Source organism: Streptomyces sp. NPDC091292, assembly GCF_044757265.1.
Lineage (GTDB): Bacteria > Actinomycetota > Actinomycetes > Streptomycetales > Streptomycetaceae > Streptomyces.
Map to the genome: position 1 here is coordinate 1 of NZ_JBIVUQ010000013.1, position 53,761 is coordinate 53,761.

The 53,761-nt window shown below is 68.0% G+C and carries 63 protein-coding genes, 4 tRNA genes and 1 pseudogene (1 of these 68 cut by a window edge); 7 read left to right on the plus strand and 61 right to left on the minus strand.

Translation table 11 applies throughout. The features are described 5' to 3' along the window. The 45 genes and pseudogenes from ACIQNU_RS29045 to ACIQNU_RS29265 all read right to left on the minus strand — a co-directional run. Positions 1-206, minus strand: a pseudogene (locus tag ACIQNU_RS29045) (DNA-directed RNA polymerase subunit alpha); the annotation flags it as partial. A gap of 163 nt (positions 207-369) precedes the next feature. Then, complete coding sequence (gene rpsK, locus ACIQNU_RS29050) at positions 370-774, minus strand: 30S ribosomal protein S11 (RefSeq protein WP_003948617.1); 405 nt, start codon at positions 772-774, stop codon at positions 370-372. Between the two features lie 64 nt (positions 775-838). Continuing rightward, positions 839-1,219 carry a 30S ribosomal protein S13 gene (gene rpsM, locus ACIQNU_RS29055; RefSeq protein ID WP_401372096.1) on the minus strand — a complete coding sequence of 127 codons (381 nt, stop codon included), beginning with the start codon at positions 1,217-1,219 and terminating at the stop codon, positions 839-841. Between the two features lie 191 nt (positions 1,220-1,410). Beyond that, positions 1,411-1,524 (minus strand): 50S ribosomal protein L36, encoded by a 114-nt coding sequence (gene rpmJ, locus ACIQNU_RS29060; RefSeq protein ID WP_003974245.1) that lies wholly within the window; start codon positions 1,522-1,524, stop codon positions 1,411-1,413. Between the two features lie 58 nt (positions 1,525-1,582). Continuing rightward, positions 1,583-1,804 carry a translation initiation factor IF-1 gene (gene infA / locus ACIQNU_RS29065; RefSeq protein ID WP_003948620.1) on the minus strand — a complete coding sequence of 74 codons (222 nt, stop codon included), beginning with the start codon at positions 1,802-1,804 and terminating at the stop codon, positions 1,583-1,585. Positions 1,805-1,999: 195 nt separating this feature from the next. After that, positions 2,000-2,836, minus strand: coding sequence for a type I methionyl aminopeptidase (gene map, locus ACIQNU_RS29070; RefSeq protein ID WP_401372098.1), 837 nt, complete (start codon positions 2,834-2,836; stop codon positions 2,000-2,002). A gap of 119 nt (positions 2,837-2,955) precedes the next feature. Further along, the gene (locus tag ACIQNU_RS29075) at positions 2,956-3,615 is read right to left on the minus strand and encodes an adenylate kinase (protein WP_401372100.1); all 660 of its coding nucleotides are present in this window, start codon (positions 3,613-3,615) and stop codon (positions 2,956-2,958) included. Continuing rightward, positions 3,615-4,928 carry a preprotein translocase subunit SecY gene (gene secY / locus ACIQNU_RS29080; RefSeq protein ID WP_401372102.1) on the minus strand — a complete coding sequence of 438 codons (1,314 nt, stop codon included), beginning with the start codon at positions 4,926-4,928 and terminating at the stop codon, positions 3,615-3,617. Before secY ends, ACIQNU_RS29075 begins: the two co-directional genes overlap by 1 nt. A gap of 179 nt (positions 4,929-5,107) precedes the next feature. Continuing rightward, positions 5,108-5,563 carry a 50S ribosomal protein L15 gene (gene rplO / locus ACIQNU_RS29085; protein ID WP_401372104.1) on the minus strand — a complete coding sequence of 152 codons (456 nt, stop codon included), beginning with the start codon at positions 5,561-5,563 and terminating at the stop codon, positions 5,108-5,110. 2 nt (positions 5,564-5,565) lie between these two features. Beyond that, positions 5,566-5,748: a 50S ribosomal protein L30 gene (rpmD, locus tag ACIQNU_RS29090; RefSeq protein WP_389880104.1), complete on the minus strand. Its 183-nt coding sequence runs from the start codon at positions 5,746-5,748 to the stop codon at positions 5,566-5,568. Beyond that, positions 5,748-6,353 carry a 30S ribosomal protein S5 gene (gene rpsE, locus ACIQNU_RS29095; RefSeq protein ID WP_016645168.1) on the minus strand — a complete coding sequence of 202 codons (606 nt, stop codon included), beginning with the start codon at positions 6,351-6,353 and terminating at the stop codon, positions 5,748-5,750. The genes rpmD and rpsE overlap by 1 nt, the downstream gene beginning before the upstream one ends. 43 nt (positions 6,354-6,396) lie before the next feature. Beyond that, positions 6,397-6,780 (minus strand): 50S ribosomal protein L18, encoded by a 384-nt coding sequence (rplR, locus tag ACIQNU_RS29100; RefSeq protein ID WP_401372107.1) that lies wholly within the window; start codon positions 6,778-6,780, stop codon positions 6,397-6,399. 3 nt (positions 6,781-6,783) lie between these two features. Beyond that, entirely contained in the window at positions 6,784-7,323 is a 540-nt protein-coding gene (gene rplF / locus ACIQNU_RS29105) for a 50S ribosomal protein L6 (RefSeq protein WP_401372108.1), read from the minus strand. A 24-nt stretch (positions 7,324-7,347) separates the two neighbouring features. After that, positions 7,348-7,746 (minus strand): 30S ribosomal protein S8, encoded by a 399-nt coding sequence (rpsH, locus tag ACIQNU_RS29110; RefSeq protein ID WP_401372110.1) that lies wholly within the window; start codon positions 7,744-7,746, stop codon positions 7,348-7,350. Between the two features lie 210 nt (positions 7,747-7,956). Further along, positions 7,957-8,142, minus strand: a complete 186-nt coding sequence (locus ACIQNU_RS29115) for a type Z 30S ribosomal protein S14 (RefSeq protein ID WP_003956452.1) — start codon at positions 8,140-8,142, stop codon at positions 7,957-7,959. Positions 8,143-8,147: 5 nt separating this feature from the next. After that, positions 8,148-8,705: a 50S ribosomal protein L5 gene (gene rplE / locus ACIQNU_RS29120; protein WP_401372112.1), complete on the minus strand. Its 558-nt coding sequence runs from the start codon at positions 8,703-8,705 to the stop codon at positions 8,148-8,150. Beyond that, on the minus strand, positions 8,705-9,028 hold the full coding sequence (rplX, locus tag ACIQNU_RS29125) for a 50S ribosomal protein L24 (RefSeq protein WP_352101243.1): 324 nt from the start codon (positions 9,026-9,028) through the stop codon (positions 8,705-8,707). Before rplX ends, rplE begins: the two co-directional genes overlap by 1 nt. 2 nt (positions 9,029-9,030) lie before the next feature. Beyond that, the gene (gene rplN / locus ACIQNU_RS29130) at positions 9,031-9,399 is read right to left on the minus strand and encodes a 50S ribosomal protein L14 (protein ID WP_003992364.1); all 369 of its coding nucleotides are present in this window, start codon (positions 9,397-9,399) and stop codon (positions 9,031-9,033) included. Positions 9,400-9,492: 93 nt separating this feature from the next. Continuing rightward, complete coding sequence (gene rpsQ / locus ACIQNU_RS29135; protein ID WP_401372114.1) at positions 9,493-9,780, minus strand: 30S ribosomal protein S17; 288 nt, start codon at positions 9,778-9,780, stop codon at positions 9,493-9,495. After that, positions 9,780-10,004 (minus strand): 50S ribosomal protein L29, encoded by a 225-nt coding sequence (gene rpmC / locus ACIQNU_RS29140; protein WP_010036720.1) that lies wholly within the window; start codon positions 10,002-10,004, stop codon positions 9,780-9,782. Before rpmC ends, rpsQ begins: the two co-directional genes overlap by 1 nt. Next, complete coding sequence (gene rplP / locus ACIQNU_RS29145; RefSeq protein WP_040252689.1) at positions 10,004-10,423, minus strand: 50S ribosomal protein L16; 420 nt, start codon at positions 10,421-10,423, stop codon at positions 10,004-10,006. Before rplP ends, rpmC begins: the two co-directional genes overlap by 1 nt. Before the next feature lie 5 nt (positions 10,424-10,428). Further along, complete coding sequence (rpsC, locus tag ACIQNU_RS29150; protein WP_401372117.1) at positions 10,429-11,283, minus strand: 30S ribosomal protein S3; 855 nt, start codon at positions 11,281-11,283, stop codon at positions 10,429-10,431. After that, positions 11,283-11,630: a 50S ribosomal protein L22 gene (rplV, locus tag ACIQNU_RS29155; protein ID WP_056552397.1), complete on the minus strand. Its 348-nt coding sequence runs from the start codon at positions 11,628-11,630 to the stop codon at positions 11,283-11,285. The genes rpsC and rplV overlap by 1 nt, the downstream gene beginning before the upstream one ends. Positions 11,631-11,681: 51 nt before the next feature. Next, positions 11,682-11,963 carry a 30S ribosomal protein S19 gene (gene rpsS, locus ACIQNU_RS29160; RefSeq protein WP_030220994.1) on the minus strand — a complete coding sequence of 94 codons (282 nt, stop codon included), beginning with the start codon at positions 11,961-11,963 and terminating at the stop codon, positions 11,682-11,684. A 12-nt stretch (positions 11,964-11,975) separates the two neighbouring features. Next, positions 11,976-12,812 (minus strand): 50S ribosomal protein L2, encoded by an 837-nt coding sequence (gene rplB, locus ACIQNU_RS29165; protein WP_401372119.1) that lies wholly within the window; start codon positions 12,810-12,812, stop codon positions 11,976-11,978. Positions 12,813-12,850: 38 nt separating this feature from the next. Beyond that, positions 12,851-13,267: a 50S ribosomal protein L23 gene (gene rplW / locus ACIQNU_RS29170; RefSeq protein ID WP_401372121.1), complete on the minus strand. Its 417-nt coding sequence runs from the start codon at positions 13,265-13,267 to the stop codon at positions 12,851-12,853. Further along, a complete protein-coding gene (gene rplD, locus ACIQNU_RS29175) occupies positions 13,267-13,929 on the minus strand; it encodes a 50S ribosomal protein L4 (protein ID WP_401372123.1) in 663 nt (220 codons plus the stop codon). The genes rplW and rplD overlap by 1 nt, the downstream gene beginning before the upstream one ends. Before the next feature lie 7 nt (positions 13,930-13,936). Then, positions 13,937-14,581, minus strand: a complete 645-nt coding sequence (gene rplC, locus ACIQNU_RS29180; protein ID WP_401372125.1) for a 50S ribosomal protein L3 — start codon at positions 14,579-14,581, stop codon at positions 13,937-13,939. 17 nt (positions 14,582-14,598) lie between these two features. Further along, entirely contained in the window at positions 14,599-14,907 is a 309-nt protein-coding gene (gene rpsJ / locus ACIQNU_RS29185) for a 30S ribosomal protein S10 (protein WP_003948644.1), read from the minus strand. 530 nt (positions 14,908-15,437) lie between these two features. Further along, on the minus strand, positions 15,438-16,631 hold the full coding sequence (tuf, locus tag ACIQNU_RS29190; RefSeq protein WP_401372127.1) for an elongation factor Tu: 1,194 nt from the start codon (positions 16,629-16,631) through the stop codon (positions 15,438-15,440). 149 nt (positions 16,632-16,780) lie between these two features. Next, complete coding sequence (fusA, locus tag ACIQNU_RS29195; RefSeq protein ID WP_401372129.1) at positions 16,781-18,901, minus strand: elongation factor G; 2,121 nt, start codon at positions 18,899-18,901, stop codon at positions 16,781-16,783. 40 nt (positions 18,902-18,941) lie between these two features. Then, positions 18,942-19,412: a 30S ribosomal protein S7 gene (gene rpsG, locus ACIQNU_RS29200; protein ID WP_053759523.1), complete on the minus strand. Its 471-nt coding sequence runs from the start codon at positions 19,410-19,412 to the stop codon at positions 18,942-18,944. Between the two features lie 2 nt (positions 19,413-19,414). After that, positions 19,415-19,786: a 30S ribosomal protein S12 gene (rpsL, locus tag ACIQNU_RS29205; protein ID WP_007823146.1), complete on the minus strand. Its 372-nt coding sequence runs from the start codon at positions 19,784-19,786 to the stop codon at positions 19,415-19,417. 370 nt (positions 19,787-20,156) lie between these two features. Continuing rightward, entirely contained in the window at positions 20,157-24,086 is a 3,930-nt protein-coding gene (locus ACIQNU_RS29210; RefSeq protein ID WP_401372132.1) for a DNA-directed RNA polymerase subunit beta', read from the minus strand. A gap of 94 nt (positions 24,087-24,180) precedes the next feature. Further along, positions 24,181-27,666: a DNA-directed RNA polymerase subunit beta gene (rpoB, locus tag ACIQNU_RS29215; RefSeq protein ID WP_401372134.1), complete on the minus strand. Its 3,486-nt coding sequence runs from the start codon at positions 27,664-27,666 to the stop codon at positions 24,181-24,183. A 586-nt stretch (positions 27,667-28,252) separates the two neighbouring features. Beyond that, positions 28,253-28,636, minus strand: coding sequence for a 50S ribosomal protein L7/L12 (rplL, locus tag ACIQNU_RS29220; protein ID WP_389880067.1), 384 nt, complete (start codon positions 28,634-28,636; stop codon positions 28,253-28,255). A 111-nt stretch (positions 28,637-28,747) separates the two neighbouring features. Beyond that, positions 28,748-29,278, minus strand: a complete 531-nt coding sequence (gene rplJ / locus ACIQNU_RS29225) for a 50S ribosomal protein L10 (RefSeq protein ID WP_401372136.1) — start codon at positions 29,276-29,278, stop codon at positions 28,748-28,750. 310 nt (positions 29,279-29,588) lie between these two features. Further along, complete coding sequence (locus ACIQNU_RS29230; protein ID WP_401372138.1) at positions 29,589-30,509, minus strand: hypothetical protein; 921 nt, start codon at positions 30,507-30,509, stop codon at positions 29,589-29,591. A gap of 121 nt (positions 30,510-30,630) precedes the next feature. Then, positions 30,631-31,473 (minus strand): hypothetical protein, encoded by an 843-nt coding sequence (locus ACIQNU_RS29235; RefSeq protein WP_401372428.1) that lies wholly within the window; start codon positions 31,471-31,473, stop codon positions 30,631-30,633. A gap of 227 nt (positions 31,474-31,700) precedes the next feature. Then, entirely contained in the window at positions 31,701-32,429 is a 729-nt protein-coding gene (gene rplA / locus ACIQNU_RS29240; RefSeq protein ID WP_389880061.1) for a 50S ribosomal protein L1, read from the minus strand. Between the two features lie 83 nt (positions 32,430-32,512). Further along, positions 32,513-32,947, minus strand: a complete 435-nt coding sequence (gene rplK, locus ACIQNU_RS29245) for a 50S ribosomal protein L11 (protein ID WP_389880059.1) — start codon at positions 32,945-32,947, stop codon at positions 32,513-32,515. Positions 32,948-33,094: 147 nt separating this feature from the next. Beyond that, positions 33,095-33,625: a hypothetical protein gene (locus tag ACIQNU_RS29250; RefSeq protein WP_401372141.1), complete on the minus strand. Its 531-nt coding sequence runs from the start codon at positions 33,623-33,625 to the stop codon at positions 33,095-33,097. A gap of 265 nt (positions 33,626-33,890) precedes the next feature. Then, positions 33,891-34,772 carry a transcription termination/antitermination protein NusG gene (nusG, locus tag ACIQNU_RS29255; RefSeq protein WP_401372143.1) on the minus strand — a complete coding sequence of 294 codons (882 nt, stop codon included), beginning with the start codon at positions 34,770-34,772 and terminating at the stop codon, positions 33,891-33,893. A 75-nt stretch (positions 34,773-34,847) separates the two neighbouring features. Next, entirely contained in the window at positions 34,848-35,135 is a 288-nt protein-coding gene (gene secE, locus ACIQNU_RS29260; protein ID WP_401372145.1) for a preprotein translocase subunit SecE, read from the minus strand. Between the two features lie 109 nt (positions 35,136-35,244). Then, positions 35,245-35,317 (minus strand) — tRNA-Trp (locus tag ACIQNU_RS29265). Between the two features lie 202 nt (positions 35,318-35,519). Between ACIQNU_RS29265 and ACIQNU_RS29270 the strand changes: the two genes are divergently transcribed. Together ACIQNU_RS29270 and ACIQNU_RS29275 are read left to right on the plus strand one after the other, a co-directional pair. Next, positions 35,520-36,746, plus strand: a complete 1,227-nt coding sequence (locus ACIQNU_RS29270; protein WP_401372147.1) for a pyridoxal phosphate-dependent aminotransferase — start codon at positions 35,520-35,522, stop codon at positions 36,744-36,746. Between the two features lie 176 nt (positions 36,747-36,922). Beyond that, the gene (locus ACIQNU_RS29275; RefSeq protein ID WP_401372149.1) at positions 36,923-37,942 is read left to right on the plus strand and encodes an adenosine deaminase; all 1,020 of its coding nucleotides are present in this window, start codon (positions 36,923-36,925) and stop codon (positions 37,940-37,942) included. 34 nt (positions 37,943-37,976) lie between these two features. On the opposite strand, the gene ACIQNU_RS29280 is transcribed toward ACIQNU_RS29275, so the two are convergent. Further along, the gene (locus tag ACIQNU_RS29280; protein WP_401372151.1) at positions 37,977-38,573 is read right to left on the minus strand and encodes a TetR/AcrR family transcriptional regulator; all 597 of its coding nucleotides are present in this window, start codon (positions 38,571-38,573) and stop codon (positions 37,977-37,979) included. 87 nt (positions 38,574-38,660) lie between these two features. On the opposite strand from ACIQNU_RS29280, the gene ACIQNU_RS29285 reads away from it, so the two are divergent. Beyond that, entirely contained in the window at positions 38,661-39,293 is a 633-nt protein-coding gene (locus ACIQNU_RS29285) for an NAD(P)-dependent oxidoreductase (RefSeq protein WP_401372153.1), read from the plus strand. A gap of 21 nt (positions 39,294-39,314) precedes the next feature. Here the strand turns inward: ACIQNU_RS29285 and ACIQNU_RS29290 are convergent, their stop codons facing one another. From ACIQNU_RS29290 to ACIQNU_RS29315, 6 genes are all read right to left on the minus strand, one after another. Then, positions 39,315-40,427 (minus strand): UDP-N-acetylmuramate dehydrogenase, encoded by a 1,113-nt coding sequence (locus ACIQNU_RS29290; protein ID WP_401372155.1) that lies wholly within the window; start codon positions 40,425-40,427, stop codon positions 39,315-39,317. A gap of 74 nt (positions 40,428-40,501) precedes the next feature. Next, positions 40,502-40,930 (minus strand): MaoC family dehydratase, encoded by a 429-nt coding sequence (locus ACIQNU_RS29295; protein ID WP_401372157.1) that lies wholly within the window; start codon positions 40,928-40,930, stop codon positions 40,502-40,504. 2 nt (positions 40,931-40,932) lie between these two features. Continuing rightward, a complete protein-coding gene (locus tag ACIQNU_RS29300; protein WP_401372159.1) occupies positions 40,933-41,385 on the minus strand; it encodes a MaoC family dehydratase N-terminal domain-containing protein in 453 nt (150 codons plus the stop codon). Between the two features lie 96 nt (positions 41,386-41,481). Beyond that, entirely contained in the window at positions 41,482-41,646 is a 165-nt protein-coding gene (gene rpmG / locus ACIQNU_RS29305; protein WP_003948671.1) for a 50S ribosomal protein L33, read from the minus strand. Between the two features lie 89 nt (positions 41,647-41,735). After that, positions 41,736-41,808: transfer RNA gene (locus tag ACIQNU_RS29310), tRNA-Met, on the minus strand. Positions 41,809-41,859: 51 nt separating this feature from the next. Continuing rightward, positions 41,860-41,932, minus strand: a tRNA-Thr gene (locus tag ACIQNU_RS29315). Positions 41,933-42,303: 371 nt separating this feature from the next. Here ACIQNU_RS29315 and ACIQNU_RS29320 point away from each other — a divergent pair. Together ACIQNU_RS29320 and ACIQNU_RS29325 are read left to right on the plus strand one after the other, a co-directional pair. After that, a complete protein-coding gene (locus ACIQNU_RS29320) occupies positions 42,304-43,617 on the plus strand; it encodes an amidohydrolase family protein (protein ID WP_401372161.1) in 1,314 nt (437 codons plus the stop codon). A gap of 103 nt (positions 43,618-43,720) precedes the next feature. Further along, positions 43,721-44,377 carry an SDR family oxidoreductase gene (locus ACIQNU_RS29325; RefSeq protein WP_401372163.1) on the plus strand — a complete coding sequence of 219 codons (657 nt, stop codon included), beginning with the start codon at positions 43,721-43,723 and terminating at the stop codon, positions 44,375-44,377. 54 nt (positions 44,378-44,431) lie between these two features. Here the strand turns inward: ACIQNU_RS29325 and ACIQNU_RS29330 are convergent, their stop codons facing one another. Both ACIQNU_RS29330 and ACIQNU_RS29335 read right to left on the minus strand, forming a co-directional pair. Next, a complete protein-coding gene (locus ACIQNU_RS29330) occupies positions 44,432-44,650 on the minus strand; it encodes a hypothetical protein (protein WP_401372165.1) in 219 nt (72 codons plus the stop codon). Between the two features lie 143 nt (positions 44,651-44,793). Then, positions 44,794-44,875 (minus strand) — tRNA-Tyr (locus ACIQNU_RS29335). 210 nt (positions 44,876-45,085) lie between these two features. On the opposite strand from ACIQNU_RS29335, the gene ACIQNU_RS29340 reads away from it, so the two are divergent. Continuing rightward, positions 45,086-45,574 (plus strand): YajQ family cyclic di-GMP-binding protein, encoded by a 489-nt coding sequence (locus tag ACIQNU_RS29340; RefSeq protein WP_401372167.1) that lies wholly within the window; start codon positions 45,086-45,088, stop codon positions 45,572-45,574. An 89-nt stretch (positions 45,575-45,663) separates the two neighbouring features. Here ACIQNU_RS29340 and ACIQNU_RS29345 read toward each other — a convergent pair whose 3' ends face one another. Further along, positions 45,664-45,936: a GlsB/YeaQ/YmgE family stress response membrane protein gene (locus ACIQNU_RS29345; RefSeq protein WP_401372169.1), complete on the minus strand. Its 273-nt coding sequence runs from the start codon at positions 45,934-45,936 to the stop codon at positions 45,664-45,666. Between the two features lie 85 nt (positions 45,937-46,021). Between ACIQNU_RS29345 and ACIQNU_RS29350 the strand changes: the two genes are divergently transcribed. Then, positions 46,022-47,293: an APC family permease gene (locus ACIQNU_RS29350; protein ID WP_401372171.1), complete on the plus strand. Its 1,272-nt coding sequence runs from the start codon at positions 46,022-46,024 to the stop codon at positions 47,291-47,293. A gap of 41 nt (positions 47,294-47,334) precedes the next feature. Here ACIQNU_RS29350 and ACIQNU_RS29355 read toward each other — a convergent pair whose 3' ends face one another. The 6 genes from ACIQNU_RS29355 to ACIQNU_RS29380 all read right to left on the minus strand — a co-directional run. Further along, positions 47,335-47,931, minus strand: coding sequence for an SMI1/KNR4 family protein (locus ACIQNU_RS29355; protein ID WP_401372173.1), 597 nt, complete (start codon positions 47,929-47,931; stop codon positions 47,335-47,337). A gap of 113 nt (positions 47,932-48,044) precedes the next feature. Beyond that, the gene (locus ACIQNU_RS29360; protein ID WP_401372175.1) at positions 48,045-49,220 is read right to left on the minus strand and encodes a barstar family protein; all 1,176 of its coding nucleotides are present in this window, start codon (positions 49,218-49,220) and stop codon (positions 48,045-48,047) included. 15 nt (positions 49,221-49,235) lie between these two features. Continuing rightward, positions 49,236-49,628, minus strand: coding sequence for a YccF domain-containing protein (locus tag ACIQNU_RS29365; protein ID WP_401372177.1), 393 nt, complete (start codon positions 49,626-49,628; stop codon positions 49,236-49,238). Next, positions 49,625-50,488 carry a zinc metalloprotease HtpX gene (gene htpX, locus ACIQNU_RS29370; protein WP_401372179.1) on the minus strand — a complete coding sequence of 288 codons (864 nt, stop codon included), beginning with the start codon at positions 50,486-50,488 and terminating at the stop codon, positions 49,625-49,627. The genes ACIQNU_RS29365 and htpX overlap by 4 nt, the downstream gene beginning before the upstream one ends. Positions 50,489-50,695: 207 nt before the next feature. Beyond that, the gene (locus tag ACIQNU_RS29375) at positions 50,696-52,234 is read right to left on the minus strand and encodes an NADH-quinone oxidoreductase subunit N (protein ID WP_401372181.1); all 1,539 of its coding nucleotides are present in this window, start codon (positions 52,232-52,234) and stop codon (positions 50,696-50,698) included. Continuing rightward, on the minus strand, positions 52,231-53,761 hold the 3' portion of the coding sequence (locus tag ACIQNU_RS29380) for an NADH-quinone oxidoreductase subunit M (protein ID WP_401372183.1). 47 nt of this gene lie beyond the right edge of the window; the window shows 1,531 of its 1,578 coding nt (coding positions 48-1,578); its start codon lies off the right edge, out of view; its stop codon occupies positions 52,231-52,233. The genes ACIQNU_RS29375 and ACIQNU_RS29380 overlap by 4 nt, the downstream gene beginning before the upstream one ends.

Below are 53,761 nucleotides of genomic sequence, written 5' to 3' on the forward strand. Positions count from 1 at the left end.
ACGCCCGGCACGGTCGTGAACTCGTGCAGGACACCGTCGACACGGATGGACGTGACCGCCGCACCCGGGATCGAGGAGAGGAGCGTACGCCGCAGAGAGTTGCCGAGGGTGTAACCGAAGCCCGGCTCCAGCGGCTCGATGACGAACCGGGAGCGGAACTCGTCGACGACCTCTTCGGTCAACGAGGGACGCTGAGCGATCAGCATGTGTTCAGATCCTTCAGTCGTGGACGCCCGCTATTTGACGTCCTACGGGTACTACGTACAGCAAGGGTACGGGCGGCACGGCCCGAAAAGGGACGTACCGCCCGACAAACCGCTCGACGGACCGGCCGCGAGCGACCGGTCACCGTGCGTCAGACGCCGTGCGTCAGACGCGACGGCGCTTCGGCGGACGGCAGCCGTTGTGCGGGGTGGGCGTGACGTCCTGGATCGAGCCGACCTCAAGACCGGTGGCCTGGAGGGAGCGGATCGCGGTCTCACGGCCGGAGCCGGGACCCTTGACGAAGACGTCGACCTTGCGCATGCCGTGCTCCTGCGCGCGGCGCGCGGCCGACTCGGCGGCCATCTGCGCGGCGAACGGGGTCGACTTGCGCGAGCCCTTGAAGCCGACGTGGCCGGCGGAGGCCCAGGAGATCACGTTGCCCGTGGGGTCCGTGATCGAGACGATGGTGTTGTTGAACGTGCTCTTGATGTGCGCGTGGCCGTGAGCGACGTTCTTCTTTTCCTTGCGGCGCACCTTCTTGGCAGCGCCCTGACGACCCTTGGGGGGCATCTATATCTCCTACGGGAGGTGGTCGGTCCTACAGCGAAGACCGCTGACGAGCGTCCGCTGCGGACTACTTCTTGCCCGGCTTCTTCTTGCCGGCGATGGCGCGACGCGGGCCCTTGCGGGTGCGGGCGTTGGTGCTGGTGCGCTGACCGTGGACGGGCAGGCCACGGCGGTGACGCAGACCCTGGTAGCAGCCGATCTCCACCTTGCGGCGGATGTCGGCCTGAACCTCACGACGGAGGTCACCCTCGGTCTTGAGGTTGGCGTCCACGTACTCGCGGATCTTGACCAGCTCCTCCTCGGAGAGGTCACGAACGCGGGTGTCGGGGTTCACGCCGGTCTCGGCCAGCGTCTGCTGGGAAAGCGTCCGGCCGATGCCGAACACGTAGGTGAGGGCGACCTCCACGCGCTTTTCGCGCGGGATGTCAACACCGGAAACGCGTGCCATTCAATGGCTCCAGTTGATTCTCGGAGGTCTTCCACAGAGCCGTTCCCGCCCGCCGACCCCGAGGGGTGGTACGAGCCGGGTCCCCGGCCTCCGACCGGGGGTGTCGGACCGTGACCGGTCCGGACTCCGCGTATGTACATGTTGTGCTGCGTCGCGTGAAGTTCTGCGGGTGCAGAAGGTGCGGTCGTGCGTCAGCCCTGGCGCTGCTTGTGGCGCGGGTTGTCGCAGATGACCATGACCCGGCCGTGACGGCGGATCACCCTGCACTTGTCGCAGATCTTCTTGACGCTCGGCTTGACCTTCATGGGTGAGGTTCTCCGGGTCAGTGCCATCGCCCCACGGGAAGCGGGGCGCGGGCAAGATCTACTTGTAGCGGTAGACGATCCGGCCACGCGTGAGGTCGTACGGAGACAGCTCCACCACGACCCGGTCGTCAGGGAGGATGCGGATGTAGTGCATACGCATCTTGCCGCTGATGTGTGCCAGGACCTGGTGGCCGTTCTGGAGCTCGACCTTGAACATGGCGTTCGGAAGAGACTCGACGACAGTGCCCTCGATCTCGATGGCACCTTGCTTCTTGGCCACGCTTCGCCCTTCGAATCGACTACCTTGATCGACTCCCAGCGCGGGCATGCAGGCATGCAGGCATGCGGGTGCACGGGAGCCGACGAGTCAGTCTACGTCAGGGCCCTCGGAAAGACGAATCGAGGGAGGATGCCCCGGATCGGAGATTTTTAAGCCGGACCGCCCGCAAACCACCCGGGCAAACGCGCCTTTACGTCACGCGAGCGGGTCCGGCGCCGCCGTGACCCCGTACTCGGCGAGCTTCGCCTTTCCGCAGTCCGGGGCGGTGAGGACGAGGGGGCCCTGTTCGGTCAGCGCGATGGAGTGCTCCCAGTGCGAGGACCAGGTGCCGTCGGTGGTGATGACCGTCCACTCGTCGCTCAGGACCTCGGTCTTCGGGGTGCCGAGGGAGACCATCGGCTCGATGGCGAGACAGAAGCCGGGGACCAGCTTGGGACCCTTGCCCCGCTTGCGCTCCACATAGTTCAGCAGGTGCGGGTCCATGTGCATCTCGGTGCCGATGCCGTGCCCGCCGTAGTCCTCGACGATCCCGTACCGCCCGCCGCCCGGCTTGGGCTGCCGGCGGATGTAGGTCTCGATGGCGCGGGAGACGTCGACCAGCCGGTTGCCGCTCTTCATGGCGGCGATCCCGGCCCACATGGACTCCTCGGTCACCCGGGACAGCTCGACCAGCTCCGGAGCGTGACCACTGCCCACGAAGGCGGTGTACGCGGCGTCGCCGTGCCAGCCGTCGATGATGGCGCCGGCGTCGATCGAGATGATGTCGCCGTCCTTGAGAACGACATCCTCACTGGGGATGCCGTGGACGACCACCTCGTTGACGGAGGTGCAGATGGTGGCGGGGAAACCGCCGTACCCGAGGAAGTTCGACTTGGCGCCGTGCTCGGCGAGCACCTTGCGGGCGACGTCGTCCAGGTCCTTGGTGGTGGCCCCCGGCACCGCCGCCTCGCGGGTCGCCGCGTGCACCGCGGCCACGACCAGCCCCGCCCGCCGCATCGTGGCGATCTGCTCGGGGGTTTTGATCTGCACCATGACGGCGGGGGCCTTTCTGGACCGGTAAAAGGGTTACTCGCACAACGATACGGCCGCGACACCCGGTGGGTGGCGCGACCGTATACGCGGGGTCCGGGAGCCGGTCCCGGATGTCTTGCCTAAGCCGCGGCGTCGTCCTTGAGGGCGGCCATCGCGCGGCCGGTGACGTCCTCCACCTTGCCGAGCGCCGAGATCGTCACGACCAGGCCCTGGGCCCGGTAGTAGTCGATGATCGGCTCGGTCTGCGTGTGGTAGACCTCCAGGCGCTTGCGCACCGTCTCCTCGCTGTCGTCCTCGCGCTGGTACAGCTCCCCGCCGCAGATGTCACAGACACCCTCGACCTTGGGCTGCTTGTACTGCACATGGAAGACATGGCTGGAGTCGTTGCGGCAGGTACGGCGGCCTGCGATGCGCTTGACCACCTCGTCCTCGGGGACCTCCAGGTCGAGCACGGCGTCCAGCTTCATGGACTCGGCCTTGAGCATCTCGTCCAGCGCCTCGGCCTGCGACACGTTCCGCGGGAAACCGTCGAGCAGGAAGCCGTTCTCGGCGTCCGGCTGCTCCATACGGTCCTTGGCCATGCCGATGGTGACCGAGTCCGGCACCAGAATGCCCTCGTCCATGAACGCCTTCGCCTGCTTGCCCAGCGCCGTGCCCTGACTGATGTTGGCGCGGAACAGGTCGCCCGTGGAGATGTGCGGGATCGACAAGTTCTTCGCCAGGAACGCGGCCTGCGTTCCCTTACCTGCACCGGGCGGCCCGACGAGGACGATTCGCATCAGCGGAGGAACCCTTCGTAATTGCGCTGCTGAAGCTGGCTCTCGATCTGCTTCACCGTCTCAAGACCCACACCCACGATGATCAGGATGCTTGTCCCGCCGAAGGGGAAGTTCGCGTTCGCCCCGAATCCCACCAACGCCATCGTTGGCACGAGAGCGATCAGCCCCAGATACAGCGACCCCGGCCAGGTGATCCGGTTGAGTACGTAGCTCAGATACTCAGCGGTCGGTCGGCCAGCCCGGATGCCCGGGATGAAGCCACCATACTTCTTCATGTTGTCCGCTACTTCCTCGGGGTTGAACGAGATCGCCACGTAGAAGAACGCGAAGAAAACGATCAGGAGGAAGTACATGGTGATGTAAATCGGGTGGTCACCCTTGGTGAGGTTCTGGTCGATCCAGGTCTTCCAGCCCGCGTTGCCTCCGGAGAACTGCGCGATGAGCGCCGGAATGTAGAGCAGCGAGGACGCGAAGATGACCGGAATCACACCCGCCTGGTTGACCTTCAGCGGGATGTAGGTCGACGTACCGCCGTAGGACCGGCGGCCGATCATCCGCTTCGCGTACTGGACCGGGATGCGCCGCTGCGCCTGCTCGACGAAGACGACCAGGCCGACCATGACGAGTCCGACGAGGATGACGGTGCCGAACTCGATCCAGCCGTCGGCGAGCGTGCCCTGCTTCTTGATGGCCCACAGCGCGGCCGGGAAGGTGGCGGCGATCGAGATGAACATCAGGATCGACATGCCGTTGCCGATGCCGCGGTCGGTGATCAGCTCACCGAGCCACATGACGATCGCCGTACCGGCGGTCATGGTGATGACCATCGTGGTGGTGATGAAGATCGACTGGTCGGGCACGATCTGACCGGCGACCGGGCAGCCCTGGAAGAGCGCGCCGGTACGGGCGGTCGCGACGAGACCGGTGCCCTGGAGGATGGCGAGGGCGACCGTCAGATAACGCGTGTACTGCGTGATCTTCGCCGTACCGGCCTGGCCCTCCTTCTTGAGGGCTTCGAGCCGTGGGATCACGACGGTGAGCAGTTGGAGAATGATGCTCGCCGTGATGTACGGCATGATGCCGAGCGCGAAGACCGTGATCTGCAACAGCGCGCCACCACTGAACATGTTGACCAGACCGAACAGGCCCTGGTTCGCACTGGCCTGGTCCATACAGATCTGGACGTTCTTGTAGCTGACGCCGGGGATCGGGATATGTGTACCGATCCGGTAGATCACGATGATGGCAAGCGTGAAGAGCAGCTTCTTGCGCAGGTCGGGCGTCTTAAACGCTCGGGCGAACGCGGTGAGCACGGTGCCTCCTGCGACCCCCCGCGCAGAGCGAAGAGGTGACGGTCTTGAGGATCGACGAATAAGTGAGGAACAGACAACAGCGCACGCCACCTTACCGGCGACCTGGCCCCCCTTGGAACGACCAACCGGGGATACCCCTTTTGTGGAGTATCCCCGGTGGGACGTTCACGTCATCGTGCTCAGACGAGCTCGGTGACGGTGCCGCCGGCGGCGGCGATCTTTTCCTTGGCGGATCCGGAGACGGCATCGACCGTCACCTGGAGCGCCACGGTGATCTCGCCCTGGCCGAGGACCTTGACGAGGCTGTTCTTGCGGACGGCACCCTTGTCGACCAGGTCGGCAACGGTGACCTCCCCACCCTCGGGGTAGAGGGCGGCGAGCTTGTCCAGGTTCACGACCTGGTACTCGGTCCGGAACGGGTTCTTGAAGCCCTTGAGCTTCGGGAGCCGCATGTGGAGGGGCATCTGCCCACCCTCGAAGCGCTCCGGAACCTGGTAACGGGCCTTGGTGCCCTTGGTACCACGACCGGCCGTCTTACCCTTCGACGCCTCACCACGACCCACACGGGTCTTGGCGGTCTTGGCGCCCGGGGCGGGACGGAGGTTGTGGATCTTGAGCGGCTTCTGCTCCGCCATGATCAGTCGACCTCCTCGACCGACACGAGGTGGCGGACGGTGTGCACCATGCCGCGGAACTCGGGGCGGTCCTCCTTGACGACCACGTCGTTCAGGCGCTTGAGCCCGAGCGAACGCAGGGTGTCACGGTGGTTCTGCTTGCTGCCGATGTAGGACTTCGTCTGCGTGATCTTGAGACGGGCCATCACGCACCCGCTCCCGCACGCGCCCGCAGCAGAGCCGCGGGGGCGACGTCCTCAAGGGGCAGACCGCGGCGGGCCGCGATCTCCTCGGGACGCTGGAGACCCTTGAGGGCCGCCACCGTCGCGTGCACGATGTTGATCGCGTTGTCGGAGCCCAGGGACTTCGACAGGATGTCGTGCACTCCGGCGCACTCCAGGACGGCGCGCACCGGGCCACCGGCGATGACGCCGGTACCGGGGGAAGCAGGCTTCAGCAGGACGACGCCCGCCGCCTTCTCACCCTGGATGGGGTGCGGGATGGTGCCCTGGATCCGGGGGACCTTGAAGAAGTGCTTCTTGGCCTCCTCCACACCCTTGGCGATGGCGGCCGGCACCTCCTTGGCCTTGCCGTATCCGACACCCACGGTGCCGTCACCGTCGCCCACCACGACCAGCGCGGTGAAGCTGAAGCGACGACCACCCTTCACAACCTTGGCGACGCGGTTGATCGCGACAACGCGCTCAACGTACGCGGTCTTCTCGGCGGCGGCAGCGCCACCGTCACGGCCCTTCCGGTCCCGCCGCTCGCCGCCACCGGCACCGCCACCGCGGCGCTGGGGTCCAGCCATTGGAATTACCTCTCTCTGTTTCCGCTAGCTACGGAACCAGGACTCAGAACTTGAGTCCGGCTTCGCGGGCGGCGTCCGCCAGGGCAGCGATGCGCCCGGCGTACTGGTTGCCACCACGGTCGAATACGACAGCCTCGACGCCCGCGGCCTTGGCGCGCTCGGCGACGAGAGCGCCGACCTTGCCGGCCTGAGCGGACTTGTCGCCCTCGGCGCCGCGGACGGCGGTGTCCAGGGTCGACGCCGACGCCAGGGTGTGACCCTTGATGTCGTCGATGACCTGGGCCACGATGTGGCGGTTCGAACGCGTCACGACCAGGCGCGGACGCTCGGCCGTACCCGAGACCTTCTTGCGGATCCGGATGTGGCGGCGCTTGATGGCGGCACGCTTGTAAGCGTCGCCCTTAGCGATCTTCGTACCGTATGCCATGGCTTACTTACCCGCCTTTCCGACCTTGCGGCGGATGACTTCGCCCTCGTACTTGACACCCTTGGCCTTGTACGGGTCGGGCTTGCGCAGCTTGCGGATGTTGGCGGCGACCTCGCCGACCTTCTGCTTGTCGATGCCCTCGACCGAGAGACGGGTCGGGGACTCCACCTTGAAGCTGATGCCCTCGGGCGCCTCGACCACGATCGGGTGGCTGTATCCCAGCGCGAACTCCAGGTTGGAGCCCTTCGCCTGGACGCGGTAACCGACACCGCTGATTTCGAGCTTCTTCACGTAACCCTGGGTCACGCCGGTGATCATGTTCGCCACCAGCGTGCGGGACAGGCCGTGCAGGGCCTTGTTCTGACGCTCGTCGTTGGGGCGGGTGACGTTGAGCACGCCGTCCTCGCCCTTAGCGATCTCGATCGGCGCCACGACGGTGTGGGAGAGAGCGCCCTTGGGGCCCTTCACCTGAACCGTGCGGCCATCGATGGTGACGTCCACGCCGGCGGGAACCGTGATGGGGAGCTTGCCAATACGCGACATAGCTGTTTCCTCCGTTCCCTTCCGCTACCAGACGTAGGCGAGGACTTCCCCGCCCACGCCCTTCTTGCCGGCCTGCTTGTCGGTGAGGAGCCCGTGCGACGTGGAGATGATCGCCACGCCGAGGCCGCCGAGCACCTTCGGCAAACTGGTGGACTTCGCGTACACCCGGAGACCGGGCTTGGAGATCCGCTTGATCCCCGCGATGGAGCGCTCACGGTTGGGGCCGAACTTCAGCTCCAGGACGAGGTTCTTGCCGACCTCGGCTTCCTCGACCTTCCAGCCCGTGATGAAGCCCTCCTGCTGGAGGATCTCCGCGATGTGCGACTTGATCTTGCTGTGCGGCATTCCCACGGAGTCGTGGTACGCCGAGTTCGCGTTCCGCAGACGGGTGAGCATGTCTGCGATCGGATCAGTCATGGTCATGAATTGGCCTTCGGCCTCTCTCGCCGGGGTTTCCTGTATGCGCCATCCCTCTCCCCACACAGGGGCGGGACGGGTGCGGCGCGGGGACCTACGGCGTAGTAAGTCGTACGGGCGTCAGACGCCCAACCCTCCTAGCCTAAGCCATGGAGAGCAGGGCATCTGACCGAACCCTTTACTTACCGAGAGCGTCCGGAATCCCGAAGTAGGGGATTACCAGGAGCTCTTGGTCACGCCCGGCAGCTCGCCACGGTGAGCCATCTCACGAAGGCACACGCGGCAGAGGCCGAACTTGCGGTAAACGGAGTGCGGACGGCCACAGCGCTGGCAGCGGGTGTACGCACGCACACCGAACTTGGGCTTGCGGGCGGCCTTGGCAATGAGAGCCTTCTTCGCCATCTCGCTCACGCCTCCTTGAAGGGGAAGCCGAGGTGACGAAGGAGCGCGCGGCCCTCAGCGTCGTTGGTCGCCGTGGTGACCACGGTGATGTCCATACCCCGGACGCGGTCGATCTTGTCCTGGTCGATCTCGTGGAACATGACCTGCTCCGTGAGACCGAAGGTGTAGTTGCCACGGCCGTCGAACTGCTTGGGGGACAGACCGCGGAAGTCACGGATGCGCGGAAGCGCCAGCGACAGGGTGCGGTCCAGGAACTCCCACATGCGGTCGCCACGGAGCGTGACGTGGGCACCGATGGGCTGGCCCTCACGCAGCTTGAACTGCGCGATGGACTTACGGGCCTTGGTGACGGCCGGCTTCTGGCCGGTGATCGTGGTGAGGTCCTTGATGGCACCCTCGATCAGCTTGGAGTCGCGGGCGGCGTCGCCCACACCCATGTTGACCACGATCTTGACGAGGCCCGGCACCTGCATGATGTTCTCGTACGAGAACTCCTCACGCAGCTTGCCGATGATCTCCTCGCGGTACTTCGTCTTGAGCCGCGGAATGGTGGTGGTCGTCATCAGATGTCCTCACCCGTCCGCTTGGCAACGCGGATCTTGTTGCCCTCGTCGTCGAAGCGGTAACCGACGCGGGTCACGACCTTGTTGCCGTCCTTCTCCACGACGAGCTGAACATTGCTCACGTGGACCGGGGCCTCGGTGGTCACGATGCCGCCGGCCTGCGAGCCGCGGGCCGTCGGGCCGGCCTTGGTGTGCTTCTTGACCCGGTTGACACCCTCGACCAGGACACGCTCCTCGCGCGGGTAAGCGGCAATGACCTTGCCCTGCTTGCCCTTGTCCTTACCGGTGATGACCTGGACCAGGTCGCCCTTCTTGATCTTCATGCTTACAGCACCTCCGGAGCGAGCGAGATGATCTTCATGAACTTCTTCTCGCGCAGCTCACGGCCCACCGGGCCGAAGATACGGGTGCCACGGGGGTCGCCGTCGTTCTTCAGAATGACGGCGGCGTTCTCGTCGAAGCGGATGTACGAGCCGTCCGGACGGCGGCGCTCCTTGACGGTGCGAACGATGACCGCCTTGATGACGTCACCCTTCTTCACGTTGCCGCCGGGGATCGCGTCCTTGACGGTGGCGACGATGACATCGCCGATGCCCGCGTAGCGGCGGCCGGAACCACCGAGAACACGGATGCAAAGGATTTCCTTGGCACCAGTGTTGTCGGCGACCCGCAGCCGCGACTCCTGCTGGATCACGTCTATCTCCTGTGTGTCTGCCGGTTCCCCGGGGGCCGATCACTCGGCCCCCGGAGCCTGGCGGAACTGTTCCTAGGGGTCCCCTAGGAGGGATTACTTGGCCTTCTCAAGGATTTCGACGACGCGCCAGCGCTTCGTCGCCGAGAGCGGGCGGGTCTCCATGAGGAGGACCCGGTCACCGACACCGGCGGCGTTCTGCTCGTCGTGCGCCTTGAGCTTGTTCGTACGGCGGATGACCTTGCCGTACAGGGCGTGCTTCACGCGGTCCTCGACAGCGACGACGACGGTCTTGTCCATCTTGTCGCTGACGACGAGACCCTCACGGGTCTTGCGGAAGCCGCGGGCGGCGGCGGTCTTGTCAGTCACATTGCTCTCGCTCATCAGGCGCTCTCCACCGTCTCGATGCCCAGCTCGCGCTCACGCATCAGGGTGTAGATCCGCGCGATGTCCTTGCGGACGGCCTTCAGCCGGCCGTGGTTCTCAAGCTGACCGGTCGCCGCCTGGAAGCGGAGGTTGAACAGCTCTTCCTTGGCCTCGCGGAGCTTGTTCAGCAGCTCCTCGTTGCCCAGCTCGCGCAGCTCTGACGCCTTGGTACCGGCCGACATCACGCTTCACCTGCCTCGCGCCGGACAATGCGGCACTTCATCGGAAGCTTGTGAGCAGCGCGGGTGAGCGCCTCACGAGCAATCTTCTCGTTCGGGTAGGACAGCTCGAACATCACCCGACCGGGGTGAACGTTCGCGACCCACCACTCAGGGGAACCCTTACCGGAACCCATGCGGGTCTCGGCGGGCTTCTTCGTCAGCGGGCGGTCCGGGTAGATGTTGATCCAGACCTTGCCGCCACGCTTGATGTGACGGGTCATCGCGATACGAGCGGCCTCGATCTGACGGTTCGTCACGTACGCCGGAGTGACGGCCTGGATGCCGTACTCGCCGAACGCAACGGTGGTGCCGCCCTTGGCCTGACCACGCCGCTTCGGGTGGTGCTGCTTGCGGTGCTTGACCCTGCGGGGGATCAGCATGTCGGTCAGGCCTCCGTTCCGCCTGTAGTAGAGGGAGCGGCCTCGGCCGGAGCGGCAGCGGCGGGAGCCTCGGCCCGGGGGGCCTCGGACTGTCCACCCTGCTGCTGCGGCTTACGACCGCGACCGCCACGCTCGCCACCACGGCCACCGCGGGCCGGACGGTCGGCGCCGCCGCCGCCACGGGCCGGGCGGTTGCCGGCGCGCGCCGCGGCGTTCTCGGCGCGGACCTCGGCGATGTTCTTGACGTCGCCCTTGTAGATCCAGACCTTCACACCGATACGGCCGAAGGTCGTCTTGGCCTCGAAGAAGCCGTAGTCGACGTTCGCGCGGAGCGTGTGCAGGGGCACACGGCCCTCGCGGTAGAACTCCGAGCGGGACATCTCGGCGCCGCCGAGACGGCCACCGCACTGGATCTTGATGCCCTTGGCGCCGGCCTTCATCGCCGACTGCATGCTCTTACGCATGGCACGGCGGAAGGAGACACGCGAGGACAGCTGCTCGGCGACGGCCTGGGCCACCAGCTGAGCGTCCGTCTCCGGGTTCTTGACCTCAAGGATGTTGAGCTGGACCTGCTTGCCGGTCAGCTTCTCCAGGTCACCGCGGATACGGTCGGCCTCGGCGCCGCGGCGGCCGATGACGATGCCGGGACGCGCGGTGTGGATGTCCACCCGCACACGGTCACGGGTGCGCTCGATCTCCACCTTCGAGATGCCGGCGCGCTCCATGCCGGACGTCATCATCCGACGGATGGCGACGTCTTCCTTGACGTAGTCCTTGTACAGCTTGTCGGCGTACCACCGGGACTTGAAGTCCGTGGTGATGCCGAGCCGGAACCCATGCGGGTTAACCTTCTGGCCCATTACCGGGTTCCTTCCTTGCTGCTGACGACCACGGTGATGTGGCTGGTCCGCTTGCGGATCCGGTAGGCACGGCCCTGGGCGCGCGGCCGGAACCGCTTCAGGGTCGGACCCTCGTCCACGAACGCCTCGCTGATCACCAGCGAGGAAGCGTCGGTGTGGTCGTAGTTGTGCGCGGCGTTGGCGATGGCGCTGTCCAGCACCTTGCCGACCGGCACGCTCGCGGCCTGCGGGGCGAAACGCAGGACCGCCTGAGCCTCCGTGGCGTCCATGCCACGGATGAGGTCCACCACGCGGCGGGCCTTCATGGGCGTGACGCGGATGTACCGCGCCTGGGCCCTGGCTTCCATGGTTGTCCCTTCAGTGTTCGTCACGTGTGTCGATGTCATCTCGCGCCCCGCTTAGCGGCGCTTCGACTTGCGGTCGTCCTTGACGTGGCCGCGGAAGGTGCGGGTCGGCGAGAACTCGCCGAGCTTGTGGCCGACCATCGACTCGGTGACGAACACCGGGATGTGGATCTTGCCGTTGTGCACCGCGATCGTGTGGCCCAGCATGGCCGGGACGATCATCGAGCGACGGGACCAGGTCTTGATGACGTTCTTGGTGCCGGCTTCGTTCTGTACGTCCACCTTCTTGATCAGGTGGTCGTCGACGAAGGGCCCCTTCTTGAGACTGCGCGGCATCTGAACCCGCTCCTAGCGCTTCTTGTTCGTCTTGCGGCGGCGGACGATGTACTTGTTCGATGCCTTCTTCGGCGAACGCGTACGACCCTCCTTCTGACCCCACGGCGAGACCGGGTGGCGACCACCGGAGGTCTTGCCCTCACCACCACCGTGCGGGTGGTCAACCGGGTTCATCGCCACACCGCGGACGGTCGGGCGGACACCCAGCCAGCGCTTACGGCCGGCCTTGCCCCAGTTGATGTTCGACTGCTCGGCGTTGCCGACCTCGCCGACGGTGGCGCGGCAGCGCACGTCGACCAGGCGGATCTCTCCGGACGGCATACGGAGGTGGGCCATCGAGCCCTCCTTCGCGAGCAGTTGCACGGAGGCACCGGCGGAGCGGGCGAACTTGGCGCCGCCGCCCGGACGGAGCTCGATCGCGTGGATCGTGGTACCGACCGGGATGTTGCGGAGGGCCAGGTTGTTGCCGGGCTTGATGTCGGCCCCGGGGCCGTTCTCGACCCTGTCACCCTGCGACAGACCGCGCGGCGCGACGATGTAGCGCTTCTCGCCGTCGGCGTAGTGCAGCAGCGCGATGCGCGCGGTGCGGTTGGGGTCGTACTCGATGTGCGCGACCTTCGCCGGCACGCCGTCCTTGTCGTGCCGACGGAAGTCGATCACTCGGTAGGCGCGCTTGTGTCCGCCACCCTGGTGGCGAACGGTCACACGACCGGCGTTGTTACGGCCGCCCTTGCTGTGCAGCGGGCGGACCAGCGACTTCTCCGGCGTGGACCGCGTGACCTCGACGAAGTCGGCGACGCTGGAGCCACGACGGCCCGGAGTCGTCGGCTTGTACTTGCGGATACCCATTTCTCAGTCCTCGTCCGATATCGGACCAGGGCGCTCCGTTAGGAGGCCTGGCCGAAGATGTCGATACGGTCGCCCTCGGCGAGGGTCACGATCGCGCGCTTGCTGTCGGCACGCTTGCCGAAGCCCGTGCGGGTCCGCTTGCGCTTGCCCTGGCGGTTGATCGTGTTGACCCCGGTGACCTTGACCGAGAAGACCGCCTGGACGGCCTGCTTGATCTGGGTCTTGTTGGCACGCGGGTCGACGACGAACGTGTACTTGTTCTCGTCGAGCAGCGCGTAGCTCTTCTCCGAGACGACCGGCTTGAGGAGCACGTCACGGGGGTCCGTGAAGGACTTGCTCAGCGGCGTCTCGACGGTGTTCTTGCCCTCGGTGGCGTGGCGCTTCGCCTTGGCGACGCGCGCGGCCTTGGCGGCCTTGGCCGCCTTGGGGGCAATGCTCGGGTGACGCGTGGCCATCAGGCGTCGCTCCCTTCGGTCTCGTTGGTCGCGGCGGGCGCGCCGGACACGAAGGACTCGAAGGCGGTCTGGGTGAAGACCACGTCGTCCGAGACGAGCACGTCGTACGTGTTCAGCTGGCCCGGCTCCAGGATGTGCACCTGGGGCAGGTTGCGGGCGGACAGCCACGCGGCCTCGTCGGCCCGGTCGATGACCAGGAGCAGGTTCTTGCGCTCGCTGATCTTGCCGAACAGGGTCTTGGCGGCCTTCGTGGACGGGTTCTCGCCCTCGATCACGCCGGAGACGACGTGGATGCGGTTGTTGCGGGCCCGGTCGGTGAGGGCGTGGCGCAGGGCCGCGGCCTTCATCTTCTTCGGGGTCCGCTGCGAGTAGTCACGCGGCTGCGGGCCGTGGACGACGCCACCGCCTGCGAACTGCGGGGCGCGGGTCGAGCCCTGACGGGCGCGGCCGGTGCCCTTCTGGCGGTACGGCTTCTTGCCACCGCCGCGGACCTCGCCGCGTGTCTTGGTCTTGTGCGTGCCCTGGCGGGCAGCGGCCAGCTGGGCGACGACGACCTGGTGGATCAGCGGGATGCTGATCTTCTCGACGTCGAAGATCTCCGAGGGGAGCTCGACGGACCCGGCCTTGTCGCCTGCCGGCGAAAGGATGTCAATGGTGCTCATCGTTACCTCAGGCCCCCTTGGCCGCGGTACGGACCAGGACGAGGCCGCCGTTCGGACCAGGAACCGCGCCCTTGATGAGCAGCAGGCCCTTCTCCGCGTCAACGGCGTGGACGGTCAGGTTCTGGGTGGTGACCCGCTCGTTGCCCATACGGCCCGCCATGCGCAGGCCCTTGAAGACACGGCCCGGGGTGGCGCAGCCACCGATGGAGCCGGGAGAGCGGTGCTTGCGCTGGGTGCCGTGTCCGGCGCCGAGGCCCTTGAAGTTGTGACGCTTCATGACACCGGCGAAGCCCTTGCCCTTGCTTTTGCCGGTGACGTCGACCTTGACACCGGCCTCGAAGGTCTCGGCGGTGACTTCCTGGCCGAGGGTGTATCCGGCGGCGTCGCCGGTACGGATCTCGACGAGGTGGCGGCGAGGGGTCACGTCGGCCTTGGCGAAGTGGCCCTTGAGGGGCTTGTTCACCTTGCGCGGGTCGATCTCGCCGAAGGCGATCTGGACCGACTCGTAGCCGTCGCTGTCGTTGGTGCGGACCTGGGTGACGACACAGGGTCCGGCCTTGACCACGGTCACGGGGACGACACGGTTGTTGTCGTCCCAGACCTGGGTCATGCCGAGCTTCTCGCCCAGGATGCCCTTGATCTGCTTGGTCATCTCGTTACACCGACCCCTCAGAGCTTGATCTCGATGTCGACACCGGCCGGGAGGTCGAGTCGCATCAGAGAGTCAACGGTCTTGGGCGTCGGGTCGAGGATGTCGATCAGGCGCTTGTGCGTGCGCATCTCGAAGTGCTCGCGCGAGTCCTTGTACTTGTGCGGCGACTTGATGACGCAGTACACGTTCTTCTCAGTGGGCAGCGGCACCGGGCCCGCGACCGACGCACCAGTACGCGTCACCGTCTCGACGATCTTCTTCGCCGATGAGTCGATGACCTCGTGGTCGTAGGCCTTGAGCCGGATGCGGATCTTCTGTCCCGCCATGGCTGCTTCGTAGTCCTGTCTCTTGATGAACGCTCTGGAACCCGGGGGGCTCGTACTACCGTCTTCTCCGACCCCCGCGGTCGGGCGTGTCGCACTCCCGCTGACATGGATCTCCCGAAGGATTTCCCTGCTAGGGGATGCGATCGACGACCGCGGAACCGGGGGAAAGACACCCACCGGGCGCCTGGCCGGTACCCCGCTGACACTTCCCGGAAGATTCCCGTACGTCCGCCTCAGCGCTGCCAAGCGGCAGTTGGGGCGACGAGTACTGTGGGACTCGCTTCCGGTCCTCCCGGCGGGAGGCGCGCAGCATCGGCACTCAACCGAGCAACCCCGATAGTCTGCCATACGGGGCACAGGGCTGGCCAATCGAGCCGGAGATCGTACCCCACGCGGGGGCGCTCGAAGCAAGGACGGCGCGTGTGGGCGCATCCCGACCGCAGCACGAAGGGCCCGTACGACCGAAGTCGTACGGGCCCTCGCGGTGCTCGCAGTGAGCGACCAGGCCGAAGCCGTCGGAGTAGGAAGACCTACTTGACGATCTTGGTGACCTGGCCGGCGCCCACGGTCCGGCCACCCTCACGGATGGCGAACTTCAGGCCCTCTTCCATGGCGATGGGCTGGATGAGTTCGACCTTCATCTCAGTGTTGTCGCCCGGCATGACCATCTCGGTGCCCTCGGGGAGGGTCACGACGCCGGTCACGTCCGTGGTACGGAAGTAGAACTGCGGGCGGTAGTTGTTGAAGAAGGGGGTGTGACGGCCACCCTCGTCCTTCGACAGGATGTACGCCTGCGCCTCGAAGTCGGTGTGCGGCGTGACCGAACCCGGCTTGATGATGACCTGGCCGCGCTCGACGTCCTCGCGCTTGATGCCACGAAGCAGCAGACCGACGTTCTCACCGGCCTGACCCTCGTCGAGCAGCTTGCGGAACATCTCGATGCCGGTGACCGTGGTGGTGGTCTTCTCGGTCTTGATACCGACGATGTCGACGGTCTCGTTGACCTTCAGGACACCACGCTCGATACGGCCGGTGACGACCGTGCCACGACCGGTGATCGTGAAGACGTCCTCGATCGGCATCAGGAACGGCTTGTCGACGTCACGCTCGGGCTGCGGGATCGACTCGTCGACGGCCTTCATCAGGTCGAGGACGGTCTTGCCCCACTCCGCGTCACCCTCAAGGGCCTTGAGCGCCGAGACCTTGACGACCGGAAGGTCGTCGCCCGGGAACTCGTACTCGGAGAGCAGCTCACGAACCTCAAGCTCGACCAGCTCAAGGATCTCCTCGTCGTCCACCATGTCGGCCTTGTTCAGGGCGACGACGATGTACGGAACGCCGACCTGGCGGGCCAGGAGCACGTGCTCCTTGGTCTGCGGCATCGGACCGTCCGTGGCGGCGACCACGAGGATGGCGCCGTCCATCTGGGCAGCACCGGTGATCATGTTCTTGATGTAGTCCGCGTGACCGGGGCAGTCGACGTGGGCGTAGTGACGCGTCTCCGTCTGGTACTCGACGTGCGCGATGGAGATGGTGATACCGCGCTGGCGCTCCTCAGGAGCCTTGTCGATCTGGTCGAAGGCCGAAGCCTCGTTCAGGTCCGGGTACGCGTCGTGCAGCACCTTGGTAATGGCGGCCGTGAGGGTCGTCTTACCGTGGTCGATGTGACCGATGGTGCCGATGTTGACGTGCGGCTTAGTCCGCTCGAACTTCGCCTTCGCCACTGGGGTCCTCCTGTGGAGTGGTTCTGTACGCCTTACTCGTCGGCGCCAGGTGATCTTTGCTGGAAAGCCGGTCCGGGGGGTGCTCCGCATGGTTGCCGCGGAACACCCCGTGGGGCCCGGAGTCAAGCCTAAAGCGTGAACTCGGTGAGTTACTCGCCCTTGGCCTTCGCGATGATCTCCTCGGCGACGTTCCGGGGAACCTCGGCGTAGGAGTCGAACTGCATCGAGTAGCTCGCGCGACCCGATGTCTTGCTGCGGAGGTCGCCGACGTAGCCGAACATCTCCGACAGCGGGACCAGGCCCGTGACGAGCTTGGCACCGTGGCGGTCCTCCATGGACTGGATCTGACCGCGACGGGAGTTGATGTCACCGATGACGTCGCCCATGTAGTCCTCGGGCGTCGTCACCTCGACCTTCATCATCGGTTCGAGCAGGGCCGGTGAAGCCTTGCGCGCGGCCTCCTTGAAGGCCATCGAACCGGCGACCTTGAAGGCCATTTCGGAGGAGTCGACCTCGTGGTAGGCACCGTCGAGGAGGATGACCCGGACACCCGTGAGCGGGTAGCCGGCGAGCACGCCGAACTCCATGGCCTCCTGGCAGCCCGCGTCCACGGAGGGGATGTACTCCCTCGGGATACGGCCACCGGTGACCTTGTTGACGAACTCGTAGCCGTCGCCCTCAAGCGGCTCCAGCGCGATCTGCACCTTCGCGAACTGACCGGAACCACCGGTCTGCTTCTTGTGGGTGTAGTCGTGCCGGTCGACCGTCTTGCGGAGGGTCTCGCGGTACGCCACCTGCGGCTTGCCGACGTTGGCCTCGACCTTGAACTCGCGCTTCATGCGGTCGACCAGCACGTCCAGGTGCAGCTCGCCCATGCCCGCGATGATGGTCTGGCCCGTCTCCTCGTCCGTGTGGACCTTGAACGACGGGTCTTCCTCGGCCAGGCGCTGGATCGCGATGCCCAGCTTCTCCTGGTCGCCCTTCGACTTGGGCTCGATGGCGACCTGGATGACGGGCGCCGGGAAGTCCATCGACTCCAGGATCACCGGGTTCGCCGGGTCGCAGAGGGTCTCACCGGTGGTGGTCTGCTTCAGACCCATGACGGCGACGATGTCGCCGGCACCCACCGCTTCGATCTCCTCACGCTTGTTGGCGTGCATCCGGTAGATCTTGCCGATGCGCTCCTTCTTGCCCTTGACCGAGTTCTGGACCTGCGAACCCGACTCCAGACGGCCGGAGTACACCCGGACGAAGGTCAGCTTGCCGAGGTGCGGGTCGCTCGCGATCTTGAACGCGAGAGCGGCCAGCGGCTCGTCCTCGGACGGCTTGCGCTCGATGACCTGCTCCGGGTCGTTGACCGCGTGGCCCTCGATCGCCTCGATGTCGAGCGGCGAGGGCAGGTAGCGGACCACGGCGTCGAGCAGCGGCTGAACACCCTTGTTCTTGAACGCGGTTCCGCAGAACACGGGCGTGACGGTCGCGCTGTCACCCTTGCCGGAGGCGATGGTGATACGACGGACCGCCGCGTACAGCTGCTCCTCGGTGGGCTCCTGGCCCTCCAGGTACAGCTCCATCATGGCGTCGTCGTTCTCGGCGACGGTCTCCAGGAGCCGGCCACGCCACTCGGCGGCGGCCTCGACGTGCGTGTCGGGGATCTCCACGACGTCGTACGCCTCACCGAGCGCGGTCTCGGCCGACCACACCAGGGCCTTCATGCGGACCAGGTCCACGATGCCCTTGAAGTCGGCCTCGGCGCCGATCGGCAGCTGCATCACGATCGGGACCGCGCCGAGGCGGTCCGTGATCATGTCGACGCAGCGGTGGAACTCGGCGCCGGTCCGGTCGAGCTTGTTGACGAAGCAGATACGCGGCACGCCGTAGCGGTCCGCCTGACGCCATACCGTCTCGGACTGCGGCTCCACACCGGCGACACCGTCGAACACCGTCACAGCACCGTCGAGCACGCGCAGCGAGCGCTCCACCTCGACCGTGAAGTCGACGTGGCCCGGGGTGTCGATGATGTTGATGGTGTGATCGACGTCCTCAAGCGGCCAGTGACAGGTGGTGGCAGCGGACGTGATCGTGATGCCACGCTCCTGCTCCTGCTCCATCCAGTCCATGGTGGCAGCGCCGTCGTGGACCTCACCGATCTTGTACGAGACACCGGTGTAGTACAGGATCCGCTCGGTGGTCGTCGTCTTGCCCGCGTCGATGTGAGCCATGATCCCGATGTTGCGGACCTTGGCCAGGTCAAGTGAAGTGGTAGCCATAAGGCTCAGTCTTCTCTCGGTCTCTCGATAGGGGTTGCGACTACCAGCGGTAGTGCGCGAAGGCCTTGTTGGACTCCGCCATCTTGTGGGTGTCTTCGCGCTTCTTCACGGCCGCACCGAGACCGTTGGACGCGTCGAGCAGTTCGTTGAGCAGACGCTCGGTCATCGTCTTCTCGCGACGGGCGCGGGAGTAACCGACGAGCCAGCGCAGCGCCAGTGTGTTGGCGCGGCCGGGCTTGACCTCGACCGGCACCTGGTAGGTGGCGCCACCGACACGGCGGGACTTGACCTCAAGGGTCGGCTTGATGTTCTCCAGCGCGCGCTTCAGCGTGATGACCGGGTCGTTGCCCGACTTCTCACGCAGGCCCTCCATGGCGCCGTACACGATGCGCTCGGCGGTGGAGCGCTTGCCGTTCAGCAGCACCTTGTTGATGAGGGAGGTCACCAGAGGAGAACCGTAGACCGGGTCGATGATGACCGGGCGCTTCGGGGCGGGGCCCTTACGAGGCATTCTTACTTCTCCTTCTTGGCGCCGTAGCGGCTGCGGGCCTGCTTGCGGTTCTTGACACCTTGGGTGTCGAGCGAACCACGGATGATCTTGTAGCGAACACCCGGCAGGTCCTTCACACGGCCGCCGCGCACGAGCACGATGGAGTGCTCCTGCAAGTTGTGTCCCTCACCCGGGATGTAGGCCGTGACCTCGATGCCGGAGGTCAGACGCACACGCGCGACCTTCCGCAGCGCCGAGTTCGGCTTCTTCGGGGTGGTCGTGAACACACGCGTGCAGACGCCACGGCGCTGGGGGGAACCGTCCAGTGCGGGCGTCTTGTTCTTCTCGACCTTGTCCTGCCGGCCCTTTCGGACCAGCTGCTGGATCGTAGGCACTACTTCTCCGGTTTCTGTGTGCCGATCATGAAGCTAACCTGGAACATCGCCGACCCACGCGGTCGGGTGTGTCGAATACCGCGGACTCCCCCCGCACGAATGCGGGAAGGGCGCAGATTACGGCGGCCGATGACGGCTCCCCCCACGGCTGAGGACACGCGGGAGAGCCAGGGCACACCCCAGGCACAAGGTCTGAGCGTACCTACCGCATCCAGTCCGGTCAAAATGATATTGACGGACACTGTTTCATGGGGCGCGCCAAGCTGTTCTCAAGGGGCGCGGGGAACTGCGCACCGCCCGAAGGGCGGCCCCCCCACAAGGGGAAGACCGCCCTCCGGCTCAAGCACAGCGCAGCGACTCGCAGCGACTTCTACTGGTTGTACGGCCCGTAGTCGTAGTCCTCCAGAGGCACCGCTTGACCAGACCCCGTACCGAACGGCGAGTAGTCGATGTCGTCGTACCCGACGGCCGAGTACATCGCCGCCTTGGCTTCCTCGGTCGGCTCGACCCGAATGTTCCGGTACCGGGCAAGACCCGTACCGGCCGGGATGAGCTTACCGATGATCACGTTCTCCTTGAGGCCGATCAGGGAGTCGGACTTGGCGTTGATCGCCGCGTCCGTCAGCACCCTGGTCGTCTCCTGGAAGGACGCGGCCGACAGCCACGACTCGGTCGCCAGCGAGGCCTTGGTGATACCCATGAGCTGCGGACGGCCGGAGGCCGGGTGGCCGCCTTCCTGGACCACACGACGGTTCTCGGTCTCGAACCGCGACCGCTCGACCAGCTCGCCCGGCAGCAGCTCCGCGTCGCCGGACTCGATGATCGTCACACGGCGCAGCATCTGCCGGATGATGATCTCGATGTGCTTGTCGTGGATCGACACACCCTGCGAGTTGTAGACCTTCTGCACCTCGCCGACCAGGTGGACCTGGACGGCCCGCTGACCCAGGATGCGCAGCACGTCGTGCGGGTTGGTGGCACCCACGGTGAGCTTCTGGCCCACCTCGACGTGGTCGCCCTCGCCGACCAGGAGACGGGCACGCTTCGAGATCGGGAACGCCGTCTCGTCGCTGCCGTCGTCCGGGGTGACGACGAGCTTCTTGGTCTTCTCGGTCTCCTCGATCCGGACGCGTCCGGCGGCCTCGGAGATCGGGGCGACACCCTTCGGCGTACGGGCCTCGAACAGCTCGACGACTCGGGGCAGACCCTGGGTGATGTCGTCACCGGCCACACCACCGGTGTGGAAGGTACGCATCGTCAGCTGGGTGCCGGGCTCACCGATGGACTGGGCGGCGATGATGCCGACCGCCTCACCGATGTCGACCAGCTTGCCGGTGGCCAGCGAGCGGCCGTAGCACATGGCGCAGGTGCCGACGGCGGACTCACAGGTCAGGATCGACCTGGTCTTGACCTCCTCGACCTGGTGGTGCACGAGCTGGTCGATGAGCACGTCGCCGAGGTCCACGTTGGCCGGCGCGATCACCTTGCCGTCGATGACGACGTCCTCGGCGAGCATGCGGGCGTAGACGCTGGTCTCGACGTCGTCGGCCTTGCGGAGCGTGCCGTCGGCGCCGCGCACGGCGATCCGCAGCTTCAGACCGCGCTCGGTGCCGCAGTCCTCCTCGCGGATGATGACGTCCTGCGAGACGTCGACCAGACGACGGGTCAGGTAACCCGAGTCGGCGGTCCGCAGGGCGGTGTCCGCCAGACCCTTACGGGCACCGTGCGTGGAGATGAAGTACTCCAGGACGGAGAGACCCTCACGGAACGACGCCTTGATGGGCCGCGGGATGGTCTCGTTCTTGGCGTTGGACACCAGACCACGCATACCGGCGATCTGACGCATCTGCATCATGTTTCCGCGCGCGCCCGAGTTCACCATCATGAAGATCGGGTTCGTCTTCGGGAAGTTCTCGTTCATGGCCTCGGCGACCTCGTTCGTCGCCTTGGTCCAGATCGCGATCAGTTCCTGAGTGCGCTCGTCCTTCGTGATGAGACCGCGCTCGTACTGCTTCTGCACCTTCTCGTCCTGGGCCTCGTAGCCCTTGACGATCTCCTTCTTCGCCTCCGGGACGACGACGTCCGAGATGGCGACGGTGACGCCGGAGCGGGTGGCCCAGAAGAAGCCGGCCGCCTTCAGGTTGTCGAGCGTCGCCGCCACGATGACCTTCGGGTAGCGCTCGGCGAGGTCGTTGACGATCTCGGAGAGCTGCTTCTTGCCGACCTCGTAGTCGACGAACGGGTAGTCCTCGGGCAGCAGCTCGTTGAAGAGCGCGCGGCCCAGGGTCGTCTTCAGCCGGAAGGTGTCGCCCTGCTGCCACTCACCGGAGCCGAAGCCGTCGGTGGAGATGGCGGTGGAGCCGTCCTCGTCGACCGGCGGGGTCCAGCCGCGCGGCGGGATGGTGCCCACCGGGAAGCGGATGTCCACCCGCGACTGGAGCGACAGGTCGCCCGCGTCGAACGCCATGATCGCCTCGGCCACGGAAGCGAAGGAGCGGTCCTCGCCCTTCACGTTCCGCATCTCGCCGTCCGTGGTCAGGAAGAACAGACCGAGGACCATGTCCTGGGTCGGCATCGTGACCGGGCGGCCGTCGGCCGGCTTGAGGATGTTGTTCGAGGACAGCATCAGGATGCGCGCCTCGGCCTGCGCCTCCGCGGAGAGCGGCAGGTGTACGGCCATCTGGTCACCGTCGAAGTCCGCGTTGAACGCGGTGCAGACGAGCGGGTGGATCTGGATGGCCTTGCCCTCGACGAGCTGCGGCTCGAAGGCCTGGATACCGAGGCGGTGCAGGGTCGGCGCACGGTTCAGCAGCACCGGGTGTTCGGCGATGACCTCTTCGAGGACGTCGTACACCACGGTGCGACCGCGCTCGACCATGCGCTTGGCCGACTTGATGTTCTGCGCGTGGTTCAGGTCGACCAGGCGCTTCATCACGAACGGCTTGAACAGCTCCAGGGCCATCGCCTTCGGCAGACCGCACTGGTGCAGCTTGAGCTGCGGGCCGACGACGATGACGGAACGCGCGGAGTAGTCCACGCGCTTGCCGAGCAGGTTCTGCCGGAAGCGGCCCTGCTTGCCCTTGAGCATGTCGGACAGCGACTTCAGCGGACGGTTGCCCGGTCCGGTGACCGGACGGCCGCGGCGGCCGTTGTCGAACAGCGCGTCGACGGCCTCCTGGAGCATCCGCTTCTCGTTGTTCACGATGATCTCGGGCGCGCCGAGGTCGAGAAGCCGCTTGAGGCGGTTGTTCCGGTTGATCACACGGCGGTACAGGTCGTTCAGGTCGGAGGTCGCGAAGCGGCCACCGTCCAGCTGCACCATCGGACGCAGGTCCGGCGGGATGACCGGCACGCAGTCCAGGACCATGCCCTTGGGGCTGTTGCTGGTCTGCAGGAACGCGGAGACGACCTTGAGGCGCTTGAGCGCACGGGTCTTCTTCTGGCCCTTGCCGGTACGGATGATCTCGCGGAGGCGCTCGGCCTCCTCGTTGAGGTCGAAGGACTCCAGGCGCTTCTGCAGCGCGGCGGCGCCCATCGAGCCGTCGAAGTAGGTGCCGAAGCGGTCGCGCAGCTCGCGGTAGAGCAGCTCGTCGCCCTCCAGGTCCTGGACCTTGAGGTTCTTGAAGCGGCTCCACACCTCGTCGAGACGGTCGATCTCGCGCTGGGCGCGGTCGCGCAGCTGCTTCATCTCGCGCTCGGCGCCTTCGCGCACCTTGCGGCGTACGTCGGCCTTGGCGCCCTCGGCCTCCAGCTCGCCCAGGTCGGTTTCGAGCTTCTTGGCGCGGCCTTCGAGGTCGGCGTCGCGCCGGTTCTCGATCTGCTGACGCTCGACGGAGACATGCGCCTCCAGCGAGGGCAGGTCACGCGTACGGCGCTCGTCGTCGACGAACGTGATCATGTACGCGGCGAAGTAGATGACCTTTTCCAGGTCCTTCGGCGCGAGGTCGAGCAGGTATCCGAGGCGCGAGGGAACGCCCTTGAAGTACCAGATGTGGGTGACGGGCGCGGCCAGTTCGATGTGGCCCATCCGCTCACGGCGCACCTTGGCGCGGGTGACCTCGACGCCACAGCGCTCACAGATGATGCCCTTGAAGCGGACGCGCTTGTACTTGCCGCAGTAGCACTCCCAGTCCCGGGTCGGACCGAAGATCTTCTCGCAGAAGAGTCCGTCCTTCTCGGGCTTGAGGGTGCGGTAGTTGATGGTCTCGGGCTTCTTGACCTCGCCGTGGCTCCACTGACGGATGTCGTCAGCGGTGGCCAGACCGATCCGGAGCTCGTCGAAGAAGTTGACGTCGAGCACTATGCGTCAATCCCTCTCAGGGTTGTAAGTCTGGGGTCTGATACGGGGGTCCTGGGGCCGGCGGCCTTCGGGTGGAAGGCCGCCGGAACTCCCGTCAGACCTCTTCGACGCTGCTCGGCTCGCGCCGGGACAGGTCGATGCCAAGCTCTTCCGCAGCGCGGAAGACGTCCTCGTCGGTGTCGCGCATCTCGATGGACATGCCGTCCGAGGACAGCACCTCCACGTTGAGGCACAGGGACTGCATCTCCTTGATGAGCACCTTGAAGGACTCGGGGATGCCGGGCTCGGGAATGTTCTCGCCCTTGACGATGGCCTCGTAGACCTTCACGCGGCCGGTGACGTCGTCGGACTTGATGGTCAGCAGTTCCTGGAGGGCGTACGCGGCGCCGTATGCCTCCAGCGCCCACACCTCCATCTCACCGAAGCGCTGGCCACCGAACTGGGCCTTACCACCCAGCGGCTGCTGGGTGATCATCGAGTACGGACCGGTCGACCGGGCGTGCAGCTTGTCGTCGACCAGGTGGTGCAGCTTGAGGATGTACATGTAGCCGACGGAGATCGGCTCCGGGAACGGCTCGCCGGAGCGGCCGTCGAACATCCGCGCCTTACCGGTCGGGAGCACCATGCGCTCGCCGTCACGGTTCGGGATGGTGTGCTGGAGCAGTCCGGCCAGCTCGTCCTCGCGGGCGCCGTCGAAGACGGGCGTCGCGACGTTGGTGCCGGGGGCGACCTGGTCGGCCTCGATGGCCTGGAGGCGCTGCGCCCAGTCCTCGCCGATGCCGGAGACGTCCCAGCCACGGCTGGCGAGCCAGCCGAGGTGGATCTCCAGAACCTGTCCGGGGTTCATCCGGGACGGCACACCGAGCGGGTTGAGGATGATGTCGACGGGGGTGCCGTCCTCCAGGAACGGCATGTCCTCGATCGGCAGGATCTTCGAGATGACGCCCTTGTTGCCGTGCCGGCCGGCGAGCTTGTCACCGTCGGTGATCTTCCGCTTCTGCGCCACGTACACGCGCACCAGCTGGTTGACACCGGGGGGCAGCTCGTCGCCCTCCTCGCGGTCGAAGACGCGTACGCCGATGATCTTGCCGATCTCGCCGTGCGGCACCTTCAGCGAGGTGTCACGGACCTCACGGGCCTTCTCACCGAAGATCGCGCGCAGCAGCCGCTCCTCGGGCGTCAGCTCGGTCTCGCCCTTGGGCGTGACCTTGCCGACGAGGATGTCACCGGCGACGACCTCGGCACCGATCCGGATGATGCCGCGCTCGTCCAGGTCGGCGAGGACCTCTTCGGAGACGTTCGGGATGTCCCGGGTGATCTCCTCGGGGCCCAGCTTGGTGTCACGGGCGTCGACCTCGTGCTCCTCGATGTGGATCGAGGAGAGGACGTCGTCCTGCACGAGGCGCTGCGACAGGATGATCGCGTCCTCGTAGTTGTGGCCCTCCCACGGCATGAACGCCACGAGGAGGTTCTTGCCGAGCGCCATCTCGCCGTTCTCGGTGGCGGGACCGTCGGCGAGGACCTGGCCCTCGATGACCCGGTCGCCCTCGGAGACGACGACCTTCTGGTTGACGGAGGTGCCCTGGTTGGAGCGGGAGAACTTGGCGACGCGGTACGTGGTGTACGTGCCGTCGTCGTTGGTGACGGTGATGTAGTCGGCCGAGACCTCCTGGATCACACCGTCCTTCTCGGCCTTGATGACGTCACCGGCGTCGGTGGCACAGCGGTACTCCATGCCCGTACCGACGAGCGGCGCCTCGGCCTTGATGAGGGGCACGGCCTGCCGCATCATGTTCGCGCCCATGAGGGCACGGTTGGCGTCGTCGTGCTCCAGGAACGGGATCATGGCGGTCGCGACCGACACCATCTGGCGCGGCGAGACGTCCATGTAGTCCACGTCCGTGCCCGGCACGTAGTCGACCTCGCCGCCGCGGCGGCGGACCAGGACGCGGGCCTCCTCGAACCGGAAGTCATCGGTCAGCGGCGCGTTGGCCTGCGCGATGACGAAGCGGTCCTCCTCGTCGGCGGTCAGGTAGTCGACCTCGTCGGTGACCTGGTCGTCGACGACCTTGCGGTACGGCGTCTCGATGAAGCCGAAGGGGTTGATCCGGCCGTACGAGGCGAGCGAGCCGATCAGGCCGATGTTCGGGCCTTCGGGCGTCTCGATGGGGCACATGCGTCCGTAGTGCGAGGGGTGCACGTCACGGACCTCGAAGCCGGCCCGCTCACGGGAGAGACCACCCGGGCCGAGGGCGTTGAGACGACGCTTGTGCGTCAGGCCCGACAGCGGGTTGTTCTGGTCCATGAACTGGGACAGCTGGCTGGTGCCGAAGAACTCCTTGATGGAGGCGACGACCGGCCGGATGTTGATCAGGGTCTGCGGCGTGATCGCCTCGACGTCCTGGGTGGTCATGCGCTCGCGCACGACGCGCTCCATACGGGCGAGACCCGTACGGACCTGGTTCTGGATCAGCTCGCCGACGTTGCGGATACGGCGGTTGCCGAAGTGGTCGATGTCGTCGGTCTCGACGACGATCTCCCGGCCCGACTCGCCGACCGTCTCGGTCTCGCCGGCGTGCAGCTTGACCAGGTACTTGATGGTGGCGATGACGTCGTCGGTGGTGAGCACGCCGGCGTCCAGCGGCTCGTCCGCGCCGAGCTTCTTGTTGACCTTGTAGCGGCCGACCTTCGCCAGGTCGTAGCGCTTGGGGTTGAAGTAGAGGTTCTCCAGGAGCGTCTGCGCGGCCTCGCGCGTGGGCGGCTCGCCCGGACGCAGCTTGCGGTAGATGTCGAGCAGCGCGTCGTCCTGGCCCTGGGTGTGGTCCTTCTCCAGGGTGGCGCGGATCGACTCGTACTCGCCGAACTCCTCCAGGATCTGCTCGGTGGTGTAGCCGAGCGCCTTGAGCAGGACGGTGACGGACTGCTTGCGCTTGCGGTCGACGCGGACACCGACCATGTCGCGCTTGTCGATCTCGAACTCCAGCCAGGCACCCCGGGAGGGGATGATCTTGGCGGAGAAGATGTCCTTGTCGGAGGTCTTGTCGATGGACGAGTCGAAGTAGACACCCGGCGAGCGGACGAGCTGCGACACGACGACACGCTCGGTGCCGTTGATGACGAAGGTGCCCTTGTTGGTCATGAGCGGGAAGTCGCCCATGAAGACCGTCTGGGACTTGATCTCGCCGGTCTCGTTGTTGGTGAACTCGGCGGTGACGAAGAGCGGCGCGGCGAACGTGAAGTCGCGCTCCTTGCACTCGTCGATGGAGTTCTTCGACGGCTCGAAGCGGTGGTCGCGGAACGTCAGGGACATCGACCCGGAGAAGTCCTCGATCGGGGAGATCTCCTCGAAGATCTCCTCCAGACCGGACTTCCTGGGGACGTCCTGTCCGCTTTCCAGAGCCGCCTCGACACGAGCCTTCCACGCGTCATTGCCGAGCAGCCAGTCAAAGCTCTCGGTTTGCAGCGCAAGAAGGTTCGGAACCTCAAGGGGCTCCTTGATCTTTGCAAAGGAGATGCGCAGCGGGGCGGTGCTGGCGCCGTTGTTCGTATTCGCGGTCGAGGCAGTGCGCGAGGCGGCCAAGAGGGGGTCCTTCCGAGGGCTCGGACTCACTACGCGCGTACCGGTCCCATGAAGGGCACAGAGACAGAAATCCCAGGTCAGGGCTTCCGTAGTCGTCGATGCTCACACATGGGCATGCCCCTGGTGACGGGCAGGAGGCAGCTAACAGGCAGCGCAAAGGGTCAGTGTAGCCACTTGGCCCACTGATGTCCAGTGCGGGTTTTTCGAGACCCTCGTTGTTCTCAACACCTTGCTGCCAGTCACGCCCTCAACGCCTCGATACTGCCCTCTTCGCCGCCGATCCATGCCTCGGGATTCGGATCGTTGTGACGACGCGTCCTGAGAATTGCGCGCTGCGTGCGGTTCGTCAAGGCCCCCCAGCGCGAACCAGGTGCGGCGATCGTCACTGATCACCCGTCACTGCGAGCCGTCACCCGGGCCGCCGGAGGCACGATGAAGATCACCATACTCGTCGCGACCCGCTCCGCAAGGCAGCCCTCGCGGTGCCCCGGGGAACGCCGAAGGGCGACCACCCAGATGGGTGATCGCCCCGCGGTACGTCCGCGTTACAGGGTTCCCCGTGAGGGTGACCCGTACGCGGCCGGGATTACTTGACCTCGACGGAGGCGCCGGCGCCCTTGAGGGACTCGGCGGCCTTCTCGGCGGCGTCCTTGGCGACCTTCTCCAGGACGGCCTTGGGGGCGCCGTCCACGAGGTCCTTGGCCTCCTTGAGACCCAGGGAGGTCAGCTCACGCACGACCTTGATGACCTGGATCTTCTTCTCGCCGGCGCCGGTGAGGATGACGTCGAACTCGTCCTGCTCGGGCTCGGCCTCGACGGCGGCGGCAGCGCCGCCCGCAGCGGCAGCGGCGACCGGGGCAGCGGCGGTGACGTCGAACTTGGTCTCGAACGCCTTGACGAACTCGGAGAGCTCGATGAGGGTCATCTCTTCGAACTGCGCGAGCAGGTCGTCCTGGCTGAGCTTCGCCATGAGGGGCGATCCTTCCACTAATTCGGCTGGTGCCGGGATGTACATGTCGGCGGGCGTACGTGTGGCCCGCTGTGACCTCCGCGTCAGGCGGCGGTCAATGTGCGAGCCGAGTTACTCGGCACCGCCCTGCTCGGCCTGCTTGGCACGAAGCGCCTCCGCGGTGCGGACGAACTTCGAGGGAAGCGCCTGGAAGAGCGCGGCAGCCTGCGACTGCTTGCCCTTCATGGCGCCCGCCAGCTTGGCGAGCAGAACCTCGCGGGACTCAAGGTCCGCAAGCTTCTTGATCTCGTCGGCGGACAGCGCCTTGCCGTCAAGGACACCGCCCTTGATGACGAGGTTGGGGTTGTCCTTGGCGAAGTCACGAAGACCCTTCGCCGACACCACCGGGTCACCGGTGACGAAGGCGACCGCCGTCGGACCCGCGAACAGGTCGTCGAGCGCGTTGATCCCGGCCTCGTTGGCCGCAATCTTGGTCAGCGTGTTCTTCACCACGGCGTACTGGGCGTTCTCACCGAGCGAACGGCGCAGCTCCTTGAGCTGTGCCACGGTGAGACCGCGGTACTCGGTCAGCACGGCGGCGTTCGAGCTGCGGAACTTGTCCGTCAGCTCGGCAACCGCGGCAGCCTTGTCGGGCCTCGCCATGAGCCTCGGCCTCCTTCCGGGTGATTCGGACCGCGCGGACCCGAAGGAGGACTGGGGAAAACGAAACGCCCCGGCGCAGGCGCACGGGGCGTAGCTCGACCGGGGCGGAAATCCGTCCGGGAGCACTTCCACAGTCACCTGCGCGGGTCGTCCGCAGTTCAGCGGATCCTTCGGCCACCGCGCTCTCGGACGAGGGCACGGCGACTACCAGCGGTCTTGGGCTTCCCGGGAAGCGTACGCGACCGGATCCTTGTCAAGCAAATCCGGTCGCGCACCGGGTTCCTGTGGGATCAGCCGGGTTCCGGCGGGATCAGGAGGCGTTGTCCGCGCCCATCTCCTCCAGGCCCTTCATCATCTCCATCAGGTCGAAGGTGTCCTTCGCGGCGGGCGGGGAGACCTTCACGGCGGTGCCGTAGTCCGAGTACGTCATGGAGATGTCGACGGTGCCCTCGGCGCTGTCCATCGCGATGTCCATGCGGGCCGGGTAGTCGTCCTCGTTGACCCAGACCTCGGTGTCGTAGCCCTTGATACCGGCCTTCTCGACGTTCTTGAGCAGCTCGTCGCGCTCGCTCTTGCTGAGGACGTCGAGGGAGTCGTTGGACTCCATCATCTCGGCGACGGTCAGCTTGCCCTTGTAGTGCTGGGTCTGCTGTCCGTCGATCTTCTCGCTGCCGATGTGCTTGAGGTTGGGCGAGTCGAGGAGCATCGCGAGCTGCTGCGCGGGGTCCTGGTTGGCGCTGTCGAGGCTGCCGGTGAGCTGCTTGGCCATCGCCTCGTCACCGGCCTCGTCGGCGATGGCGTTGAGGTCCATCTTCATCCAGCGCTTGCCGTCCATGTCCTTGGCGGCTGCCGCCCCCATGTCCATGTACATGACGTTGTCCTGCCAGACCATGCGGACCTTGTCGGGCCCCTCGCCGGCGGCGAACGCCGAGCCCGACGCGGTCATGTCCATCACCGTCGGGTCCCAGCCCATCAGGCCGCTCATCTTCATGTCGCCGCCGCCGTCCACCCCGGCCGGCATCTTCATGACCATCTCGACGTGCGCGGACTTGGCCGCGGCGGTCTTCTTGTACGCGGCGGTGATCGCCTTCGTGGTCACGGCCTTCGACTGCGGCTTGTCCGCCTTGACGGCCTTGGAGCCGCCCCCCGACGTCTCGGACGAACACGCGACGGCGCCCGTACAGAGCAGCGCCGTGGCCAGCACCGCGCCCGTGACCCTTGACTTCCCCATGACCTTCATAGCCCCCCCATGTAAAGAACTGAACAACATATAACTTTACGGGCACCTTAGCGGAGAGTCACGACAGGGGGCGCCGAATAACCGTGCCGACCGAATCCGTCAACCGGCCCGACTAGTTCTGTTGATCGAGAAGTTCCTGATAGTCGACCGTGTCCTCGGCCGGCGGCGCCTTCCGGGCCAGCACGGGCGCCCCGAAATCGCTGTAGTACGCGGTCGTGTCCATCGTCCCGGACGCCGTACCGCTGCGCTCCACCCGCTTGACCAGCAGATCGCGGGAGTCGATCCAGACGTCGACCCGCTGGCTGGTGACCCCGGCGTCCTGGAGCTGCCCGCGCAGCTCGGCGGTGCGCGCGGCGTCGGGCCCCGAGGTGGGCAGATCGGCAACCCGTACGGTTCCCGCGTAGTGCGTCGTACGGACACCGCGTACCGTCTCGTCGCCGACCTCGCGCGCGTCCCGGGCGGCGAGCAGGAGGGCCACGGACTGGTTCGGGGCGAAGTTCGTCGAGGCGTCGTAGCGGTACCTGACCCAGTGCCGGCCCCCGGCGAGTGCGGCGAACTTGTCGCTCATGCGCGCGTAGTACACGTCGGCCACGAAACGGGCCTCGGTCCGCGCGCTGCCCAGCTCCCGCATCGTCGCGGCCATGGAGCCGCCGGTGTAGCCGATGGTCAGGGTGCCGCTGAGCCCGTCGGACCAGCCGAGGGTGCCCTTGGTCGTGGTGGACATCCGGTCGCCGACGCGCAGAACGGCGTCCACGCGCGCGGAGCCCGCCCTGTCGGTCGCGGTGTGCGCGGCGCGCAGGGCCCCGGCCACTTCGGGCGGCGCGGACACGGGGGCGCTCGTACGGCCCACGGGGGCGGTTGTGGAGCCGCCGTCCGGGTCGCAGCCGACGAGCCCGAGGAGGGCGGCGGATCCGGTCAGCGCGGCCACCGTGAGCGCGGAGACGGCCGCGAACAAGGTCTGGCTCCGCCCGGTGTCCCGCCCGGCGCCGACTCTCCTGCCCCGCGCCCCGCTGCCCCGCATCCCGGCTCCCGCCCCCGCGCCCGTACCGCCTGACCTCTGCACGCTAGCGCAGCTCAGGCCGGGTCGGGAGGCGGCAAAGGGACGGGCCCCGCACCTCTAAAGGTGCGGGGCCCGTCCGGGAACGCGTGCGTGGACGCGGTCGCCGTGGGGAGCCGGGAGGCTCAGACGGCGGCCGGGTCCTCCTCGGTGAGGAGGTTGCGGGTGCGGTTCGGGTCGACCGGAACGCCGGGGCCCACCGTGGTGGTGATGGCGGCCTTCTTGATGTAGCGACCCTTGGCGGCGGACGGCTTCAGACGGAGGATCTCCTCCAGCGCGGCGCCGTAGTTCTCCACGAGCTTGGTGTCGTCGAAGGACACCTTGCCGATGATGAAGTGGAGGTTCGAGTGCTTGTCGACGCGGAACTCGATCTTGCCGCCCTTGATCTCGTTGACGGCCTTGGTCACGTCGGGAGTCACGGTGCCGGTCTTCGGGTTCGGCATCAGACCACGCGGGCCGAGGACACGGCCGAGGCGGCCGACCTTGCCCATGAGGTCGGGGGTGGCGACGACGGCGTCGAACTCGTTCAGGCGGTTGCCCTTCGAGATCTCGTCGATCAGCTCGTCGGAGCCGACGATGTCGGCGCCCGCGGCACGCGCGGCCTCGGCACGGTCACCGGTCGCGAAGACCAGGACCCGGGCGGTCTTACCGGTGCCGTGCGGGAGGTTCACGGTGCCACGGACCATCTGGTCCGCCTTGCGCGGGTCGACACCCAGACGGAAGGCGACCTCGACGGTGCCGTCGAACTTGCTGGTGGAGGTCTCCTTGGCGAGACGCACGGCTTCGAGCGGGGCGTAGAGCTTGTCCCGGTCGATCTTGGCGTCCGCAGCGCGGAGAGACTTGCTGCGCTTCACTTCTACTCCTGTGTTCAGGGTGGGAGTTCGTGGTCCGGGCCGGCGCTGGCCCTACCACTGTGAGAGGTCGTACGGGGGCGGGATCAGCCCTCGACGGTGACACCCATGGAACGGGCGGTACCGGCGATGATCTTCGCGGCGGCGTCCAGGTCGTTGGCGTTGAGGTCGGCCATCTTGGTGGTGGCGATCTCGCGGACCTGCGCGTCGGTGATCTTCGCGACCTTGGTCTTGTGCGGCTCGCCGGAGCCCTTCTCGATGCCCGCGGCCTTCAGGATCATCCTGGCGGCCGGCGGCGTCTTGGTGATGAAGGTGAAGGAACGGTCCTCGTAGACCGTGATCTCCACCGGGATCACCCAGCCACGCTGCGACTCGGTCGCGGCGTTGTACGCCTTGCAGAACTCCATGATGTTGACGCCGTGCTGGCCAAGGGCGGGGCCGACCGGCGGAGCCGGGTTGGCCGCACCGGCCTGGATCTGGAGCTTGATGAGCCCCGTGACCTTCTTCTTCTTGGGAGGCATTGCTCTCTCCGGGTCCTAGTGAGAGTTTTGAGCCGTCCACTCCGGATCATCCGGATGGAGGCATACCGCACAACGATAACGGGTAACCCGTCGGCACCCAAAACCGGAGCCCCGGCCACCCCCTGATGGCCGGGACCCGCTGTGTGCTCAGCAGCGCTTCGACGTCACCGCCTGGCCCGCCACCGGGTCGCCGGGGGCGCGCAGGGTACCGATGGCGGCGGTGCACTCCTTGACGGTCGCGGCGGGCAGCGACCAGAACTCCTGGCCGTTGGTCGCGTTCCACCAGTCCTGGCCGAGGACGTCGTCCCGCGAGTAGCTGTAGACGCCGACGCTGACGTCGTAGTCCTTGATCTTGTCGCGGAAGCTCTGCCACACCCACAGGTAGCCGTAGTTCCGCTTGCAGCTGGGCGAGTAGAACTGCTTGACCGACGCGGCATGGGCGCCGCCGCGGTCGATGTAGGCGGTGGTGCCGATCTGGTAGGCGTCCGAACAGACGCCCGCCGCCGCGGCCTTGGTGCTGCGCGGGTTGCCGGCCTCCGACGCGGCGGTGGACTGGGCGGCGGCCCTCTTGGTGGGCGCGGGCGCGGGTCCCGTGCCGGCGAGGGCGGTGGTGGCGGGGATGAGGGCGAGGGCGCAGGCTGCTGCCCCTGCTGCGATGAAGGGTGTACGGGCACGCATGTGGTGGTTCCCCCTGAGGCTCGGTTGCCCATCTCGGTCGCATATGCGGACGATGCCGGTCAATCTTCGTGGATCAGATGGATCACCACGAAGAACACCGTCCACGCGTTTCGGTCACAGGGTCAGACCCGCGGGGTCGCCGGATGGTTGTGGCACAGAACACATTCGGGTGATACGGATCACTCGGCTGACGCCGGGCATGGGATACGGAGAAGCCCCCGCCGACCGTCTCCGGTGGGCGAGGGCTTCTGCGTGCGCCGAACGACTAGTTCTTCTGGATCTGGTCGAAGCTCAGCTCGACCGGCGTCTCACGGCCGAAGATCTCGACGAGGCCCTTGACCTTCTTCGAGTCGGCGTTGATCTCGTTGATGGTGGCCTGGAGCGTGGCGAACGGGCCGTCCGTGACGGTGACCGAGTCGCCGACCTCGAAGTCCAGGACCTGGACCTCGACCTTGCGCTGCGGGGCGGGGCGGCCCTCGGCCTCCGCGGCCTCACGAGCGGCCTTCTCCTCGGCCTCCGGGGCGAGCATCTTGACGATCTCGTCCAGGGTCAGCGGGTACGGGTCGTAGGCGTTGCCGACGAAGCCGGTGACGCCGGGCGTGTTGCGGACGACGCCCCACGACTCGTTCGTCAGGTCCATGCGCACCAGGACATAGCCGGGGAGCTTGTTCTGGCGGATGGTCTTGCGCTCGCCGTTCTTGATCTGGGCGACCTCTTCCTGCGGCACCTCGGCCTGGAAGATGAAGTCCTCGACGTTCAGCGAGACGGCGCGCTGTTCGAGGTTGGTCTTCACGCGGTTCTCATAACCGGCGTAGGTGTGGATGACGTACCACTCGCCCGGCAGGGTCCGAAGCTCCTCGCGGAGGGCGGCGACCGGGTCGACCGGCTCGGCCTCTTCCTCGACGGCTTCTTCGTCGGCGACCGCCTCGTCAGCGGCCTTTTCGTCACCCTCGGTGTCGTCGTCGTCCTCGTCCGTCTCGACGTGCACAGCGGCCTGCTCGGCGGCCTCACCGGCGGCGGCGTCGGAAGATTCGGCCTGGTCCGGGTCCTCGGCGTCCGCCGCCTCGACGATGTCGAGCTCGTCCTCAGCGGACTCGACAGCGCCCGGCTGCGGCTCGACGGCGTCGTTCAGGTTCGGGTCAGACACTGTGGCTGCTTCTTCCTGGATCAAGGGGTGGAACACGCGAAAGGGGCGCCGGGTGCCGGCGCCCTTCGCCTTCGATCAGCCGAAGACGTATTTCGCGACGTGGCTGAGCCCATAGTCAATCACGGTCACGAGGCCGATCATGATGACGACGAAGACGATCACTACAGCGGTGTACGTCGTCAACTGATGGCGAGTCGGCCAGACCACCTTGCGGAGTTCCGCGACGATCTGGCGGTAGAAGAGCGCGAGCCGGCCGAAGGGGCCCTTCTTGCCGCGCTTGCCGCCCTTACGGGCCTTCTTCTGGGACTCGGGCACCTCGTCCTGGGCATCAGGCATGTCGATGGAGCCCACGGCGTCCGTCACTCGTCCTCACCTGAATCCCGGGTCGTGGCCGTGCCGCGCCCGGTGGAGCCGCACGGCGGTGCATTGCAGTGTGTACTTCCCACATATCTCTGAGGAGATGTGTGTGTTGCAGGGCCGGAGGGACTTGAACCCCCAACCGCTGGTTTTGGAGACCAGTGCTCTACCAATTGAGCTACGACCCTTTGGTTCGCCCCAACGTACCGCATCCGCTCAACTGCGTGGAGTGCGCTGCGCGGAACGGCCCCTGAAGGCCAACGAGGTGAGAGTGTACGTGGTCCTCGGGCCGACGTCGAACAGAAAGCGCCGCTCCCTGGCCGCGTGCCCCGCTGCCCGCACTGTGAAACCCATGTGCCGGGCGCGTTTCCGGTCTGGAACGATGGGGTCATGAGCGCTGCAACCTCTCCGACCGAGCGCCGGGTCTCCGCCCGAGTCGGCGCGATCTCCGAGTCCGCGACCCTCGCCGTGGACGCCAAGGCCAAGGCCCTGAAGGCCGCCGGACGGCCGGTGATCGGCTTCGGCGCCGGTGAGCCGGACTTCCCGACGCCCGATTACATCGTCGAGGCCGCCGTCGAAGCCTGCAAGAACCCGAAGTACCACCGCTACACGCCGGCGGGCGGCCTTCCCGAGCTGAAGGCCGCGATCGCCGCGAAGACGCTGCGCGACTCCGGTTACGAGGTGGAGGCGTCGCAGGTCCTGGTGACCAACGGCGGGAAGCAGGCGATCTACGAGGCGTTCGCCGCGATCCTCGACCCGGGTGACGAGGTCATCGTCCCGACGCCGTACTGGACCACGTACCCGGAGTCGATCCGCCTCGCGGGCGGCGTGCCGGTGGACGTCGTCGCGGACGAGACGACCGGCTACCGCGTGTCGGTGGAGCAGTTGGAGGCGGCCCGTACGGACCGCACCAAGGTGCTCCTCTTCGTGTCGCCGTCGAACCCGACGGGCGCGGTCTACAGCGCCGATGACGTCGAGGCGATCGGCCGCTGGGCCGTCGAGCACGGGCTGTGGGTGCTGACCGACGAGATCTACGAGCACCTGGTCTACGGCGACGCGACGTTCACCTCGCTGCCGACGGTCGTCCCGGAGCTGCGCGACAAGTGCATCGTGGTCAACGGCGTGGCCAAGACGTATGCGATGACCGGCTGGCGGGTCGGGTGGCTGATCGGCCCCAAGGATGTCGTCAAGGCGGCGACGAACCTCCAGTCGCACGCGACGTCCAACGTGTCGAACGTCGCGCAGGCCGCCGCGCTGGCCGCCGTCTCGGGCGATCTGACGGCCGTCGCGAAGATGCGGGAGGCGTTCGACCGGCGCCGCAGGACGATCGTGCGGATGCTGAACGAGATCGACGGCGTGGTCTGCCCGGAGCCGGAGGGCGCCTTCTATGTGTACCCGTCGGTGAAGGCCCTGATCGGCAAGGACATCCGCGGCCGTCGCCCGAAGGACTCGGTCGAGCTGGCCGCGCTGATCCTGGAGGAGTCGGAGGTGGCGGTCGTCCCGGGCGAGGCGTTCGGTACGCCGGGCTATCTGCGGCTGTCGTACGCACTGGGTGACGAGGACCTGGTCGAGGGTGTCTCGCGGCTCCAGAAGCTCCTGGCGGAGGCCAAGGACTGACCACGAAGTACTGACCACGCGGGAACCTCCGGAACATCGCCGGACAGCGAAAAGCGCTCCTACGCGCGCGGGCGGGCCATTTCCCCTGGGGAGGCGGCCCGCTTCTTCGTTCGGTGCGGGCCACGAACGGGGAAAGCGGCTACCGGGAGGCCGGGTGCATGCGGCAAGATCCTTGGATGGAGCGAGTACGTGACCTGGCCGCGCTGCCGAAGGCCCATCTGCATCTGCACTTCACCGGGTCGATGCGGCCCGCGACCCTGCTCGAACTCGCCGACAAGTACGGAGTGCATCTCCCGGCCGCGCTGACCGGCGGTGAGCCGCCGAAGCTGCGGGCGACGGACGAGCGCGGCTGGTTCCGCTTCCAGCGGCTGTACGACGCGGCGCGGTCGTGCCTGAGGGAGCCCGAGGACATCCAGCGGCTGGTGCGGGAGGCCGCCGAGGAGGACGTCAAGGACGGTTCGCGGTGGCTGGAGATCCAGGTCGACCCGACGTCGTACGCGCCCCGCCTCGGTGGCCTGATCCCGGCCCTGGAGATCATCCTGGACGCGGTCGACTCGGCGTCCCGGGAGACGGGCCTCGGTATGCGGGTCCTGGTCGCCGCCAACAGGATGAAGCACCCGCTGGACGCCCGTACGCTGGCGCGTCTCGCGGTGCGGTACGCGGACCGGGGCGTCGTCGGGTTCGGCCTTTCGAACGACGAGCGGCGGGGCATGGCGCGTGATTTCGACCGCGCCTTTGCCATCGCGCGCGAGGGAGGGCTCCTGTCGGCCCCGCACGGCGGCGAGCTGACGGGCCCCGCTTCGGTACGGGACTGCCTGGACGACCTGCACGCGAACCGGGTGGGCCACGGGGTGCGGGCCGCCGAGGATCCCCGGCTGCTGAAGCGGCTCGCGGACCGGGGCGTGACCTGCGAGGTGTGCCCCGCTTCGAACGTGGCGCTGGGCGTCTACGACAAGCCCGAGGACGTACCCCTGAGGACTCTGTTCGAGGCGGGGGTGCCGATGGCGCTGGGTGCGGACGACCCGCTGCTGTTCGGGTCCCGGCTGGCGGAGCAGTATGAGATCGCGCGCCGGGACCACCGTTTCGACGACCGGGAGCTGGCCGAGCTGGCCCGGCAGTCGGTGCGGGCGTCGGCGGCGCCGGAGGGCGTCAAGGGTGAGCTGCTGGCCGGTGTGGACGCGTGGTTGACGGCGTGAGCGCCTTGGCTCGGGCTCGCCCTCGGGCTCGGGCTCAGGCGATGCCGGCGAGCAGGGTGCGGGCGATGCCGGCGGCGAAGTCGTCGAGGGACTGCGGGGGGCGGCCGGTCTCGGTCATGTCGTAGGCGAAGGCGCGCTGTGCGCAGGCGCCGAGGAGCAGGGACGCGGCGGCGAAGGTGTCGGCGTCCGCCCGGACGCGACCGGCGCGCTGTTCGGCGCGCAGATAGGCGTCGAGACTCTGGATGGGCCGGTGGGGGCCCGCGTCCCTCTCGCGCAGGGCCGCGTCGTGGCGGCGTTTGAGCTGGGTCTCGGCGTAGAGCGACGCGGCTATCGGGAAGCTCTGTTCGTAGAAGAGGGCGGCCCGGCGGGCGATCTCGGTGAGGTTCTCCTCGACGGTGTGCGCCCCGGGTTCCTCCATGAGGTGGGCCAGGAGCGGGCCGAGCTTCGGCAGCCGCTCCTGGAGGACGCTGATGAACAGATCCTCCTTGCTCGCGAAGTACTTGTAGAGCGCGGCCTCCGAACAGCCGGCCGCCTTGGCGATCTCCTTGGTGGTGGCACGGGCGAGACCGACCGTGCGCATCAGCTCGTACGCGGCGTCGAGGACGCGGAGCCTGGCGGGCTTCTGCTGCATACGCGCTCCCTCCGGGCTTGACGGGTGAGTGGCCGTGTCCCCACTCTAATAGGTGAGTGAGTACTTACCCACCACGGGAGGCACGCGATGAGACTGACAGTGTTCGGGGCGACCGGGGGCATCGGTCAGGAGATCGTCCGGCAGGGCCTCGCCGCGGGCCACCAGGTCACGGCGGTGGTACGGGATCCCGCGCGGCTGTCAGTGACGGGCGAGGGCCTGGAGGTGTTCCAGGCGGATCTGACGGACGCGGAGGCGCTGCGGGCCGCCGTGGAGGACCGGGACGCCGTCCTGTCCGGGCTCGGCGCCCGCAGCCGCAAGGACGTGGGCGTCGCGTCCCGGCTGACCCGTACGGTCCTGGAGGCGATGCGGGCCGAGGGGGTGCGCCGGGTCCTGGTGGTCAGCGCGGCCCCGCTGGCCGCCAGCCCGGCGGACGAGCCGGCCCTGGACCGCGCGGTCCGGTCGGTGATCCGGACGCTCCTGAAGGGCGTCTACGCCGATCTGGCGGAGATGGAGGCCGAGTTGGAGCGCAGCGACACGGACTGGACGTCGGTGCGGCCCCCGCGCCTGCTGGACCGGCCCCTGACGGGCACGTATCGCCGGGTCGTCGGCGGGAACCCGCGCAAGGGCCGCATGATCGGCCGCGCGGACGTGGCCCACGCGATGCTGTCGATGACCGAGGACCCGGCGACGGTACGGAAAGCGGTGGGGGTCGCGTACTAGCGGTCGGCCCAGGGGCGCGTACTAGAGGTCGACGCCGACCATCACGGGCTCGTTGACCAGGGTGACGCCGAAGGTGTCGCGGACTCCGGCGACCACCTCGCGCGCGAGGGTGAGGAGGTCCTCGGTCGTGGCCCCGCCCCGGTTGGTGAGGGCGAGTGTGTGCTTGGTGGAGATCCGCGCGGCCCCGGTGCCGTACCCCTTGGTGAATCCGGCCCGGTCGATGAGCCAGGCCGCCGACGTCTTGGTACGGCCGTCGCCCGCGGGGAAGGCGGGCGGTGCGGCCTCGGCGCCCAGCCGCTCCACCACGCGCGCGTGGAACGCGCCGAACTCGTCGTCGGTGAGGATCGGGTTGGTGAAGAAGGACCCGGCCGACCAGGTGTCGTGGTCCTCCGGGTCGAGCACCATGCCTTTGCCGGCGCGCAGCTTGAGCACGGTCTCGCGCGCGCGGGCGAGCGGTACCCGCTCCCCCGCCTCGACGCCGAGGGCCCGCGCGGTCTCCGCGTACTTGAGGGGCGCCGACATCCCGTCCGCGTCCTCAAGGAGGAACCGGACCCGCAGGACGACGAAGCGCTCGGGCTCGGCCTTGAACCCGCTGTGCCGGTACGAGAAGGCGCAGGCGTCGTTCGCCAGGGTGACCGTCTCGCGCGCGTGCCGGTCGTAGGCGACGACCTCGGTGATGGTCGAGGAGACTTCCTGGCCGTAGGCGCCGACGTTCTGGATGGGCGTCGCACCGGCGGAGCCGGGGATTCCGGCGAGACATTCGATGCCCGCGAGTCCGGCGTCCACAGTGCGGGCGACGGCGTCCGTCCAGACCTCGCCGGCGGCCAGTTCGAGGCGGGTGCCGTCGAGGGTGAAGCCGCGTGTCGCGATGCGCAGGGCCGTACCGGGGAAGCCCTTGTCGCCGATGACGAGATTGCTGCCGCCGCCGACGAGCAGCAGGGGTGTGCCCGTGTCGTCGGCCGCACGGACGGCGTCGATCACCTCGGCGTCGGTCGTCGCGGTGATCAGACGGGTCGCGGGGCCGCCGAGCCGGAAGGTGGTCAGCGGGGCGAGCGGGGCATCGTGGAGTTCCTGCACGCGCACAAGGGTACGGTCCGTGGACCCGCGTAAGGGGCACCCCCCATGGAGCGGCACCCCTTACTACTGCCCTTTATGGACTACTGCCGTGCGAGGACTGTTGCCCCGCCGTGTCAGGACCAGTGCGCCTCTCAGGCCAGCCGCACGACCGCCCGTGACATCCCCAGTACCTTCTGCCCCCTGGACAGCGCGGTCAGGTCGACGCGCACCTTGTTGTCGTCGAGTTTGGCGGCAACCTTGCCGGTGACCTCGATGGTGGCGCCTTTGTCGTCGTTCGGTACGACGACGGGGCGGGTGAAGCGGACGCCGTACTCGACGACCGCTGCCGGGTCGCCGGCCCAGTCGGTCACGACGCGGATCGCCTCGGCCATGGTGAACATGCCGTGCGCGATGACGTCGGGCAGCCCGACCTCCTTGGCGAACTTCTCGTTCCAGTGAATGGGGTTGAAGTCGCCGGATGCGCCCGCGTACCGCACGAGCGTGGCCCGGGTCACAGGGAACACCTGCGCGGGCAGTTCGGCGCCGACCTCGATGTCGTCGTACGCGATGGTCGCCGTCATGGTCACGCCTCCTCGGCCGCGCGGGCCACCAGCTTGGTCCAGGCGGTGACCACATGGTCGCCCGCCTCGTCGTGGACCTCGCCGCGGATGTCCAGAATGTCGTTGCCCGCCATGGACTTGACCGCCTCGATGGTCGAGGTCACGGTGAGCCGGTCACCCGCGCGCACGGGGCGTGTGTACGCGAACTTCTGGTCGCCGTGCACGACCCTGCTGTAGTCCAGGCCGAGTTGCGGGTCCTGGATGACCAGTCCGGCCGCCTTGAAGGTGATCGCGAAGACGAAGGTCGGCGGGGCGATCACCTCGGCGTGACCGAGCGCCTTGGCGGCTTCCTGGTCGGTGTACGCGGGGTTGGGGTCCCCCACGGCCTCCGCGAACTCGCGGATCTTCTCCCGGCCGACCTCATAGGGGTCGGTGGGCGGGTAGGACCGCCCCACGAAGGACTGGTCGAGCGCCATGGGCTCGGCACCTCCTGGTATTCGCGACGTGCTGAGGGTTCCGCCAACGCCGCGAGGCCGCCCCCGGAAGGGGACGGCCTCGCGAACGAGCCTGATTTATCGCGTTTCGCGGTGCGCGGTGTGCGCATTGCAACGCGGGCAGTGCTTCTTCATCTCAAGACGGTCCGGGTTGTTACGCCGGTTCTTCTTGGTGATGTAGTTCCGCTCCTTGCACTCCACGCAGGCCAGCGTGATCTTCGGGCGGACGTCGGTGGCAGCCACGTGAGTGCTCCTTGACGAACGGATTGATGGTATTAACGCAAGAAAGAGTAGCCGACCGAAGGACCGACCCCGCAATCGGCTACTGAGAGTAGCGGTGACCGGACTTGAACCGGTGACACAGCGATTATGAGCCGCTTGCTCTACCGACTGAGCTACACCGCTGCGATGTGCTTCGCCGCCTCAACCGGAGGGATGAGGAACCTCACACATCAGAGCCCCAAAACGGAATCGAACCGTTGACCTTCTCCTTACCATGGAGACGCTCTGCCGACTGAGCTATTGGGGCGAGCGATGAAGACATTACACGCTCGCCCACCGATCGCCCAAATCCGTTTCGTACCGGGCACGCAGGGGCATGAACGCTTCTTGTCCCGGCTCTCTCACGCCTCTGGGGCCCCTCCCGCGCGCGGGTTTACGCGCGGGATTCTCCGTAGCGTCCGGCAGCATCCCGCGCGCGGATTCGCGACCGGCCCGAGCCCCTGCGGACGCTCCCCGCCCTCCGCGCCACACCCTCCGGCCTCCGCCCTCCGCCATGACTCCGCACCACACCGGTACGACTATTGCGCTCCTCCGCGAAGCGGCCCGGCCGTCGCCCTAGGCTCGACGCACGCTGAGTGATCTTGCACGCAGAGCCCCCAGCAGAGCCCCAGGAGCGCGATGCCCGACAGCCAGCCGCAGCAGCCCCCGCCCTCCGGCTCGTCCCGTCCGACGCCAGGTGACGACGGCAAGCCGTCCGACGCCGCGGGCCTGCTGCTCTGCGGCGCCCGCCTGACGGACGGCCGGATCGTCGACGTACGGCTCGGTGGCGGGCGGATCGAGGCGGTCGGTACGACGGGGAGCCTGACCGCGTACACCGCGCGCGTGGACCTCGCCGGCCATCTGCTGCTGCCCGCGCCCGCCGAACCGCACGCCCACAGCGACACAGCGCTGTCGGCGGACACGGACGGGCCGGTCTCGTACGAGGTCCCGGATGTCCAGCGCAGGGCCACCGAGGCCGCGTTGTTGCAGTTGGGGCACGGTGCCACGGCGCTGCGTTCGCATGTGCGGATCGGCGACGTGCCGGGGCTCGGCGCGATGGAGGCGGTCCTTCAGGCGCGCCGGTCGCTGCGCGGTCTCGCGGATCTGTCGGTGGTGGCGGTGCCCCGGCTGCTGACCGGGGTCGCGGGCGCGGACGGGCTGGCGGAGCTGCGGGACGCGCTCAAGATGGGCGCGTCCGTCGTCGGCGGCTGCCCGGACCTCGATCCGGATCCGACGGGCTACGTGGAAACCGTTCTGGAGGTCGCCGCGGAGCACGGCTGCGCCGTCGATCTGCACACGGACGGTGACGATCCCGCGCGGCTGGCGCGGCTCGCCGCGATGGCCGGCGGCCTGCGGCCCGGCGTGACGATCGGCCCGTGCGGCGGTCTGGCCCGGCTGCCCGCCGACGCGGCGGGCCGGGTCGCCGACCGGCTCGCGGCGGCCGGCGTGACCGTGGTCTGCCTGCCGCAGGGCGGCTGCGGCGGCGCGGAACGCCGGGACACCGCGCCGGTACGGCTGCTGCGCTCGGCCGGGGTACGGGTGGCCGCCGGGAGCGGCGCCCTGCGGGACGTGGGCAACCCGGTGGGGCGCGGCGACCCGCTGGAGGCCGCGTTCCTGCTGGCGTCACGGTTCGGGCTGCGGCCCGAGGACGCGTACGACGCCGTCTGCGCGGAGTCCCGGGCGGCGCTCGGGCTGCCCGAGGTGCGGGTCGAGGCAGGCTTCCCCGCCGAGCTGCTCGCGGTGCGCGGCGAACGCCTGTCGGGGGTGCTGTCGCTCGCGTACAGCCGCATCGTGGTGCACCGGGGGCGCGTGGTGGCGCGGACGAGCGCGGTGCGCGAGTACTGCGATTCGGCGGCGGCCGTGGCACTCGATCTGCCCCGGCAGGGGCGGACGGCGCGGGGTGGGGGTGCCGGGGGCGGTACGGGGGGCACGGGGGGTACCGGGACGTCGTGACGGGGTGGGCACGCGCGCGGGTGGATGAGTGCGGGGTGCGCGGCGTCAACCTGGCGCAAAGGCTGTACGGCGAAGACGCCCTGCCCGGCGTACGGTCGGAGGCATGCGCATTGTCATCGCTGGAGGTCATGGTCAGATCGCGCTGCGGCTGGAGCGCCTGCTCGCCGCGCGCGGTGACGAGGTGGCGGGGATCATCCGCCGCCCCGAACAGAGCGGCGACCTGTTGGCGGCGGGCGCCGAACCGGTCGTGTGCGACCTGGAGTCGGCGTCGGTCGAGGACGTGGCGCGGCATCTGGCGGGCGCGGACGCGGCGGTGTTCGCGGCGGGCGCGGGTCCGGGCAGCGGTGTCGGCCGCAAGGACACCGTGGACCGCGGTGCGGCCGTCCTGTTCGCCGACGCTGCCGAGGCCGCGGGGGTACGCCGGTATGTCGTCGTCTCGTCGATGGGCGCCGATGCGGAGCACCCGGGCGACGAGGTCTTCGACGCGTATCTGCGCGCCAAGGGCGCGGCCGACGACGACGTACGCGCGCGTGCGGGTCTCGACTGGACGATCCTGCGCCCCGGGATGCTGACGAACGACGCCGGCACCGGGCTGGTGCGCCTTGAGGTGGACACCGGTCGCGGGCCGGTACCGCGCGACGATGTGGCGGCGGTCATCGCGGAGTTGGTCGACACTCCGGCGACGAGCGGTCTGACGCTGGAACTGATCAGCGGGTCGGCACCGGTGGGGGTGGCCGTGAAGTCGGTGGCGGGGAACTGACCCGGCCCCCGGGCCGTTGACTCATCGGGGCGACCGGAGCGGGGCCGATCGCGCTCAGAAGAGGGGCAACTGTCCGGGGAAGTCCGGAACCGTGTAGCCGTCCAGTGCGGGCTGGGCGGCACCGAGTTGGGCCTGTCGGCGGGAGCCCGCGCAGGAGACGAGGGTGCCTTCGCCGCGCGGCCCCGGCGGATCGTGCCGTGCGAAGCGACCCGCGACGACGGCGATTTCACGACGGCACTCGGGGCAGAGCCTGCGACGGGACGACGACGACATGGCTTCAGTGTGCCCCGAAAAACCCGACCCCGAGCAGACACGGCTCGCGGGGGCGGCGGGGGTGGGGGGCGGCGGGGGCGGGGGCGGAATAGAAAAACCCCCTCCGCACTGCACTCACGCAGTACGAAGGGGGTTCCACACTGTGGCGGCGCCAGGATTCGAACCTGGGAAGGCGAAGCCGGCAGATTTACAGTCTGCTCCCTTTGGCCGCTCGGGCACACCGCCAGGGGTTGCTGCTGTGGAGGCGCTTTCGCGGGGCTCCCCTGCAACGACGTAAACGATACCCGATGCCCAGGGGTGCTTCGCCACCCGATTGTGCGGCGCCCGGTGGGGGGCGCATGGCTAGTCTTTGCTGTTGCGGCCCGGGACCGACGGCCGTGTCGTACGCACACCGCTTTACGCACACCGATACACCGATACAAGGAGCCACAGGACATGGCCGACTCCAGTTTCGACATCGTCTCGAAGGTCGAGCGGCAGGAGGTCGACAACGCCCTCAACCAGGCCGCCAAGGAGATCTCGCAGCGCTACGACTTCAAGAACGTCGGCGCGTCGATCGCCTGGTCCGGCGAGAAGATCCTGATGCAGGCCAACTCCGAGGAGCGGGTCAACGCCATCCTCGACGTCTTCCAGTCCAAGCTGATCAAGCGCGGCATCTCACTGAAGGCGCTCGACTCGGGTGAGCCGCAGCTCTCCGGCAAGGAGTACAAGCTCTTCTCCTCGATCCAGGAGGGCATCTCCCAGGAGAACGCGAAGAAGGTCGCGAAGATCATCCGTGACGAGGGTCCGAAGGGCGTGAAGGCCCAGGTGCAGGGCGAGGAGCTGCGCGTCACCTCGAAGAGCCGCGACGACCTCCAGGCCGTCATCTCCCTGCTCAAGGGCCAGGACTTCGACTTCGCGCTCCAGTTCGTGAACTACCGCTAACGGGGTTGGCGGGCACCGGCAGATGTGACGGAGGGCGGCACCCGACCCGGTGCCGCCCTCCGTCGTACGGCCGTACCGCCGTGGCGTCGTCAGTGGCGCGAGCGCGAGTGGCCGAAGAGGATGCGGTAGCCGATCAGGAGTACGAGGGAGCCGCCGATGGCGGCCATCCAGGTGGCGCCGTCGTAGAAGTGCGTGGCGACCGGGCGGTCGAAGAAGCGGGCGGAGATCCAGCCGCCCACGAAGGCGCCCGCGATGCCGATCAGGGTCGTGCCGATGAAGCCGCCCGGGTCTCTGCCGGGCAGCAGGACCTTGGCGATGGCTCCGGCCAGCAGCCCCAGAACGATCCAGCTGATGATGCCCATCCGTGAACCCACCTTTCGCACGCTCTTGTCCCCTGAGACGTAGGGGCGACTCGTTCCGGTTGCGGCGATCAGTAGGGTGCGGCGCATGACACAGCGGTTGCGGCGGTCCCTCGGCGTCTTCGATGCCGTCGTCATCGGGCTCGGCTCCATGGTCGGCGCGGGCATCTTCGCCGCCCTGGGTCCGGCCGCCGGCGCCGCCGGGTCCGCCCTGCTCCTCGGTCTGGGGCTGGCCGCCGTGATCGCGTACTGCAACGCGATGTCGTCGGCGCGCCTCGCCGCCCTGTACCCCGCGTCGGGCGGGACCTATGTGTACGGGCGGGAACGGCTCGGCCCGTTCTGGGGGTACCTCGCCGGCTGGGCGTTCGTCATCGGCAAGACGGCGTCGTGCGCGGCGATGGCGCTCACCGTCGGCGCGTACGCCTGGCCCGATCACGCGCACGCCGTGGCCGTGGGCGCCGTGGTGGCACTGACCGCCGTGAACTACGGGGGCGTTCAGAAGTCGGCGTGGCTGACGCGGGTGATCGTCGCTGTGGTCCTGGCAGTCCTCGTCTCGGTCGTGGTCGTGTGTCTCGGCTCGGCCGCCGCCGACGCCGGGCGGCTCGGAGCGGGCGCGTCCGGCGGGCCGGACGGGGTGCTGCGCGCGGCGGGACTGCTGTTCTTCGCCTTCGCCGGGTACGCGCGGATCGCGACCCTCGGCGAAGAGGTACGCGATCCGGCGCGCACCATCCCCCGCGCGATCCCGCTGGCTCTGGGTATCGCGCTCGTCGTGTACGTGTGTGTGGCGGTGGCCGTCCTTTCGGTACTGGGGTCGGGCGGGCTGGCGGACGCGACGGCTCCGCTGGCGGACGCGGTCCGGGCGTCGGGGGTGCCCGGACTGGTGCCCGTGGTGCGGGTGGGCGCGGCAGTGGCGGCCCTGGGCTCGTTGCTGGCGCTGATTCTGGGGGTGTCGCGGACGACGCTGGCGATGGCGCGGGACGGTCATCTGCCGGGTGCGCTGGCCGCGGTGCACCCGCGGTTCCAGGTGCCGCACCGCGCGGAGCTGGCCGTGGGCGTGGTCGTCGCGGTGCTCGCCGCCACGGTGGATGTCCGTGGGGCGATCGGTTTTTCCTCCTTCGGTGTGCTGGTGTACTACGCGATCGCCAACGCGTCGGCCTGGACCCTCGGCTCGTCGCGGTCGACGGAGTCCGCACGGTCGTCGGCGCGGTGGGCGCGGTTCTCAGGGTTGTCGAGGGTCGTCCCGGTGGTGGGTTTCGCCGGCTGCCTGGCGCTGGCCTTCGCCCTGCCGGTGCCGTCGGTGCTGCTGGGGGTCGGGGTGCTGACGGTGGGTGTGGTGGTGTATGGGGTGCGGGGGCGATGAGGGGGGTCGACGGGTCGGTGCGGACCGCCCGGTGCCGAGGGCTACGGCATCGCTTCCGCCGCCTTCGCCTCCCCCGCCGTCCGCTCCTTCTCCGCCCGTGACCGGAACCCGGCCCACGGCGCCAAATCCGGGCCGTCGTTGGCCTCCTCGTACCAGCCGGCACCGTCGAGCCAGGTGCGCAGCCAGTCGGCGAGGCTCGGGGCGTCGAGATACCAGGCGTGGTCTGCCTCGTCCGCGTTGGGCTCGAAGAGGAGGACCGGCGCGTCCTCGCTGAGGCAGTCGACGCAGGCGTACATCCCGCAGCCCCAGTGGGATATGGGGAGCAGGCCCTCGGGCCACGGCCAGGAGGGGTCGTCGCGGGCGTCCTTGCGGTGGTCCAGATATTGGGCGACGGCGGGCATCTCGCCGGCCGGGAAGCCTTCGAGCAGGGGCAACAGACCGTACTCCGGGCCGAATCCGCCGTCGCCGATCCGGAGGTAGAGGGCGGCGAGCAGCGGCGGCAGCGGGAAACCGAGCGCGGCCTCGGCGCGGGCCACGGACTCGGCGTCCACCGGATCGGGCAGGGAACTCCAGCCCCACGGCCGGGTTTCCCTCGCCCGGACGGCGAGCCTGGTCAGCAACTGCTCGATCTCGGTCATGGGTTCATGATGCAGGGCGCCACTGACAATCGGCCCTCGCCCGCTGCTCGGATGGCGTTTCCACAGGTGAGAGCGGTGCGCGCCGATGGGTCGTTCGGGTCCGCCCGTCGCCGTCAGTCGATGACGACCCGGACGCCCCGCGCTTCGAGGTGGCTGAGGAATTCCTCGAAGGTGGCCGGGCGGTAGTCGGTGCGCGGTGTCACGCCGAGGCAGGTACGGGCGACTTCGGCGTCGTGCCAGATCAGGGTGAAGGGCCTCGTGGCGCCGAACCCGCCGCGCAGGCAGTCGGTCAGGGCGCCCCAGTTGCCGCCGAAATAGCCGCCGGGCCCGTTCACGGCCTCACCGATCGCGCAGTAGAAGCCCTTCTCGTCGGTGATGTGGCGGCCGTCGAGGTGGTACGTGGGGCCGGGCGGCCGGTACGGGGTGCGGCGGTGCGGGGTGCGGCGGTGCCGGTTTTCGAGGGCCGTGGTCAGCCAGACGTCACGGCCCTCCGCGGAGCAGGGCGCCCAGAGGTTGGTCCGGGCGGGGCGGCCGTCCCACCAGTGGTCCCAGACGTCGCGGGCCGCGAACGGCGGCTGGTCCGACCAGGGTTCGAGGGTGAGGTCGACGAGGCCGCGCCCGCGGGCGGAGGGGATCCACGCGGTGATCTCGCCCTCGACGGCGGACGTGAGCGTCCAGCCGAAGGCGTCGAGGCGCAGGAGCCTGGCGTGGCCGAGGTCTTCCTCGCCCCTGTCGAGGGCCTCGCGCAGGGCGCCGCGCGGGGAGCAGCCGGTGAGTCGTATCGGAGGCTCTTCGGATGTGGAGCTGTCGTCCGCCACGCGCGCGAGGTCCTTGCAGCGGCCCCAGGGCTGGTCCTCCGCGCCGAGCAGCAGATAGCCGGGCGAGAGGGCGGGGCGGCCCGGGTAGTCGGCCTGCTGGGCGTCGGGCGGCTCGGACGCCTCCACGGTGAGGTCGCGCAAGGACAGGTCACGCGCGCAGAGGCGGTCACCGAGGAGGCGTACGTCCTCCAGGTACCACTCGCCGACGCGGTGGCCGTTCTTGTCGAGTGCCTCCAGGACGAGGGTGCCGAGCGGAGCGGAGCCTTCGCTCCGTGCCTGGTCCAGGGCCGTACGCAAGGCGCCCTCGACGGCACAGCCCAGGAGTTCGTAGCGGTCCCGCGCGCGGGGGCGCGGGTTCGCGAAGAGGTCGTCGGCGTCGGCACACAGGGCCCACACCTCGTCGTACGCGGGTTCGTCGTCCGTGAGTTCGGCAGCGTCGTACGCCACCAGCGCGTATCTCGGCAGTTGCACCCCCGCGCCCGCCCGCTACCGCGAGGCGAAGGGCTGGTCCGTCGGGACGATCTCGCGTCCCAGGGGCAGCAGGGAGACCGGGATCAGTTTGAAGTTGGCGATGCCCAGAGGGATGCCGATGATCGTGAGGCACTGGAGGATGCCGGTGGTGATGTGGGCGAGGGCGAGCCACCAGCCGGCGAGGACCAGCCAGAGCACATTGCCGACGCAGGACGGCGCTCCGGCGTCGCGGCGCTCGACCGTGGTGTAGCCGAAGGGCCAGAGCGCGTAGAGGCCGATACGGAACGAGGCCAGTCCGAAGGGGATGCCGATGATGGTGATGCAGAGGATGGCCCCTGCCAGGAGATAGCCCAGGAACAGCCAGAAGCCGCTCAGGACCAGCCAGATGATGTTGAGGATTGTCTTCACTGGTGACGACCTGCCATCTGTTCTAGCCGGGAGATGCGCTCCGCCATCGGCGGGTGCGTGGAGAACATTTTGGACAGACCCTGGCCCGGACGGAAAGGGTTCGCGATCATCATGTGACTCGCGGTCTCGATCCGGGGCTCGGGCGGCAGGGGCAACTGTTTGGTTCCGGCGTCGAGTTTGCGCAGGGCGCTCGCCAGGGCCAGGGGGTCGCCGGTGAGTTGCGCGCCGGACGCGTCCGCCTCGTACTCCCTGGAGCGGCTGATGGCGAGCTGGATCACGGACGCGGCGAGCGGGCCGAGCAGCATGATGAGCAGCATGCCGAAGATGCCGGGGCCGTCGTCGTTGTCGGAGCGGCCGAACGGGATCAGCCAGGCGAAGTTCACCAGGAACATGATCACGGAGGCGAGGGCTCCGGCGACGGACGAGATCAGGATGTCGCGGTTGTACACATGGCTGAGTTCATGGCCGATGACGCCGCGCAGTTCGCGCTCGTCGAGGATCCGCAGGATGCCTTCGGTGCAGCACACGGCGGCATTACGCGGGTTACGGCCGGTCGCGAACGCGTTCGGCGCCTCGGTGGGTGAGATGTACAGCCGGGGCATGGGCTGGCGGGCCTGTGTCGACAGCTCACGGACCATGCGATAGAGACCGGGCGCCTCGAATTCGCTGACCGGGCGGGCACGCATCGCGCGCAGGGCCAGCTTGTCGCTGTTCCAGTACGCGTACGCATTGGTGCCGATCGCCACGACGAGCGCGATGATCAGGCCCGTACGCCCGAAGAGACTGCCGATGACGATGATGAGTGCGGACAGTCCCCCGAGGAGTACGGCGGTCTTCAGCCCGTTGTGCCGGCGGTGCACAGTACGCCCTCCTGATGGTGCGGCAGGGGAACCCTCTGCTCATTGATGCTCTGGTGCTTCCACTGTCCAGTGGACCCTCCCGTACTGGTCAACGCCAGGCGGGGAGCACTAGTTCCCTGGTGTGCGCACTCTCCGTGGTGGGCCGGTCGGGTGACGGCCGGACCGGGGCCGCGGCGGGGGCTCTCCGGCCGCCGGTGGGACGGGGTGTCAGAAGAGGCCGGTGGCGGAGAACCGGAGGACGAGTTGGGGTGCCCCGGAGAGTGCGACGCCCAGGACGGCGGTCAGGGCGATGGCGGCCGTCAGGGGCGCGGGGACCTTGAGACGGGCACTTTCGGACGTCCGTTCGGGAGCCTCTTCGGGCGTCTGGAACAGGAGGGCCGTCCACCGGAGGTAGTAGTAGAGCGCGATGACGACGTTCACGGCCATGACGACGGCGAGCCAGCCGAGGCCCGCGTCGACGGCCGCCGAGAACACGGTGACCTTCGCGAACAGGCCGATGATGCCGGGCGGCAGCCCCGCGAGGCACAGCAGGAAGAACCCGAGCACCAGGGCGGTCAGCGGGCGCTCCGCATACAGGCCCCGGTAGTCGCTGATCCGGTTGAGCGGGCGCGAGCGGGCGACGAGGGCGGCCACCGCGAACGCGCCCAGGTTCACGGCCGCGTACATCAGCGCGTACGCGACGGTGGAGCCGATGGCGCGCTCGGCGTCCTTCGCGTACCCGGCGGCGGCGATCGGCACCAGGAGGTAGCCGGCCTGGCCGACGGATGACCAGGCGAGCAGCCGGACCGCGCTGTACGCGCGCGTGGCGCGCTGGCGCAGCGCGGCGACATTGCCCGCGGTCATCGTGAGGGCGGCGAGCACGGCGAGCGCCGGGCCCCATACGTCCGCGTACGACGGGAACGCGACGACGGTCACCAGGATCAGCCCGGAGAAGCCGACCGCCTTGCCGATCACGGACAGATAGGCGGCGATCGGGAGGGGGGCGCCCACATAGGTGTCGGGCACCCAGAAGTGGAAGGGCACGGCGGCCGTCTTGAAGGCGAAGCCGACGAGGGTGAGGGCGACGCCCGCCTGGGCGAGGGTGTGGAACTGCGGGTCGACCTGCTGGAGCTTTCCGGCGATCTCCGTCAGGTAGAGCGTGCCGGTGGTCGCGTAGACGAAGCTGACGCCCAGGAGGGTCACCGCGGTGGCCGTGACGGACGACAGGAAGAACTTGAGGGCGGCCTCCGAAGACTTGCGGTCGCCATGCTTGATCCCGACCAGCGCGAAGGCGGGCAGGGACGCCACTTCGAGGGCGACGACAAGGGTCGCCAGATCACGTGAGGCGGGCAGCAGCGCGGCACCGGCGGCGGAGGACAGCAGCAGGAACCAGTACTCTCCGCCGGGCAGGTCCCGCGCGCGGGAGGCGTCCTTGAGGGTGCTCATCGACAGCAGCGCGGTGAGCAGGGCACCGCCGAGGACCAGGAACTGGATCACCAGCGTGAACCGGTCGGCCGTGTAGCTGCACACGCTCGCGTCGCCGGCGAGGCAGAACGAGGACCGGTCGCCGTCCAGGAGGGCCAGCAGGAGCAGCAGCGCGGCGGCGAGTCCGGCCACGGACACCCAGCCGAGCACGCTTTTGTGCCGCTCCCCCACGAACAGGTCGGCGACGAGCACCACAAGGCCGACGACCGCGGCGATGGTGGGCGGCGCGATCGCGAGCCAGTCGACCGACTGGACGAGGCTGCCTCCGGCGGCGACGGTCACGATTTGCCTCCTGCGAGGAGCTGCTGCACGGCCGGGTCGGTCAGGCCGAGCAGCAGGGCGGGCCAGAGTCCGGCGATGACGGTGAGGGCGACGAGCGGGGTCCAGGCGGCGAACTCGTAGCCGCGGACGTCGGCGAGCGCGGGACGTTCCCCCGCGCGCGGGGCCCCCATGCAGACCCGTCGCACCACGATGAGCATGTACGCGGCGGTGAGCAGGGTGCCGAAGGCGGCGAAGGCCATGAAGGTCAGGTACGCGGGGCGGCTGAGCCCGTCGGCGGGCCGGAACGCGCCGAACAGGGCGAGCATCTCGCCCCAGAACCCGGCGAGTCCGGGCAGGCCGAGGGAGGCCACGGCGCCGAAGGCGAGCAGTCCGCCGAGGCGCGGCGCCTTGCCGTAGAGCGCGGCGCCCGTCTCTTCGGCGAGAGAGTCGAGGTCGGTGGTACCGGTGCGGTCCTTCAGGGCGCCGACCAGGAAGAACAGCAGGCCCGTGATGAGGCCGTGGGCGATGTTCGCGAACAGCGCGCCGTTGACACCGGTCGGGGTCAGGGTGGCGATGCCGAGCAGCACGAAACCCATGTGGCCGACGGACGAGTACGCGATGAGGCGCTTGAGGTCGCCCTTGGCGCCCTGCCGGGCGAGGGCGAGGCAGGCGAGGGATCCGTAGATGATCCCGACCACGGCGAAGGCCGCGAGATACGGCGCGAACGTGTGCATGCCATCGGGCGCGATCGGCAGCAGAATCCGGATGAACCCGTACGTACCCATCTTGAGCATGACACCGGCCAGCAGGACCGATCCGACCGTCGGCGCGGCGGTGTGGGCGTCCGGCAGCCAGCTGTGCAGCGGCCACATCGGCGCCTTCACGGCCAGCCCGATCCCGATCGTCAAAACGGCGATGACCTGCACGGATGTACTCAGCGACCGGCCGTTGTCAGTGGCGAGTGCCACCATGTCGAATGTGCCCGCCCTCAGCCCGACGAGGAGCAGGCCGAGCAGCATCACGACCGAACCGAGCAGCGTGTACAGGATGAACTTCCCGGCAGCGGCCTGCCTGCCCTCGCCGCCCCAGCGGGCGATGAGGAAGTACATCGGGATGAGCACCATCTCGAAGGCGAGGAAGAACAGCAGCAGATCGAGGACGGCGAAGGTCGCGAGGGTGCCGGACTCAAGGAGCAGGACCAGGGCGACGAACGCCTTCGGGGACGGGCCCGCGGGCATCTTGAAGTACGAGTAGAGCGCGCAGAGGAAGGTCAGCAGCGCCGTCAGGACGAGAAGGGGGAGCGAAATGCCGTCGATGCCGAGATGGATCCGCACGTCGAGTGCCGGAATCCAGCTGATGTCCGTCGTGGCCTGCATCCTCGACGGCTGGTCGTGGTCGAAGCCGAGCGCGAGGACGACCGCCGCGATGAGGACCGCGCCGGTCACGGTCACCCCGTGCCGCAGCACGGCCTGGTCGGGTGACTTCCCCTTCAGCCCGGGAGGGGCCGGCAGGAGAGCGGCGACCGCGCCGAGAAGCGGACCGACGACC

What these genes read in the sequence shown, in the direction of transcription:
- rplJ (WP_401372136.1), bottom strand. Translation starts at nt 29,278, where the DNA reads ATGGCGAGGCCCGACAAGGCTGCCGCGGTTGCCGAGCTGACGGACAAG.
- ACIQNU_RS29350 (WP_401372171.1), top strand. Translation starts at nt 46,022, where the DNA reads ATGACACAGCGGTTGCGGCGGTCCCTCGGCGTCTTCGATGCCGTCGTC.
- ACIQNU_RS29075 (WP_401372100.1), bottom strand. Translation starts at nt 3,615, where the DNA reads ATGCGAATCGTCCTCGTCGGGCCGCCCGGTGCAGGTAAGGGAACGCAG.
- rpsM (WP_401372096.1), bottom strand. Translation starts at nt 1,219, where the DNA reads ATGGCACGCGTTTCCGGTGTTGACATCCCGCGCGAAAAGCGCGTGGAG.
- rplC (WP_401372125.1), bottom strand. Translation starts at nt 14,581, where the DNA reads ATGACCAAGCAGATCAAGGGCATCCTGGGCGAGAAGCTCGGCATGACC.
- rpmD (WP_389880104.1), bottom strand. Translation starts at nt 5,748, where the DNA reads ATGGCCCGTCTCAAGATCACGCAGACGAAGTCCTACATCGGCAGCAAG.
- ACIQNU_RS29275 (WP_401372149.1), top strand. Translation starts at nt 36,923, where the DNA reads ATGGAGCGAGTACGTGACCTGGCCGCGCTGCCGAAGGCCCATCTGCAT.
- rplO (WP_401372104.1), bottom strand. Translation starts at nt 5,563, where the DNA reads ATGGCGGAGCAGAAGCCGCTCAAGATCCACAACCTCCGTCCCGCCCCG.
- ACIQNU_RS29340 (WP_401372167.1), top strand. Translation starts at nt 45,086, where the DNA reads ATGGCCGACTCCAGTTTCGACATCGTCTCGAAGGTCGAGCGGCAGGAG.
- rplX (WP_352101243.1), bottom strand. Translation starts at nt 9,028, where the DNA reads ATGAAGATCAAGAAGGGCGACCTGGTCCAGGTCATCACCGGTAAGGAC.
- rplB (WP_401372119.1), bottom strand. Translation starts at nt 12,812, where the DNA reads ATGGGTATCCGCAAGTACAAGCCGACGACTCCGGGCCGTCGTGGCTCC.
- ACIQNU_RS29285 (WP_401372153.1), top strand. Translation starts at nt 38,661, where the DNA reads ATGAGACTGACAGTGTTCGGGGCGACCGGGGGCATCGGTCAGGAGATC.
- rpsK (WP_003948617.1), bottom strand. Translation starts at nt 774, where the DNA reads ATGCCCCCCAAGGGTCGTCAGGGCGCTGCCAAGAAGGTGCGCCGCAAG.
- ACIQNU_RS29230 (WP_401372138.1), bottom strand. Translation starts at nt 30,509, where the DNA reads ATGGGGAAGTCAAGGGTCACGGGCGCGGTGCTGGCCACGGCGCTGCTC.
- ACIQNU_RS29320 (WP_401372161.1), top strand. Translation starts at nt 42,304, where the DNA reads ATGCCCGACAGCCAGCCGCAGCAGCCCCCGCCCTCCGGCTCGTCCCGT.
- rplV (WP_056552397.1), bottom strand. Translation starts at nt 11,630, where the DNA reads ATGGAAGCCAGGGCCCAGGCGCGGTACATCCGCGTCACGCCCATGAAG.
- rplF (WP_401372108.1), bottom strand. Translation starts at nt 7,323, where the DNA reads ATGTCGCGTATTGGCAAGCTCCCCATCACGGTTCCCGCCGGCGTGGAC.
- ACIQNU_RS29250 (WP_401372141.1), bottom strand. Translation starts at nt 33,625, where the DNA reads ATGCGTGCCCGTACACCCTTCATCGCAGCAGGGGCAGCAGCCTGCGCC.
- rplK (WP_389880059.1), bottom strand. Translation starts at nt 32,947, where the DNA reads ATGCCTCCCAAGAAGAAGAAGGTCACGGGGCTCATCAAGCTCCAGATC.
- rpsG (WP_053759523.1), bottom strand. Translation starts at nt 19,412, where the DNA reads ATGCCTCGTAAGGGCCCCGCCCCGAAGCGCCCGGTCATCATCGACCCG.
- rpmC (WP_010036720.1), bottom strand. Translation starts at nt 10,004, where the DNA reads ATGTCGGCCGGTACCAAGGCGTCAGAGCTGCGCGAGCTGGGCAACGAG.
- ACIQNU_RS29115 (WP_003956452.1), bottom strand. Translation starts at nt 8,142, where the DNA reads ATGGCGAAGAAGGCTCTCATTGCCAAGGCCGCCCGCAAGCCCAAGTTC.
- map (WP_401372098.1), bottom strand. Translation starts at nt 2,836, where the DNA reads ATGGTGCAGATCAAAACCCCCGAGCAGATCGCCACGATGCGGCGGGCG.
- ACIQNU_RS29270 (WP_401372147.1), top strand. Translation starts at nt 35,520, where the DNA reads ATGAGCGCTGCAACCTCTCCGACCGAGCGCCGGGTCTCCGCCCGAGTC.
- rpsC (WP_401372117.1), bottom strand. Translation starts at nt 11,283, where the DNA reads ATGGGCCAGAAGGTTAACCCGCATGGGTTCCGGCTCGGCATCACCACG.
- rpsE (WP_016645168.1), bottom strand. Translation starts at nt 6,353, where the DNA reads ATGGCTGGACCCCAGCGCCGCGGTGGCGGTGCCGGTGGCGGCGAGCGG.
- rpmJ (WP_003974245.1), bottom strand. Translation starts at nt 1,524, where the DNA reads ATGAAGGTCAAGCCGAGCGTCAAGAAGATCTGCGACAAGTGCAGGGTG.
- ACIQNU_RS29355 (WP_401372173.1), bottom strand. Translation starts at nt 47,931, where the DNA reads ATGACCGAGATCGAGCAGTTGCTGACCAGGCTCGCCGTCCGGGCGAGG.
- rpsJ (WP_003948644.1), bottom strand. Translation starts at nt 14,907, where the DNA reads ATGGCGGGACAGAAGATCCGCATCCGGCTCAAGGCCTACGACCACGAG.
- ACIQNU_RS29325 (WP_401372163.1), top strand. Translation starts at nt 43,721, where the DNA reads ATGCGCATTGTCATCGCTGGAGGTCATGGTCAGATCGCGCTGCGGCTG.
- rplD (WP_401372123.1), bottom strand. Translation starts at nt 13,929, where the DNA reads ATGAGCACCATTGACATCCTTTCGCCGGCAGGCGACAAGGCCGGGTCC.
- rpsH (WP_401372110.1), bottom strand. Translation starts at nt 7,746, where the DNA reads ATGACCATGACTGATCCGATCGCAGACATGCTCACCCGTCTGCGGAAC.
- fusA (WP_401372129.1), bottom strand. Translation starts at nt 18,901, where the DNA reads ATGGCTACCACTTCACTTGACCTGGCCAAGGTCCGCAACATCGGGATC.
- rplL (WP_389880067.1), bottom strand. Translation starts at nt 28,636, where the DNA reads ATGGCGAAGCTCAGCCAGGACGACCTGCTCGCGCAGTTCGAAGAGATG.
- rplE (WP_401372112.1), bottom strand. Translation starts at nt 8,705, where the DNA reads ATGACGACCACCACCATTCCGCGGCTCAAGACGAAGTACCGCGAGGAG.
- ACIQNU_RS29330 (WP_401372165.1), bottom strand. Translation starts at nt 44,650, where the DNA reads ATGTCGTCGTCGTCCCGTCGCAGGCTCTGCCCCGAGTGCCGTCGTGAA.
- ACIQNU_RS29345 (WP_401372169.1), bottom strand. Translation starts at nt 45,936, where the DNA reads ATGGGCATCATCAGCTGGATCGTTCTGGGGCTGCTGGCCGGAGCCATC.
- rplP (WP_040252689.1), bottom strand. Translation starts at nt 10,423, where the DNA reads ATGCTGATCCCCCGCAGGGTCAAGCACCGCAAGCAGCACCACCCGAAG.
- ACIQNU_RS29300 (WP_401372159.1), bottom strand. Translation starts at nt 41,385, where the DNA reads ATGGCGCTCGACCAGTCCTTCGTGGGGCGGTCCTACCCGCCCACCGAC.
- ACIQNU_RS29280 (WP_401372151.1), bottom strand. Translation starts at nt 38,573, where the DNA reads ATGCAGCAGAAGCCCGCCAGGCTCCGCGTCCTCGACGCCGCGTACGAG.
- ACIQNU_RS29295 (WP_401372157.1), bottom strand. Translation starts at nt 40,930, where the DNA reads ATGACGGCGACCATCGCGTACGACGACATCGAGGTCGGCGCCGAACTG.
- rpsQ (WP_401372114.1), bottom strand. Translation starts at nt 9,780, where the DNA reads ATGAGCGAGAGCAATGTGACTGACAAGACCGCCGCCGCCCGCGGCTTC.
- rplW (WP_401372121.1), bottom strand. Translation starts at nt 13,267, where the DNA reads ATGGCCACGCGTCACCCGAGCATTGCCCCCAAGGCGGCCAAGGCCGCC.
- rplR (WP_401372107.1), bottom strand. Translation starts at nt 6,780, where the DNA reads ATGGCATACGGTACGAAGATCGCTAAGGGCGACGCTTACAAGCGTGCC.
- rpsS (WP_030220994.1), bottom strand. Translation starts at nt 11,963, where the DNA reads ATGCCGCGCAGTCTCAAGAAGGGGCCCTTCGTCGACGACCACCTGATC.